Source organism: Paenarthrobacter sp. RAF54_2 (assembly GCF_052113945.1).
In the GTDB taxonomy this organism is placed as follows: domain Bacteria; phylum Actinomycetota; class Actinomycetes; order Actinomycetales; family Micrococcaceae; genus Arthrobacter.
In genome coordinates this window covers 115,344-173,014 of sequence record NZ_JBFRDV010000003.1, presented here as the reverse complement: position 1 = coordinate 173,014, position 57,671 = coordinate 115,344, and the positions used below count along the sequence as shown (strand labels likewise).

The following is a 57,671-nucleotide window of genomic DNA, read 5'->3' as shown; positions in this document are numbered from 1 at the left end:
AGAGGAGTCTATGATCCGAGCTTCGGTGAAGTCAGCATCCGAGCCAGCGAGGCGCGATAGGTTTGCACCCGTCCAGTCCACGTTCCTCGCCTTGAGCGCGTCGACAGTCGCACCGTGCAGATTGAGACCGGCGGCACAAGAACCGCTCAGATCTGCCCTCGAGAGATTCGTTTTGCGGAGGTCTGCGCGTGTGAGGTCGGTCGAAGAAAGATCGCCACCGCTAAGATCGCGTGCTGCGAGGATGATCCCCGCCAGGCTCCTGCCAGGGATACGGATCTCAGTCAAGTCAGCAGCGGCTATGAGCGTCTGGACGAACCGCTGCTCCTCAGCAAGCCGGCGCTCACGTTCCGCATCTACCCGACCGACCACCGCCTCTACATACAGAACGGCCACACCAAGCAGCGCGCCGACGCCGAGATTGATTCCTAGATCGGAGTACTTGTTGCCTTCGCTTGGACCTAGGACCCACATTGTAATTCCGACGCCAAAGATTACCGCGATAAGGACAAGCGCGGGCAGGCTCGTCGATTGGAGCCTCGACCAGAGCCGCCTCATGCAGTTGCTGCCTCGGCCTCGACTGAATCCCGGATCAGGGCCGCCCGATCTTCCTCTCCGTTGGCGTCGAGCTCGATCGCGATTACCTCCAGCAGTTCATTGCTCGCAAGGTCGCGTGCGTCAGCTGCCGAGGTGAACCACTCAAGGGCGCGCCGGAGGTCACCGGTTCTCAGGGCTATCTCTCCAAGCACGATCTCAGTCTCGCGGATACCCTGCGCGTAGCCAATTGATCGATGCCCATGCAAAGCACGCTCGGCAGCCGCATTCGCTTCCGAGAAGGATTTTTCATCTTTGGCGAGAGTCATGAGGAAGGTCGCCTTGTACTGCCAACCGATCGCCTGGGATCGAGCAGAACCGACCTGAGTGCTCCACGAGATCACACGCTCGATGTGCTCGAGCGCCTCCTTCGCTTTGCCCGCCCGACGAAGGGTCTTCGCGTAGGGCACGAGAAAGCGGTGGCTCGCCACGCGACCGTCAACGGTGTCGATAGCCTGTCGGTAAAGGCTCTCCGCCACGGACAGGTCGCCGGATACACGCGACAGCTTCGCCTTATTCCGCAGCGCCCGAGCCCGCAGGGGGCCAGGCGCGAGGTCAGCACGCATCGCAAACGCTTCATCGACGTGTGTGACGTACTGGATGCGATGACTCTCAGCGATGGCAGGTGCGATGCCCGCCTGTCGTTCGTACTGGCGGCCGTGTAATTCGGCCAAATCACATAACACTTCGCAAAGAGCCTCGGTGTCATCGAGCGCCTCTGCGAGTCGGCGACTCTCTTCGTACGCGGCGAGGGCCTGATCGATCTCACCCTCGAATAGGAGCACGTCGCCCAGCAAATCGAGCGCCACAGTCCGGATCGAGGAGGGATTGGCTGCACCGGTCAGCTGCGCAAGTAGACGTCCAGCCTTTGCAACCTCGCTCGCACTTATGTACGCGTTCACGAGCTCGAGCTGAATCGAAGCCCTTGAGTCGTCCCCGTCGAACACGACACCATCCGATGACTCCAGCGCTTTTCCAAAGAGCGCCGCGGCCTCAGTGGAGGCTCCCGTGGCCTGCGCGTTGCGGGCCGCCCTCAGCAAGTATGGGAAAGCATCTGCGTACTTGGCGGCCAGATACAAGTGCTCTCCGATCAAGGCGTCCCAGTCCTCGTTGGAACTCGCCCGCAAATTGGAGATGACGCCGGCAACCTGGGCGTGTAACCGGCGCTTCCGCAGTCCACTTAGCTGCGCGTAGAGCACGTCACGGATTTTGCCGTGTGAGAATTCGAAGGATTCGTCACTCGTCTGGAGCTCACGAATTAAATCCACGTCCAGGAACTTTTCCATGTCACGCAGGAGTTCGTCCTCTCCTGCCTCCATCAGGCCGTGAAGTACGGCAAAAGCAAACCGTCGGCCGACGACTGCGGCCAGTTCGAGTTCGTGCCTCTCTTCGACGTCGAGCAGATTCAATCGAGAGGCAATAACCTCCTCCACGGAGTCGGGGATATCCCAAGACCCAATGTCTCCATCGAACAACCAGACATCGTCGACTTGACTCAGCGAAACTCGGCCGGACCTTGGATCGGGAGAGCAAAGCATTCGGATCAGCTCACGGGTAAAGAGCGGATTTCCCTCCGTCTCTTCGTAAAGCTTCCTGGTGACCGTCTCCGGCAGTTTAGCGGGACCGCCGAGCAATGATTCCACGAGTGACCCGAAACCCACGACGTCGAAGCCCCGGATCTCGTGATTCTGATAGACGCCTTCCATACGTCGCGCGGAAGCGATGACAGGACGGATGGGGTGCGTGGGTTCCGCTACCCGGTCGGAGCGAAATGCCCCGAGGATGACGACGGGACCTTCATTGAGGCGCGAGACTAAACAGATCAGCGCGTCAGCGCTCCCAACGTCCAAGTGTTCGAGATCGTCGATGAACAGCAGTCTCGGCGAGGATCCGGTTTTGCGATAGTCACCCATGATTACGTTGGTGAAAGTGGCCACAATGGCTTCTCTGCGGCTGGCTGGATCAGCAGAAATTGATTCGCTTACGGCCGCCATCTCGACCTCGGACGAACCGGATCCGAACTGCTCGGCGACTAGCTCTCCAACGGGCCGGCCCCCCGCCATCTGCCGTACGAGTTCTCGCACCGGGAAGTAGCTCATCCCCTCGTGGAAAGGTTCACATGCCGTGCGGACGCAGTCATAGCCCAGGTGTTCCGCTTCCTCCAACACCGCTTCGGCAAGTGCCGACTTTCCCGCCCCGCTAACCCCGCTGAGCATGATCACCGCTCCGGCGGGACTGATTTCTCGGCTGCTCACGCGTTCGAGGGTCCTGCTGATCTGCGCCAACTCCACGTCTCGGCCATACAACCCGCCGACAATATTGCGATTCACCGACACCCCAAATATGCCCACATCGCACCGGATAGGCGATAGTGGGTTCATGCTATGGGCGGCTCAGGCGGAGGTCAAGGATTCGCGTTGACTCATCAAGGAGGTGCCCTGGTGGCGGCACGTCCGCCTGCGGTCATGCCCGCCGCTTCATGGATGTCAACGAAGGACATTGCGAGACGAAAGGTCCACGCCCGGTGCAGTCCACCTCATGTGCCGACATCGCCGGCGGAATCCCCCGCAGGTTCAAACCAACGCACGCGAATTAAGCCTTGAGGCTTACGCGAACTGGAGCCTTGCCATGACAGCCCTTGGCTCCATCGTCCGGCACCACCTAGTCCAACACGCCTGGAGGGGTATACGAGAACTGGAGGCGTATACGAGAACCTATCCAAAGCCAACAAGGAACCCGGCTGGAAACCGTAGCTGCACCAGTAGATGGACTCTGGGTCGTTTTGCCATCCCGGTTTCAGGCAGTCCAGCGATGAGTCATCATCAACTGCTTGGAGGAACGGAAGTTCGCCCGGGAGCCGACGCAACACATGTGCCAGGCCGATGGAACTCAGTCCCCGCTGAATCACCTCAAGGCCTGCCCGGCCTGCCACGGCGCTGTTGGAGGGCAGCCGCTTCACCCAAGGCTGTACATCGGTATGGCATCTGAGTAATTTGTCCCATGCTGGTGGTTGAGAAGCTTCACGACGCGAGGCTCAGAGGCATCATGCTCCGAGGTGTAATCCGGGTTGCACCCCGGCCAGCCCTCCCCAACGACCTCAATCTTCACACAATCCCAAGCCACGCCGGGCGGGAAGTAACGCAAGTAGATCGTCATGGCCGTAGTACAGCTGTCTCCAAGGTCGAGCTCCAGGCAGAAGACATAGTCCGTTGCCTGGAGCACTCCCCTGGCAGGGCTGGAGCTGTGAAAACGGAACCCAGGGTACTTGGCCAAATACTCGTTGGCGCTGAAGCAATCTCCCGGGATGCTGTGGGAGCACCACTTTCCCTTCAGCTCCTCAGGCATCCCCGGGACTGAGCGCGACAGTCTCGCCTTTTCTGCACTGGCCTTGATGGCGCTCACAGACGGAGTGAAGCGGAACTGTCGGACATCATCGCTCAATGTAGAGTCGCCGATAGCAGAGAAGATCTTGAGGCTGATGCCAGCCGTACCGATGCCCAAGCCAATGAGCCCGAATTTGGACAGGATTTTCTGTGCGTACACCGTGATCCATCCGCCCGACAAGTGCGGATAGCGGTCGGCCAGGAGTGTCCTGACTCCCCGGTGGACCGCGTCCTTGGCCTGATCGGTGCCCAGGCAGGCGAGGGCCTTCCGGTATGCGTCCACCGCGGTGCCCCTGGCGCCAATCGTCAGCAGTTCGTGGCCGCACTCCATCAGGGCCATCGTCGAGGCCACCGCGGTGATGGGGCTGTCCCCGCCAGCAAGCCCGCCGATCTGGCTCCATATCGTAGCCGCCGCGGTATAGAACCAGCCTGTCTCCACCTGAATCAGGGGTTTGCCACTGTTGCCGTAGTAGAGCTCTTCCAATGCGGCCCGATTGAAACCGAAGTGCATCTCCCCGAACGGCTGGACCAAGTATTGGCGTTTGTCGAAAGGGTTTTTGGGGAGCTCCGCCGCAGCTGCCATCGTCGCCAGATCCGTCGGCCCGGCCTGCCAAAGGTCACTCCAAGCCCAGACAGGGTCGATGGCAAGTGTGACTTTCGCGGCAGTGTCCCGGTTCATCTTTAGCTTAGCCACCAGGAGGTCGCTGTTGTTGGCGTCCTTGCCCCCGCACCACAGGATGGGTGAGTTGATGTCGTCGAAGAACTGCGGGTCCGCCCAGGCCGGCACCGGTTGCTCGCAGCTGACCCCGCTCGATGCAGCGTTGCCCGTCACTTGGCCCAGCGCGTTGAAGAGCTAGTCGAAGAATCCGTACTGCGAGAAGTGCGAGACCTTCGCCGTTGCGGTCTTGCGGTCCTCGGAGAGCTCCGTGGGAATTGGCTCCCAGATCTTGGCGCTCTCATTCCAATGGGCGGCAACGACGACGTGGTCCTGTGCCACTGGGGTCTCCAGAATCATCCGGACCGAGGCGCCGGCATCAGGGAACGATCCGCCGTCCATCTCGTACGCTGACAGGCCGACGAGCGTGGCTGCCGACGGCTGAGCCAGCAACTGTTCTTCAGTAGGAGTTTTGGCCGTGACCTGCGCCCGAAATCCTGAACCTTCCGGGAATTCCACGGTGGTGGACCAGCCTGGACCCAGCCCAACGGAGCCCTCAGCAGATGATGCGGGCCGGGCCCACGGCTGCCACACCAAAACTGCTGCTACAACTGCCGCCACCACGGCCAATGCCACCAACACGAACCTGGTTTTCACCGAATCCCCCATTTCCGCTTCAGGATTCCATGTCTACCACCCGGGTTCGGTCATCGGCCATCATCGGCCATCCATTACGCCGCGTTCAGCCGCGCCATTGCCATCGGAGAAGCATCGCGTTAGGCGCCGACGTGGCCACCGTGGGGATCAGCATCCACTGCGCCAGCACCGGAGCCTACCTTTCCGGCGGCACGTTTGGTTCAGCCAGGTCCGTCCGGATCACCACCGGCACACGTCGTGGAACCTTCCACTGGCCGCTGCAACCTTCCGTACTGACGGCAACTACACCCTGACCGTCCGCGCCACCGATACCATCGGCAACGCAAGCAACAGCAGCACAAACCACGTCATCGACCACAAGAAACCGCAGCTGCCGGGCCAACGACGACCAACACCCCGGCGGTCTTCAATTGTTTGCCAGACCCGAGTGGCTCCCCGGCATCAATCCCCATGAAACTCCTGCGTCACACGGGCAGGGCGTCGGCCTCTGGTGTACTGAGGCGGAATTCTTCGGCGGTGGGTACTTCGGTGAATTCGACGAGTTCGACCTGGTGTTCTTTCAGCACTTCCAGAACTTGGTGCGGGGTTACTCGGAAGAACTCACGTCGAAGGTTGACCTTGTTGACGCGCTGTTCCGCGAACGTCCTGTGCAGCATGGCTTCAGTGGCGACGGCATCGTCAGAGTAGAAAAGCGCATGCACATCAAAACGGAAAGGCACGGACGCATCTCCCAGTTCGTTGACCCGGTCCATCGGCTCCAGCCTGCGGGTCATCCCGATCTTGACCATGTTCTCCCCAAAAGCACCGATATTGGAAATGACGTACACGTAACCGGCACGTATATTCGCAGCTCGCCGTTCCACGTCAGCAAGGGCAAGCTCATCCTCAGCGATTTTAGCCCTCATGCGTTCGGCACCTTCGAGATCCCCGTTGGCTATCAGTGCGTCCAGGGTTGCCTCGTGCATGGCGCGTTCCTTGGCAAGCTTTTCCCGGGCCGCCGCCAGTTCAGCTTCGGCCTTATTTTGTTCGCGCAGCTCTTCGCGGCGGGCGCGCTCCATTTCCGTCTCAGCGGCAAGGACCTGAAGGTGTTCTGTAGCGAGGACCATTTCCTGGATGCGCAGGTGGTGATAGGTCTCGTCGACTCGCAGATTGATCATCGTACCTTGGCGCTCGATCTGTTCCATTGCCTTAGTCAGGCGAGCTGTCGCCGTTGCCAGATCGCCGGCCTTGACCGTTTTTACACAGTTTTCGGCTTCTGCGTTATATGCGCGAAGCATGATGGTCGACATCTGGTTCACAAACTTCATACCCTGCTTCGCGGAGTTGTTGAACGTGAAGTTCGACGTGGCATGAATTGCCTGTTTGGTCCGGGCCATCTCCTTGTACTGGGCACGGACCGATTCCAGCTTGGCGGCCAGGTGCGCGGAGTGCTCAGCGGGATGTTCGAAATCGAAGACACCGACTTCCTGAAGCACGGCAGCGGCTCGAAGGCTCACCAGTTGGCCTTCTGCTTGAGCCAGTTCGGAGCGCAGCTCGCGAAGGTGTTGCTCAAGACGCTGGCTTTCGGATGCCCACGTCCTTCGTTCGTTCTCCATGGTGCGCCGGAGTTCGTCCCGGCTGGCTTCTATCTGGTCGAATTCGAGGAGTCCTCGCTCGTCCAGGATCCTTTGCAACCGCTCTACATCGGCCAAAGCAGTCTCGGCGGTCTTCTTTGCACCGAAGAACCCGACCTTTCGCGGCCCTCCAATCCGGGCCTGATCCGCTACCTGCTGTTGCTGAAAATGATCTTGTACCTGTACTGGCTCCTGCGGAGAGTTCTGTAGCGGGGCTGGCTGCTGTGCCTGGGCTGGTTGGACGTGATCGGTCCACTGCCGACCGTCCCAGTAGCGAACAAAGCTGGTGTTTTGCGGGTCTGTGTACCAACCGGCGGGGACGCTCACGAGGGGAACCTATCGTCGTCGAAACAATTACTACGGGTTCAACGCTCAGCCGGTCCGATCACCCTGTACAACTCCCCCAGGACGATCTTGCCTTACTCGCGAAGGAAGTTGAAGTTTTCTTAAGACATTTCAAGCCTGTCGGCTCAAGGCCAACGAAGATGCCTTATGGCTAGGTGCAAACCTGCAAGCGCTGAGATGTTTTCACTTCGCGGACCCGAAGCGGGCCAACCCCTGCGTCGAAACGGTTTAGAACAATGTCACGAGGGTCATAGCGCCACTGCCAGTCCCGCCCATGAATGACCAGAAGCAACACCGCTGTTTGTCATTCTGATATTCCGATCACTGGGCGGGACATCCGCGCAACCAGGGCGCTACGCGCCGGACCCGACCCGGAAACTTCGCTCGGCGCTCCTGCGTCGCTCCCATCCTCCCGAACTTTCCGCCCCTGCCCCGGTCCCCCAAGTTGCACTCCAGCCCCTACCCAGCGCACAGGTCCCCTATCAGAACGGCCCACAGAACCAACGACCACAGGAACAACACACAAGGCAAAGGAACAGGACAATGAACGCGCTCACCATCAAAGACCCCGCAGACCTACTCAGCTTCATCGGCCACACCCTCGGCTTCTGGCCCACAGAAAGCCTCGTCTGCATCACCCTGGATGAAAACAAGGTGGGCGCCACCCTCCGCATCGACCTCCCCCGCCAACCAGGAACCGAACTCCCCTACGCCCGCACCGTAAGCAGCTACCTGACCAGCGACACCACCGCGACTAGCATCGTCTTCGCCGTCTACACCTCAACCCAATCGGAGCCAGGACAGCCCAAACCGCACGCAGCGACGATTGCAGCTCTCACTGCAGTTCTCGCAGAGAATGCCATCACCATTCGAGACGGGATTTTCGTCAGCGACGACGCATACTCCCCCTACGACAGCGAGCCCGGGCAGGACATCAGCCTCCCCATCAGTTCCACTGAGTACAGCCAGGTCAATGCCGAATTCATCTACCGCGGCAGCACCATCGAACCCACCAACCGAATCATGCTGCCAGCCGCGACACAGGAAACAGCAAAATCAACCGCCGTCGAAGAACGCATGCACACCATCCGCACACAGCCCCCTGACGAAACCGCAGGAGAAGCAAGCCTGCTCTGGACAAGGATGCTCGAATCAAGGGACTTCCCCACCGACGAGGACTGCCTCAGCCTGATCGCCAGCTTCCAATTCCCTCACATCCGCGACCGGCTCATGACCGACATCCCCGGAATCGACGAACCACCACAACACATCCTCTTCGCCCAAACCAACACCCCACCGAAATGGTCCCGCATCGAATGGGCACAACAACTACTCCTCCACGCCTACACAAGAACCAGCCCCCAACACGCAGCACCCATCCTCACCACCATCGGCTACATCAACTGGTGGCAAGGCCGAGGCTCCAAAGCACACCAATACCTCCAACTCGCCCTCGACACCGACCCCGGCTACCGCTTCGCCAGACTCACCGACCAAATGCTCGGAGCCGGCATCATCGCCGGCTGGAACACCAACAAAAACACCGCCTACAAAACCCACCTCGACATGCCATAGCCGACTCTAGGTTGCCGTAGAGCTTCACGGCGGCGGTGCCGTTGACGGGGAAGTCATCCTGGCCGCCACAGTTCCGACACCAGCCATCTGGAACTATGCTGCCAGCCGAAAAGACCCCTCGCAGACTGCAGATATGTGCCGCTTCGAGAACGACCGACAAAAATTTGCATGCCTCCTTTTCATGGTTTCAAGCTGAAAGCCGCCGTAGGGAGACAAAGTCGCAATTCAAATCATGGGTGCCGCAGTTCCACGCACTAATTCCCTGATTTAGGTTATGGCGTCTCGCTCGCGACGAGCGTAGCGTCGATCTAGACAGCAGGCGACGACGAGACCCCCGCTTTCGATAGACTCGCCGCCGCCGGCAGAGGAGAACCCGCCTAAGGAGCCGGGATGGCAGCAGGGTGGAACGCTGACACCGCGGCTGGGCCGTTGGGTGGCACTGTCACTTTGGTGGAGGGGTCAAACTTTTGCATCTCCCTGCCCAACGGTGACATCCTTCCCGAGTACCCGCATGGGGTCTTCCATCGGGACACGCGCATATTGTCCGGCTGGACGCTGACCGTAAACGATCAGCCCCTTGAGCCTTTATCGGCGGAGGTCAAAGAACCCTATCGCGCACTGTTCGCTGGTCGCGTTCCTCGGTCCGACGCGTATGCCGATAGCCCGCTGGTTGTGGAGCGGCTACGGGATCTTGGTGCCGGAATATTGGAGGAAATTACGGTCTGGAATTACTCGACGGAGCCCATTGACTGCGTGATCGTTCTTAAAGTCGAAGCGGACTTTGCCGATGTGTTTGAGGTTAAGGCTGCGCGGATACAGCATTCTTGGGAAGAGTCCCGCGAGTACGTCGATGACTCATTATCCATTCAGGGGCGATGGCAAAACCTCCGCAAGGCCGTAGTCGTGACAGCCCCGGGAGCCGACGTGACGCCGGACGCTGTTACCTTTCGAGCAGCAGTTCCACAGCACGGGCATTGGAGTGCTTTGGTGAGCGTAGTACCCGTCTCGGACGGAGCGGATTCCGTGGCCCCATTCGCTCATCCAGATGCGGACGGACTATCCGAAAGCGATCGACGTCGTCGGGCTTGGGTGGCCAAAATTCCAGTTTTCCAAATAGGAAACGGCTCCATTGAGCGAACGCTGCGTCGTAGCTACGACGACTTGGGTTCACTCAGAATCGAGGATCCGCAGCATCCTGACCGCGTGGTGGTGGCGGCTGGTGCGCCATGGTTCATGACTCTGTTCGGAAGGGATTCGCTGTGGGCTTCTGCGATGGCCCTTCCGGTGGACCCGTCGCTGGCACTAGGAACCCTGCAGACTCTGGCTGAGCGTCAGGGTTTCGTAGTTGATCCGGCCAGCGAGGAGGAACCCGGCAAAATACTGCATGAGGTCAGGCTGGATGTTTCCACAGGGTTGGCTCTGGGTGGCAAGTCAGCCTATTACGGCAGCGTCGATGCGACGCCTCTATTCCTGATCGTGCTTGGTGAGGTGAGCCGGTGGGGTTTTGCAAAAGAGACCATCGCCGCGCTCATGCCGCACGCCGACCGCGCCCTGGAATGGATTGAGCACTATGGCGACAAGGACGGCGACGGTTTTGTTGAGTACGAGCGCCTTAGTGTGCAGGGGCTCATCAACCAGGGATGGAAGGATTCCTGGGATGGCATCAACTTCGCCGATGGGAGACTTGCAGAGCCGCCAATCGCGTTATGTGAGGTGCAGGCGTACGTCTACAGCGCCTACATGGCGCGCGCATGGATGGCCTACGACGCCGGCGACGTAACCCGCGCATCCGAACTCGCCGAACGCGCGGCCATTCTAAAGAAGCGGTTCAACGAGCAGTTCTGGCTTCCGGAAAAGGGTTACTACGCGGTTGCTTTGGACAAGGACAAGCGCCCTGTCGATGCCTGTGCATCCAACATGGGGCACTGTTTGGCCAACGGAATCGTGGATGAAGACAAGGCGCGGATGGTCGTTGACCGGTTGATGTCGCCGGAGATGTTTAGCGGCTGGGGCGTGCGCACGCTGGCGACGGACATGGGCGCTTACAACCCTGCAAGCTATCACAATGGCTCCGTCTGGCCACATGACAATGCCATCATCATGGTTGGCCTTATGCGCTACGGCTTCGTCGAGGAGGCGCAGCGCATCGCTACGGCCTTGCTGGAGGCCGCCGAGTACTCCAATGGCCGTCTGCCGGAACTATTCTGCGGCTTCAGCAGAGATCGGTACGCACAGCCGGTGCCCTATCCCACGGCCTGCTCGCCTCAGGCGTGGGCCGCCACCACCCCGATCATGCTGATAACCACCTTAATGCGCTATGACCCCCATGTTTCCCTGGGCAAAGTGTGGATGGATCCGGTCCTACCGGAGTCTTACGGGAACCTGCGGATCACAAATGCTCCGATGGCCAATGGCCGGATCTCTATAGAGATCTCGGGCTCTGATGTCTCCATCAACGGGCTACCCGAAGGAATGAACTATCAGCGCGGCTATCTACCGTGGCTTGGCGACTTGATGGAACAGGTCACAACACGCCCCAATAATCCAGGCTCTGCACGCTGAGACAAGGGTTTTCCAGGATCTACTCACCAAGCAAGGTGGGGCGCGGACGAGTTCCTGCGCCCCACCTCGTGGCGTTTCGGGAGCCCCTAAGCGCCCACGGAAACTAGCCCTCCAGGATTTACACGAACGGCCTGCTGCAAAAGCGTCCTCACGTGGCTGCTTGGGACAGGTGTTCCGGGTGTGTCAACGATCCATCGGAGGCCCTCCGCCGGCGACATGTTTTCCGGACGAGTGCTTGGCATGTATGGCGCAACATAGACAGGTGTGCCTGGTTCAAATCGCCAGCTCTCTGCGAGGCTTCCAGCAAAGACGGCGTCATACCCGATCCGGTCGATAAAATCACTAACTACATCTTCAGCCTGCTGGGAATCTGTTGCGAACGGAAGCGCGCTCCTACTTGAGGCGCCGGCAGGTCTAGCGCTGGAAGCGAGATTCGCAAACGAGATGGCGTTGAAGGTCTTCACGACGAAACTGTCCGACAGGTGACTCTGCACAAGCTCACTGGAGGTGGATGCGCCCTCATCAAGCAAGGCAATGTGCCCATCACGTTCCGGGTAGTAATTCATGGTGTCTATGACCACTTTTCCTGCCAAATCTGCCGGAGATAATTTCCCATAGTTCGCAAGCGGAATGCTTGCTACTACCACTGGGCCCGCGTGGGCAGCTTCAGCTGGAAATCCGGCCCGTACATTTGGTCCAAGCGTCGACACTACCTCGGCCAAGGTGCTGGGGTCCCTTGAGTTACTCAGAATCACCTCCATACCCGCATTGACCGCGAGCCGAGTCAAAGCTCTCCCGATCATTCCTGCACCGATTATTCCAATTGTCGTCACCGCTATTGCCCCTTCTTGTTGTGATATGGCAGTACACTGCCATATTTGACGTTAGCATTACTGGCAGAGAACTGCCACATAGTATGGTGTGAGAGTGAACAGCATTGAATCTCCGCTTCGAGCCGACGCAGCACGAAACGCCGAACGCATCATCCGGGCAGCCCGAGTTTTGTTTCTGGACGAAGGTCCACAGGCCTCCTTGGAAGAGGTAGCCGTCCAGGCGGGCGTTGGGGCGCGAACGCTGTATAGACATTTTCCGAGCAGGGAACATCTGGTGAAAGCAGCATTGGATCAGTGCATCCAGGAGGACGTCGCGCCGAAGATCCGAAGCGCGGTTTCTCAGCCTGACCCGCGCGTTGGTCTCACCGAGGTGATGACCGCCGCTACAGACATGGTGGCACGCGAGGCGAATATCATTGCGGCCGCCCGGGACGCCTTGGTGCCCACTGCGCGCGCAGCCAGCATCATCACCACCGCACTAGCTGAACTTCTACACCGAGGACAAGCAAGCGGGCTAATCCGACCAGACGTGTCCCCCCGTGACCTGTTTACATTCCTGGCGATGCTGACCAGCGTCCACTGGGGCCGCGGAGTCGAAGGCAGTGGACCCAACCGGGCCATCGCTCTACTTCTTGAATCACTGCGTCCTGCTGATGCCAAGGCGCTGCCGGAAATCGATTCGGACGAGTGTCAAATACCGGGGACCAGCCACCGAAGTTAAACGATTCCTGTACAACGTAGTTAGCGGCGGTAGCGTGAAGAAAGGGTGGAAACGCGAGTAGCCCACGACACGCGTCGGACTTTTTGATCCGATCCCAGCGCGCTGAGATCCCCTTTAATCCAGGGCTGCCGCAGTGGGGCGAGCGTCAACTTCTGGAACTTCGCGGGCGCTTCCGGCGCGCATCCGCGCGAGCCTCAAGCCCAACACCATGAAGGCCACGCCGGCAATACCGAGGCCAACAGCTCCATACAGGGCGACCGTGTAGCTTCCCGTAAGGTCAAAGCTCGCTCCCCAGAAGGGCGTAGAGAAGGCCGCACCGATGTAGTAAAGAGTCATGACGATGCTATAGACAGGAGCGAACCGGGCCTTACCGACAGCCAGATTGACGAACAGAGGAATGATGACCAAGTACGACGTGAGTGCTAGAGCCACAAACGGAATGACGGTCATAAGGCCTTGGATTCCGAACACCATGGCAAGTCCCCCGAATCCGACCCCGTATGCGACGAGCATTGTAAATGCGCTGCCCTTGTACCCGTATCGGTCGTAGATAACGCCGACGATCGGCTTAAGTAGGATCTGCCAGATGGCAAAGTATGAGACGATCAGGCCTGCCGTTGCCGTGTCGAGACCTTTAGTTTGAACGACCGGAGACACCAAGACAAGTATTCCGGACTCCATTGAGATTAAGAAGGCGCCGAGAGTAAGCAGCGCGATCGGCATGCGTAGTCGCAACGTGCGGAGTGCCGGTGGTCGCGCGTCGGATTCGCCGGGACGGCGGACCATGTTTGGAGGATTCCGAACCAGGAAGACTCCGGTCAGGGCTATGAAGACGAACACGAAACCCGCCAGGATCTGGACTGACCCCGACCAGCCCACTGCCGAGACCAGAGCTGGGATGGTCAACCCCCAGGCGATCCCTCCAATGGCAGTTCCAGTGAGGGTGGCACCCAGAACCATGCCCCGATGCCTATGATCGTTCCAACCGTTGACCACAATCGTCGCGGGTATGACTGTACAGAATCCCCAGCCGATTCCAATGAACGCGGCTGCCAGGTACATCGGCCCAAGTGCAGTGGTCATTGACAGGATGAGCATCCCTGCGGCTGACCAAATGCCTCCTACAATAATGAGCTTCCGTATGCCAACCCGCTGGGCCACGCGTCCAACGAAGGGAAGCACGAGCGCTCCCAGAACTGCGATCAGCGAGTACTGGACGAGATACGCGCCGAGGGTCGTCTGGAAGTGGGTGGCGCCGGACGGCACCAGGAGACCAAAACCCGTAGTAGACGTTGAGAACGCGATCATGATGAAGAAGGCCCCGATTGTCGACCGAAGCCTTCGCCCTTTGTGTATGAAGGTCGCTTCGGGAGTTCGCTCCAGGACGTCATTGTCACTAGTAGACATGGGTGTACCGATCTTTCTATGGGTGAAGATGCCAACTGGATTCCAAACCGGGACGAGCGCGCTCAACCTCAGCTAATTACGGATATCACTGAACGATGAATAGCGGGGCCGGCATTTTGCGGCTGCTGCGCTCTCCCCCACGGAAGCGCACTAACCTCCATTGAAGATATGGCAGGCGTGCCGCGAAGTTACCGAAGGTTTTGAGTAGCGGGCGATTGCCCTAGTAGGCATGTTATCTAAGTCACAGCCTAAAATCAACCAACAATTTGACTGAATCTTTGGCATCTATTTACGATCCCCATACCAACGAACGGCGCTGACACCCCGTCCGATCAAACGCAGGAGGTCATCACCCTGGACGAATCCAGACTGATGACCTCATTCCCACAGCTAAGGAGGACACAGGTTCTCCAGCATCGAAGTCGTTGACCCAGCAATCCAACCCTCTATTGGCGCTAGACCCAGCTGGGAAGCATTTCCGCTCTGTATCGGGCTCCGAAGCCGCCGCTAGGCAAGATTCCCGCGATTCGGTCCAGATCACTGCGCGTCAAATCAACGTTAACGGCGTGGATATTTTCCTCTACTCTTCGCGGGTCACGGGACCCGGGAATCGGGACAATGTGTTCGCCTTGAGCAAGTAACCACGCGAGGGCTAACTGCGCCACGGTAACCCCTCGAGTATGCGCAAATTCAGATAACTGGCGCGTTGCTTCCACGTTCTTCTCAAAGTTCCCTGGTTGCCAGCGCGGATCGTTTGCCCGCATATCTGTCTGGGCGTCGTAGGCGCTAGCTGGCTGGGCAGTGCCAGTAAGGAAACCGCGGCCGAGCGGGGAGTAAGGTACGAATCCAATGCCAAGCTCCCCCAAGACTGGAAAGAGTTGTTCGGCGTCCCGTTCAAAGAGGGAATATTCCGTCTGGAGTACCGATACAGGTTGGATCTCATGGGCGGCGCGAATAGTTTTCTCGCCCGCCTCGCTGAGTCCAAAGTATTTCACTTTGCCAACGTCAATCAGATCCTTGACCGCACCTGCCACCTCCTCTATGGGAACAGCCGGATCTACACGGTGCTGATAGAGAACGTCGATATGCCCTGTGTCCAGATACTTCAGGCTATTATCGACAACTTCACGGATGTGAACCGGATTGCTGTTTAGGGACCAATCGGGATTATAGCCGAATTTAGTGGCGACGGTTACGTCGTCACGGAATGGAGCGACTGCCTTGCCCACAATCCGCTCATTCTCTCCCCAGCCATAAAGCTCGGCGGTATCGAAGAACGTTACACCCAGCTCGTGGGCCCGTCGAATAGCCTTGATGCCGCCCTGTTCGTTTGAAGATCCATAGGCTAGGGAGATTCCCATTGAACCATAGCCCAAGGCAGATGTAGTCAGGCCTTGCTCGCCCAATATGCGCTGTTTCATGTTTCCCTACTGTGTTCTGGACGTGATTGATTGATTTGCTTTTGCATCTAATTTTCACGCGGACCGTATTCTCCTTCAGCCAGTCGTGCAACGGACGACCACGACTCCCAGGTATCGAGTCGCCCTTTGTACACGTCGGGCAGGAGTCGGAGAGGCGCTTCTCCAAAAAAGACCCTCAGGGGAGGCTGTTCCGCATCTACAACCGCAAGGATTGCGGTGCCAAATCCGAGGGGCTTTGGCGAAGGCGTCGCGAACATTTGAGAGAGCGCTGTACGAACCCCCGCGTACTCGGGCATCTGCTCAACAAATGTCGCGGAAGAACCTGCCCAATCAGTATCAAAACCGCCAGGCTCGACGATAGTGACATTAATCCCAAAGCCAGCCAGTTCTTGTGCAATACTGTCCGAATAGCCCTCCAGCGCCCACTTAGAGGCGTGGTAGGCGCTTAGTGTTGGGAATGTTGTCACGCCTCCGATGGATGAGATTTGTACGATATGACCAGATCCTTGTTGACGAAGAATGGGTATAACTTCGTTCGTGACGGAGACCGCGCCGAAGAAGTTGGTCTCCATCTGGTCTCGAACCTGCTGCAATGAAACTTCCTCGGCAGTTCCGAATAGCCCGTAGCCAGCGTTGTTGATCACGATGTCCAAGCGACCAAATGTATCGTGTGCGGAACGGACGGCACTCTTGACCTGTGACTCACTCGTGACGTCAAGTGCGAGAGGCAGGATTGCGTCGCCGTAGCGCTCCACGAGATCAGAAAGCATCTCGATATTACGGGCGGCCGCCGCGACACGATCACCTCGTTCGAGGGCCGCTTCTACGAATACCCGACCGAATCCCCTTGATGCTCCAGTCACAAACCACGTCTTACCCATAACTTTTCTCCTTTTCCTGGACTGCTCGAATCGATTAGAATGATGCGGTTAGAGCTGTGGGGCAAGCTGAATTAGTGCGCGTCTGATTCTTCGTCGACTCTCCGTGCGCGAAGCGCGAAGTAGGAAGCCGCCGTCACTATCACTCCTGCAAGGACCAATGGAGCGCCAGGACCGATTCCCTCCCCGATGACTCCACTGATGATTGGTCCGAGGATCGCGGCCAGATCGAACATGATCCAGTAGAGCGCGGCTCCCTTGGCAGTGCGCCCAGCTTGCCTATCCCCCAATAGCGCACTTGATGGTGGTCCGAGAAAGCTTGCTGCGAGCCCCGTTGTTATGAATGACAGCAAGACGACGAGTAAGACTGTGGGAAATGCCAGCATTCCGAGCGCGCACAATGCCAAGGCGAAGCCGCAGAGAATTATAGGTATTCTCCCAATGCGATCCGAGATAGCGCCGGCAAAAGTGTTTCCAGCGAGCTGAAAGGCCGCCGCAAGTGTCAGAAGTAGGCCTACAAACCCAACAGCCAACCCAAATCCTTCGAGGTAAGCCGGAAGGTAGGCCACACGTAAGCCATAAAACACCCAGCCAGTTACAAATTGGCAAGCCAACGCCGCCGCCATAGGACGATCACGAACAATGTCCAAGAGGGATGCGCTTTCGGGCTGCGGAATTTTCACGACCCGCTTACCTGCGGCGTCAAAAGCACGGCTTGCCGTTCTTAGTGTGATCAAGGTAAGGGCCGCGCCGGACAGCATCGCCGACCCTGACCAGAGAAGCGGCGCTTGGGGACCTATGAGTGCCAATCCCGCTCCCAAGGCAGGTCCCGAAACTGTTCCCAGGGCGAAGGCACCGAAGTAGAGACTCATCGCACTGCCACGCCGGCTTGGAGGCGCCAAGGCAATTAGTATTGCTGTGGCAGTAGTGGTGAATGCTGCACTACCAATACCAGCAACGCACCTCAGCGCGATAAAAACTCCAAAGTCGGGACTTACCCCAGCGGCGACCGTTGCCACCCCCTGCAAAAGCAACCCCAGGCCGAGAACCCACGTTAGCGACCACCTGTCCAGATATCTGGCGAATACGAGGTTGGCGGCAAGGCGCGCCGCGGCCAGTCCACTGATCGCCATGCTCATAGCCGTGGTCCCCACACCAAAGAAATGCCCCAGTGTTGGAAGTATGGGTGCGATGACGCCGATGCCGAGGGCTGAAAGAAACCCTACGCTTGCTATGACGTAAACCGGGGCGGGAAGTTTTTGCATTTGTCTCCGAGACATTTCGGGTGGAGTAGGGCGCTGCAGGCCCCAGGAGTGCCTTCTCCGCCGCAGCCCGGATACAAGCCGCGGTCTGCGTCCAGCCAAGATCACCTAGTTGAGATGGCCTCGTGCTGTGCGAACGAGCTTTTTATTGGCAAACTCGTTCAGACCAAACTCTCCTAGTTCGCGGCCAAATCCGGAGGCCTTCACTCCCCCGAACGGGAGTTCTGGCTCGGTGCCAGCGGTGGCGTTTATCCCGACCATGCCCACCTCGAGCCTTAGGGCCACTTTCTCTGCCAGTTCGTGGTCGCCGCTCCAGACCGAACCTGCCAATCCGTAGATCGTATCGTTGGCGAGGGTAATGGCCTCGTCGACATTGTTGACTCGATGGAGGACGGCCACAGGTCCAAAGATTTCTTCATTCCAAGCACGCATGCCAGGTTTCACGTCCGCAAGGACGATAGGTGGCATGAATGCTCCCGAAAACTCGTGCGCGTTACCGCCGGCCAGCACCGTCGCGCCGGCCGCAACAGCCTCATCGACGATCCCTTGAATCTCCCGGCGCGCCTGCTCTGAAACCATGGGCCCAAGGAGGGTGCCCTCGGATGTTGGATCGCCGGGGACGATCGCGGCCATTGCATGTACGAACTTGGTAGTAAATGCCTCGTACGTGTCAGCCATGATGATGAACCGCTTAGCCGCCACACAGGCTTGACCCCCGTTTCCAATCCGAGCTGTCACCGCCTGGCGAACAACCCTGTCAAGGTCGTGATCATCGAGAACGATAAACGGATCGGACCCGCCCAGCTCAAGGACGACCTTTTTCAGGTGACTGCCAGCCAGTGCGCCAACTGCAGCTCCGGCTTTTTCGGAGCCCGTGAGGGAGACACCTTGTACGCGGGGATCCGCGATTACAGACTCAAGATCCGCGTGCCTGGCGAAGAGATTAATATATGCACCATCAGGCAAACCGGCGTCTTGGAAAAGCTTTTCGAGGGCAAGTGCTGATTGAGGACAGTTGGCTGCGTGCTTGATCAGGATGGTGTTACCCAACAAGAGGTTGGGCGCTGCAAACCGAACGACCTGATAGTAGGGGAAGTTCCAAGGCATGATGCCTAGAACCGGACCTATTGGCGCCGTCTTCACGACCGCACTGTCGCCACTGGAAGGAAACAGCGGCTGATCCTTCAAAAACTCCGATGCGTTGGCTGCGTAGTAATCAAGAATATTTTGGAAGAGTCGTGTGACTTCAGTCCTTGCCTGCTGAATAGGCTTGCCCATCTCCAACGTCGCGATCTGGGCAAGTTCCTCAGCGCGCTCACGGGCTAGTTCAGCCGCGCGGCTGAGCACGGAGACCCGTTCATCCACTGGTGTATCCCTCCAGGTGGAAAAAGCGGCTGTTGAGCGTGTGACGGCGCCCTCCAGCTCTTCCGGCGTCAACGTATTGTATGTCGCATGCACTTCCCCGGTAGCTGGGTTTTTTGTCGTATACATAGCATTCCTCTGTGTCTTTGTAGCTGCGCTGAATAGTTTGCAGGCCAGGGTGTGCAAGGGAATTCTCAGACACCTTGGCCTTGGCTCCGCTGTCCGGACCGAAAGCCTGCCAACCCCGCACTGAAAGCGTCACTTTCGGACTGAATCTGCTTACTGATGTGTTCCCCATACTCAAGTGCCGAATCCCACTGAGAGACCTCGTCAGGGATGGTCCACAGAGCACGTTTTGACCATTTGAGTGCCGCCCTATCAAAGCCAGCAACTCTGTCCGCCAGTTCCTGGACTGTTATCGCCAGGCCCGATAGGGGAACGGAAGCATTGACCATTCCCCAGTCGGCTGCGGTGGTTCCATTGATTCTCTGAGCCGTAAGGATGAGCCAGGCAGCGCGCTTACGACTGATGCGTAGCTGTGCGGCCGGACCAGCGAGAGTCGGATATAGCCCGAACCCCATCTCCGGCATACCGATCTGTGCTTCGTCCGCAGCCACCGCCAGATCTGCAACGTTAATTAAGGTGGAACCTCCACCAAGCGCGAATCCATTGATCGCGGCGATAACTACAGAAGGGTGATTTCGCAGTTCATTCTGAACTCCGACCCAAGTGCTTCTCCCGTCCAGTTCAGCAGTACCGGTATTTCCGGACGCATCTTCCGTGAGGTCAACTCCGGCACAAAATGCCGGTCCGTTTCCAGTCAAAATGATGACTTTCGACTGCCGGCATTCATCCAAAACTTCGATCAAACGAGTTCTGGCCGCCAAGTTCATGGCATTGCGCTTGCTCGGCCTATTCAACGTGACCCATGACACGCCATTATCTCGATGCTCGAGAAGAATCAGGTCAGCATTTTCTGAGAATCCCGTCATTAGGAGACCACCCGGAACTTTGGCAAGGCATAGTCGTCGTTGAGCGGTTCAAAGACTACCTCGACCTTTTGATCGCAGACGAGGTCTTCTGGTCCGTCAACAATGGTGCTCATGACCATCGGGCCATCATCCAGTTTCACCAAAGCGACAATGTAGGGCACGTCCTCAGAGAATGCGGGGAAGTACTTCTGATGCATGACGATCCATGACCACAATATTCCTCGTCCTGTGGAGGCCCGCCAGCTGAAATCGGGGTCCAGGGTCACAGGATCTATTGGCGACTCGGGATAGCGGGGAACACCGGAAGGTCCGTACTGAAGCCGGAATTCTCCTTTTACTGTTCCTTCCCAAAATTCGCGATTCAAGTCCGTGATCGTTGGCAGCATCTTTTCGAGTTGTTCCGGTGTGGGCACAGTCTCACTCTCCTATCAAAATGTGTGACGTCGTGATTGGGGATGCGCAAATGTATTGGGCAACGTTTGCGTCACGTACTTGTCGTTCGCCGGCTTCGCCTCGCAATTGAACGACGGCTTCGACATGATGCGCCCAACCCTGCATGTAGCTCTCGCCGGTGTGTCCTCCGGCGGTATTAATGGGACTCGTTCCATGCCGCCCTATCCTGTCAAGGCTCGCCCACTCCCAGGCTTGCCCTTGCGGGGCATAATTAAATCCTTCCAAGCTGAACAAGATGGTCGGCGTGAAATTGTCGTAGATCTGGGTAACGTCGACGTCTTTTGGCTTCAAACCAGTTTGGGTGTAGAGATCTTTCGCAACTTTTTGAGATGCATCGTAGAAAAAGCTGGGGCTCGTGTAGTAATTGCTTACATCCGCAGCAGACGCTGTCCCGGCAATCCTGACCGGACGATGCGGCAGGTCTTTCGCCCTGTCCATGGTGGTCAATATGATGGCAACGCCGCCGTCATTGATGATGCAGTAGTCATACAGTCTGAGTGGTTCGGCAATGAAGCGGGAGGCGAGGTACTGCTTGGCCGTTATCTGCTCGCGCATCACAGCAACTGGGTTCAAGGCCGCATTTTGACGGTTGTTAATGGCAAGCGGGGCCAGAGCACCATCAGGAACCCCGTACAAGTGGCGGTAGCGTTGATACATCATTGAGACGTACGCGCCCGGAGACGTCATTCCATATAGGGAGTCGTACACAGAAGTCGGACTTGCCGTGTAGCCACCGCCATACTTCATTTGCACCGACCTCCCGTTGTTGCCATAGACGCACGCGACAACGTCAGCCTGGCCAGTGGCAATCAGGGCAGTGGCCTGTTGTATGGCTACTCCGCTCATTCGGCCAGAGCCTTCAAGGCCGTTGATTACACGAACATTTCCTAATCCGAGTACATGGCCACCGTGTTCGTACTGAATCCTTGCGGTTAAAAGACCGTCGATGTCACTCTTCGCCAGGCCTGAGTCCGCTATGGCCAGTCGGAGGGCCTCGGCCCCTAATGCGTACTGGTCACGCTGGGCATCCCTATTGGCATAGAGTGCGCCAAAATCAGTTTGTCCGACCCCAACAATGGCAACTTCTCGTAGGTCATTCATATTTCTCCACTTCCATGAAACTGTGCACGAATCAACCATACGGTTGTTTGATGCCAGTACTAACGTCCAACAAACGGTTTCGAGCAGGTTCGCCTATATCGATGCAGGTAGGGGGACCAGGTCCCTCAATGGAATAGCAGCATTCGCCAGCAGAGCGGAGTCGACCACCGCACCTGCTGCTACTAGCTTCTTAGCGAAAGCGAAGTCCTTTGGACTATTTGCAATATCCGCCGAGATAACTACTCCGCCCTTCAGGTAAAAGACTGTGATGGCGCGAGCTCTGGAGGGGTCGGGCCGGACTACCAGTTCGTCGTAGCCCCGAGAAAGTCCGACCACCTGCAGTTTCACATCGAACTGGTCCGACCAAAACCACGGAACGCTGTTGAACGGGAGGCAGTCCCCCGTCAAGTTGGCCGCGACCCTCCTCGCCTGGGCGGAAGCATTTGGAACGGACTCCAGCCGGCTGAGCCCGCCGTGTTGCTGGTCTGGGTAGCGGGCCACATCTCCTATGGCGTAGATATCAGGGTTGGAGGTCTGCAGGTACTCGTTTACGAGGATGCCGTTGTCCACCTTCAGCCCTGCACCCAATGCAAGTTCCGTGTTGGGAACAAGGCCTATGCCTGCTATCAGGAAGTCCGCCTCGATCTTCGTGCCATCCGTCAGGTACAACGACTCAAAGTTTCCAGCGTCGTCGGTTTCAAACTTGTCAATGCAAGCGTTCAGCCGTATCTCAACCCCTTCGTCCTGGTGTAGCTGACGAAAGAAGCCCGAAACTACGGGAGACGTTACGCGAGAGAGCAGCCTGGGGTTGGTTTCAAGGAGCGTTACGTCCACTCCTAGGGAGCGCGCCACAGAGGCCATCTCAAGGCCGATGTACCCTCCGCCAACAACTACAATGCGCCTCGCCTGGCTCAGGTGTTGCCGAATGAGGGACGCGTCTCGGGCGGAACGCAGTGTAAAAACGTTCCTCGCCGCTGATAACTCAGGATTTGGGAGCGAACGAGGTCGCCCTCCAGTCGCAAGAATCAGTTTGTCGTAAGGAACGGTGGTTCCGTCTTCGAGAACGACATGACGTTCTATGCTGTTGAGGCTACTCACGCGAGCCTCCGTAAGTATTTCAATTTCATGGTCGCGATAGGACTCGGCTGACCGGAGAATAAGACCCCCCTCGTCCACCTCACCCAACAGGAACGCCTTCGAAAGTGGGGGGCGACTATAGGGAAGATGAGGCTCGTCCCCGATCAAGGTGATTGGCCCTTGATGCCCTGCCATACGCAGGGCCGCAGCTGCATCGCTGCCAGCTTGACCTGCTCCGACGATCACGACGTGATCTGTAGACGGCACCCGCGGCGCTTCGGTTACCACCGGACTACTGCGCTTCTGGCACGTGCACAATGAGGCCGTTGAGGTTGGCGTTGCACTTGAGCTGACATGACAAACGACTGAACTGCGTTGGTTCAACTGCCACGGCCTCCAACATTGCCTCCTCGTCCGGACTTGGAGTCCCAACCTTCCCGGCCCAGCCCTCGTCGACGAACACGTGACATGTGGCGCAAGAGAGATCCCCCCCACATTCGCCCACAATGCCGTCAACGAAGTTACTCACGGCAGCATGCATCACGGTTTCAGACTCGTCCGCCTGCACATGCTGTCGCTGTCCTGATTGATGGACATACACAATCTCTGTCAAAGCAACCTCCTCGTTGCCATCGGACGCTCATCGGCGTCACGATGAAAAATTCAACCAACTATTTGATTATAGACAGTCAGGCCACCAGGAGGCAATGGGATCTCTTATATAACTTGTTGGTTGACAGCCTTCGAAGGTAACCCTAAAGTGAGGAAATCCCGTCGTTTGGCCGTATCAAGGAGGATACTAATGACCCCAGCAGCGACATCTGCCGAGACCTTGCCCGATCTAAGCAAACCTGAGACGTTTAGCGAGGAAGTACCTCACGAAGCCTTCGACGCCATTCGGCGCATGCCCGCGCTCTACTGGCAACCGGCCGAGTTCGGAACTCCCAATGGCGGTTTCTGGGCTGTGACACGGTTCGAGGACATTCTGGAGTTTGAGAAGCGCCCCGACCTTTTCAGTTCCTGTGAAGGCCCCGGGTTTCCCCTAATGGGTAGTGGCCCAAACAACGAGTTCGGCGACAACCTGATGTTCATGGATCCGCCCAAGCACGGCCGCGTGCGCCGAGCGGCCGCCGCATCATTTGGGCCGCGAGTTGTAGCAAATTTCGACGGTTGGATCCGCGAGATCGTCGCCGAAGTGCTCGACGATACCCTCCCCTTGGGCAGGTTTGACTACGTGGAGCATGTGGCAAAGCTAATTCCCTCACGAGTCGTGGCACGCGTCCTGGGTGTGCCTTTCGAGCGACGGGGTGACATAGTGCGATGGACAGATGCGATCTTCCACGCCTCAGCTTTCCGAGATTCGGGCGCAGTTATGCTCAAACAGTCGGCCGATGAGATCTTTCCCTACATTCGGGAGTTGCAGCAGCAAAAACTGCGCGTTCCGGAAGATGATATGGTCACCGTTCTCGCCCAATACGTTGAACGCGGCGAGATTACCCAGGAGGAATACCAGTACTATGTGAGCCTCCTCATGGTCGCGGGGTACGAAACCACTCATACCTTGATTGGACAATCAATGCGTATGATCCTGGAAGACCCTGAGATCGCCGAACAGACGTGGCGGGATGTCGAGGCCGGCGAAACTATGCGTGTGGTCGACGAGTTCCTGAGGTTCATAACTCCTGCCATGAACATGGCGCGAGTGGCAACTCAGGATGTCGAGTTTCTTGGTCAACAAATCCGCAAAGGTGATGTCATCCAGCTCTACTTCGTAGCAGCCAACCGCGACCCCGCGGTGTACACGAATCCTCATGTGTTCAATCCGCGGCGACCTGAGACAAAAACCCTCGCATTCGGAAGCGGAGCACACCGGTGCATCGGCAACAGCCTCGCCAAACTTGAGGTGCGAATATTGCTGGAAGAGCTCCACAAGCGCTCAGTAAAACTGGAGCTCGACGGTATTCCCCGCCGCGGGCACAGTACTTGGATCAATCAATTGTTTGCGCTTCCCGTCAAGGTCGGATGAGCATGTCCTGCAGGGTCAACATGTGGCCCTGCAGGCCCTCCAATCTGAACAAGGTTTCCCTTGCTGTTGCCGCGCCCACGAGTTTGTTGCAGCATCAGGAAATCGTGCCTCGTTACTGCAACCCTGGCACGCTAAACAGGATTCCAAGTCGTTGCGTTGTCGATGCTATCCGTCGATGCTATCCAGAAAGTGGAATCTCCGTGTTTATGGGGATCAGCACACCAGTATCGGCACACCGGGCAAATGGAAGTCTTCGATGAAGTCCGAAATCGCATCTGACTTCTTAAATGATGATCATTGGTCCCGGATCGAACCTCTGCTGCCAGTTCGAACGGGCTGCGGTGCCGCCCGTTCCGTGGCATCGGAAGGTTGTTGAAGGCATCAGTAGCGATACCGCTGCGAGATCCATGGCGGGACCTGCTAGCAGAGTTCGCTCTCCGGCATACCCTTGAAGAAGAGCACCGCCACTTCACCTCCGACGGGGGCGTGAGACCGAGCCATGCCAGGGCTTCTGGCCGAAAAAGACGACACAGGGCAGACCTATGGGACAGGTCGGTGGATTCGACTATCAACGGAGCCCACGAGCGCGGGACGACCATTTCCCGCGCCGCGGGGAACTCCCGAATTAGAAGCTGCTAGGTGAACCTTCGGACCATCCGAGCAGTCGTTCCCGCGGCGGACTAAGAAAAAACCCATAATGCTGCGAAGGTGAGGGCCCGCGTCTGGCGGTCCGGCCATGTTCCCAGTCGGCATAGGAGCGATCCGGATGCCTCGCCTCGACGGGGGCCGTGCAAGGACCTTCCCGATGCCCTGGCGTCGCGACCCGCTATGACAAGCTCCCGCTGGCATCCCGCGCCGGCGTCGTTCTATGCGTGCGGTTCCCGATCCATTGCCGAGGGCGCATCCCCGTTTGCCTCTTCGCGATCCGCCTAAGGCGTGCCTCGTTATTGGCGTAGCCAGATAATGACGGCCTTCCGATACTTTTGGACCACGTTGATGATCCATCATGCCGGGCATACCGTTATCGCCGCGGTGCTAAGCCGAACATTTCTGTGGATGTCCCTTAGATCGCCTGATGTCCGCACCAAACCGACGATCATCCGTACAGCAAACAATCGGGGACGCTTTGCCCAATATCTCAAGTGCGGATAGCGCAAGCATGAACCATACCCAACTTTTTGCGCACTGGGAATCACGCCCCCAGACAGCCTACATTTCCGCGTAAAGGCAGTCTTTGGGGCAGTCCATCCATCCCGGGCCTTCGCTAACTCCAGTCCACACCGTGAGCATAAGGACGACCGTCAATTTTGACCGGTTCATTGCTCGACAAAAGCCCTTCCACGGATCCCTCCATGACCGCCCTCCCCAATCGGGCTATCTGGCACTCACAGCGAACCGGCTGTGAGTGCCAGAGGCTTAGTGGCGCCCGAATGTTTGACGGTTCCCCTGGTTAATCCAGACCGCCTTTTCCTCTGTATAAGCGTCGAGCGCATCTGGTCCGAGCTCCCGCCCAATTCCGCTCTGTTTGAAGCCTCCAAACGGAACGTTGAAAGAAACCAAGCGGTAGCTGTTGACCCATACGGTCCCAGCGCGGACCCTTCCAACCATGCGGTGGGCCCGCCCAACGTCGTTCGTCCAAATCCCCGCTGCAAGTCCGAACTCCGTGTCATTGGCGATGCTTACGGCCTCGTCTTCATTTTTGAAGCGGATGACGCTTGCTACGGGGCCAAAAATTTCATCTTGAGCAAGCCTGGAGCCATTGTCGACGCCAGCAAAAACAGCCGGCTCGATGAAGAGCCCATTTCCGTTGCCGCTCGCGTCCCCGCGGGTAACACCGCCCGTGACAAGTTCTGCCCCTTCGTCCTGACCGATCTCAACGTATTCCAGCACCTTCTGGAACTGTGCGCGATTTGCCACCGGGCCAACGTCAACAGACGGGTCCAAGGGATCACCAAGGCGAAGCGACCTGGTGGCCCTGGCCAGTCGCTCAACAAACTCGTCATGGATGGCATCCTGGACCAGGACACGTGAACCTCCCATGCAGGTCTGGCCTGTGGCTGCGAATATTCCCGCCATGACTCCATGGACGGCATCGTCAAGGTCCGCATCGGCAAAGATGATGTTGGGAGATTTTCCACCCAGTTCGAGAGTGACCCGTCCGATTCGTTCTGCGGCTTGCTTGTAAATTGCCCGACCCGCACCCGTGGAACCGGTGAAGCCAATCTTGTCGACATCGGGGTGGGAGACTAAGGCTGAGCCGGTCGGCTGGCCAAAGCCGGTCACGACGTTGATTACACCTGGTGGAAACCCAGCTTCCATAGCCAGCTCGGCAAGCCTGAGCGTTGACGTCGGGGTAACTTCTGAGGGTTTGATGACGATAGTGTTTCCAGCGGCAAGAGCTGGGAACAACTTCCACGACAACAGCCCCAGAGGGGTGTTCCATGGGGTGATGGCAGCGACGACGCCGATCGGCTCCCGGACGCTATAAGCAGTGGTATTCGGGATCAGTGACTGGAAGGTGCGGCCGTGAATGTTCTCAGCCAAGCCTGCAACGTAATGAGCCTGCGGACCCAATGTCCGGGCGCCGGCAAGCATTTCGGTGATGAGTTTGCCGTTCTCGTGGATTTGGATTTTTGCGAGTTCCTCGGCATGTTCCCCGATGAGATCCCCGAACCGCCGAAGCAGTTGCGACCGGACGAGAGGCGATGTTGTGCCCCAACCGTCCTGATCGAACGCGCGACGAGCCGCCCGTACTGCGCGATCAACATCCTCCACCGTGGCGGCGGGAATCCTTCCCCACGGGACATTGTCGAACGGATCCACGCACTGAAACGTTTGGCCACTCGAGGACTGGACCCAGTCTCCATCTATCAGCATTGCGTAGTCGCGATCCGTATCCGGTGAAAAACGTTCGGCCAGAACCGAACTAGCCAGATTGTTCATATGCTTCTCCTGTACATCGTTGTCAGTCATTGAGCCTGTCGTCCTATTTGATTGGCGCCGCTGAAGCCAGTTGCGGGCCTTCGTTCAAAACACCGGAGACGACTAGATCTTTGATCGTTTCATCGTCAATGGCTAGTCGCTCCTTGAGCACCTCGCTGGTATGCTCTCCGAGGTTTGGAGCATGGCGTCGAATATTTCCGGGCGTCCCTGAGAGCCGGGCAGAAAAGCCCCGCTGCCTGAAGGTTCCCAAGGGTGTATCGACTTCCCTGAAAAAGCCAAGTGCCCCAAGTTGTTCGTCTTCCAGAACTTCAACAGCATTTGTCACCCGGGCAGCCGCTATTCCGGCTTCAGCGAGGGCCCTGACGACCGCAGGTGGTTCCAGCCAGGACGTCCATCGGGCAATACCTTGATCGATTTGGTCGTGCGCGTTCCATCGCAGTTCAGGGGATGCAAGTGTGGATTCGCTTGGGTTGATACCCACAACTCGTGCAAGTTTCGCCCACGAGGTGTCGTCATTGGGAATCGAGAGAGCAACCCACTTCTCACTATGGGCTGTCGGATAGACCCCTTGAATGAAGTCCTCAGCTCTGTTGCCCAGAGGAACGGGGTCGACTCCGGAAACCGATCCTGCCATTACCTGTTCTCCCAGGGAAAAGGTCACGGCTTCCCGCTGAGAGAAGTCGATCCAAGTGCCTGATCCCGTACTTTCGGCTTGGCGGAGGGCGGCAAGAACCACACCTGGAGCCAAGAAGGAAACCAGCTGATCTGGATAGTTCACGTTGTTTCCGGACCATCTAGGCGTGTTTGCGTCGTATCCGGTCACGGACATCAATCCGCCCAGAGCATCCAACGTTGAGCCGAACGAAGCGTATCGGCTTTCTGGCCCCTGGATGCCTTGACTGGTAAGGGATAGAAGGACGATGGCTGGATTAGCCTCGCAAAGGTCCTCATACGTTAGGCGCAGGCGTTCCAACACGCCCCGGCGGAAATTCTCGACGACGACATCGCTTGACCGGACCAAATCCAGCAGCAGAGACCTCCCTTCGGCCGTCTTCAGATTCATACCGACGCTGCGCTTTCCCCGGTTCACAGTGTGAAACGGCGGGCTGAGATCATAGTCGTCATTTCCTGTGGACGAAGAAACCTGATTCCAGGCGCGGAAAGGATCGATGTGAGCGAAGGACTCCACCTTGACAACATCCGCACCGAAGTCGGCGAAAACACAACTTGTCGCTGCTCCCGCCGTGATGGTGCCCAAATCCAGTACCCGTACTCCATGTAGTGGACCCGGGGGTTCGGTTGCATCTTGGCCGGCAAGCTGCCCCTGCTCATTCACGTGTAGCTCCGTCCCTAGATTTTAGTGCGCCAATCATCGCTTCGCCACGTGGCCGCCGTCCCCCAAAAGTGAAGGGCACGCCTGGCTGCTTCGCTGAAGGCACACCGGGGATGCCTGCACTCTCAAGGAACCTCTGGTCCAGGTACTGCTCGGAGGACAACAGGTCCGAGATGAGCTCAACGCTGCCCACCGGTATACCTCGTGCTTGGGCTGCATGGTAAAGAGCCTCCTTCGTCCACGTCCCAGAGCACTCGGACAGAATGAGGGTAAGCTCTGCCTGATGCTCGATCCGAGCAGCAGCACTGGCAAATTTAGGCGAAGCAAGGCGGGGATCCGAAAAGAGCGATACCACCTGCGCCCAGTCAGTATCACGGTAGTAGAACGCGACGTGCCCATCTTGAGTCCTCAGAATGACAGGCCCTGAGCTTCCTCCCCGCGAGAGAACCACGCCATTCGCTTGGTAGTACGTCGCGCCCTTCCACTCCAAGTAGGCCACCGTCTCAAGGTAACTCGTTCGTATGACCTGCCCTTCACCCGTCTGATCGTGATGGTGCAGCGCAATCATGGTGCCAGTGAAGGCCTGCATTCCGGTGGAGTATGCGGCCTGGTTTCCGGCCAATGCCAGCGGATGCCTGTCTCGGTCGCCAACAAGATTGATCAGGCCTCCAGCGGCCTGGGCAACCAAATCAGAAAAAGGATCTCCGGCCCGCGGTCCCTGCTCACCCCAGCCGCTTATGGCTGTGACAATCTTCCCATCACGGCTAAGGCTCTCCACTTCCACGCCCTCCGACACGAAATACTGATGGGCTCCGATTACGATCTCTGCTGACCGGATAAGGGACACAGCGCCGCCATCGACGCTTGCAGCACTCCGAATCGTTTTGCCGTTGTTCAAGTACGTGAAGAGGAGACTCGTTCCATCTGGTCCCATCGGTGCGCGCGAGCGTGAGGCGAAGCCAGTTTCCGGTTCAAATCTCGTGACGGCCGCTCCCAAGGCTCCCAAAAGTTTTCCAGTTAGCGCGACAGCAATGTCATCCCCAAGTTCGACTACGGAAAGACCGGACAACGGACCGCTATGTCCGAAGTCTGTTCTCCCCATATTGCGTGTTTCCATGCAAATTTTCTCCTCCTGCAGGTTTCGGCGAGCTAGTGATTCAGTTCAACCAACTAGTTACTTGAGTCTATCGGAACGAGCCTGTTAGTCAACCAAGTGTTCGGTTGAAAGGTGGTAACCTACCTCCATGGCACGAACCTCTAACCAGCAGCCCGAGAGCCCAGCCGTCCAGGAGGAGGAAGTTGACGGACCCTCCCGGAGGGATCGAATTCTCCAGGTCGCCACCGAGCAATTCGCCCAAAAAGGCTTTGCTGCCGTACGAATTGATGAAATCGCCAAAGCCTCGGACTGCAACAAGCAGTTGATCTATTACTACTTTGGCAACAAAGCCGGCCTCTATGATGCCGTGCTTTCGGCCATGATCGAGGGTACGGCTCCCGCGTGGACGGCCATGGAATCACTACGCCTTGAGGACACTGCCGGCCAATTTCTTAGCGCGGGTTCAAGTGCAAACTCGAAGTTTTGGCGCCGCCTCCTTGTGTGGGAGGGTATCGAAAATAGCGAGCGCGGCGATCAAGAGATTCGCATGGAGGCAGAGCGGACCAAGGCTTGGCATCGGGAGATTGACATCGTACGTCGCTCCCAAAGCCAGGGGGACTTAAGGGCAGACATGGACCCTGCAATGGTGGCGTTGTTCATTGTCATGATGTCCATGGGGCCTCATGCACTGCCCCAGATTACAAAGATGCTTACAGGCGAAGATCCTGGCAGCGAAAATTTCGCTGAGCGTCGTCGGGTCTTTGCCRCGCAACTCATCCAGGCGCTTCGTCCGGAGTGATGGTTTGCGCCCCAACAAGCGCGACCCTTCCCAATATTCAACCAACCAGATAGTTGACCATCCACCCGATAAAACCTAAACTAGTTCTGAACACGGACTAAGGCCCTTAAGGCACATCTACGTTGCGAACGGAATCGCTTGGCCTAGGCTTGTCAACGATGGCTCGATCACAGGTACGGATCGCATTCCGCTCACAACAGATCCCGCACTTAAGCCGCCTATTCAGCGAAAGGACCACAAGATGTCTTCACTGACAGATGCAGTTGTAGTTGTTACGGGGGGAGGTACCGGCGTCGGCCGCGCGCTGGCTCGGGAAGCCGCCTCACGGGGAGCACGCGTGCTCATCGGTTCCACCGGGGACGCCAGCGAAACAGTGAATCTGATAACTGCAGCCGGAGGCCAGGCTGAGTGGGTCACAACTGATGTTGCGGACTACGAATCTGTGATGAACCTCAAGGCCGAAGCTCTGCGCCGGTTCGGAAAAGTCAACGTCATGGTAAACAATGCAGCCAGTGGCGGCGAAAACGCTGGTCTTGACACAGCTGACCCGACAAAGGCCCGGCGCCTCTTCGAGGTGAACGTGCTCGGAATGTTCAACGGAATCAGGGTGTTTGCTAAGGAACTTAAAAAGTCTGCACAGCGTGGGCAGGCCGCCTATATTCTGAACGTGGGATCGGAACATTCACTCGGAGTGCCCCCACACGTGATGGCACTTAGCACCTACACCGTCAGCAAGTACGCCAATTTGGGATTTACTGACGTTGCGCGTCGGGATTTCGACGGTACGGGAGTCGGTACCAGTCTGCTTGCACCGGGATGGGTTTTAACGGAACGGGTGGGCGAATTGATCGCTGCACACCCCGAACTCAGGTCGGCCATTGAACCGTACGCCCAATCCTCAGAGGACGTCGCCAAACAGGCTTTCGACGGTCTATTGAGCGGAATACACATTATTGCCACAAATCCCGCGTCTCGAGCGTTCGCATTGGAGCACGCACGCGACGTCATGGCTAATGTTCAAAGACTTGCCCTGGTGGAAAACCTTGAATCTGATATTTCGCACACGCACGACGGTACCGGTGATGCCACCAAGTGCCCGGTTCCTCACGCGTCCTTCCTCGGGACACGGTGAGGGTCCAGCCACAACCCCAGGGGCGTAGGACAACAGTGACCGAGCCCATTTAGAGAGCCACACAGCAGTCGGCAGCCTCTGGGTCTGGATCCATTCCATCCCCACTTGAAGCTGCCGGTCCACAGTTTGCCAGAGGAAGCAATGATCACTCCCCCTATTTCAGCAGCATCTTCAGATTTCCCCATCGCAAGGAGCTTCCTACAAGAAATCTGGCGCTCATTGGGTGGAGAGGCGCCTGCCCTCGAAAGAGTGACGTTCCACAACGAGGGAGACCTTTCCTCGCCGTTTCCAGTTGTTGATTTCGCGGCGGCCACCTTTGCCGCCGCGGGGCTAGCCGCGAGCCAACTAATTCACGATGCCGGCCTAGGGGCGCCCGATGTGAGGGTGGACCGGAAGAATGCTACAACCTGGTTTGATTTTCCCATAGCGCCTTCGAGGCTCATCGACGAGCCTCTCCCCCATGGCATCCACTCAAAGTGGATGGTTGAGTTCCAGACTCGAGACGCCCAGTGGATTCGAGTGCAGGCAACATACCCTACGCTTCGCCAGCGATTGTTTGAAAGCCTCGAAATCAAAGGTGACCTCAATGATGTCGCTGAAGCGCTTTCTGGTTTGAATGCAGACGAAGCAGAAGACCGGCTGATCGCCGGAGGCGCTGCGGCAGCCGTAGCCCGGTCTCTCGATGACTGGCGACATCATCCCCAAGGTGCCGCCGTCGCGCGTGAACCCGTCGCCGCACGCGAGGACACCCTCTTGGGCGCCGACTCTTGGCGACCGACACCGGGACGGCCGCTCCTAGGGGTCCGCGTTTTGGACCTGACGCGGGTCGTGGCAGGCCCAATGGCCACTAGATACCTCGCGGCCCTCGGCGCGGAAGTCCTTAGGCTGGATGCACCAAACTCGGACGAAGTCCTGCTGGGAAGAGCTAACGACATTGTCCTCGGCAAGCGATGGGCATTGCTCGACATCAAAACGCCGGAGGGAAGGGAACACTTCAAGAAATTGCTGGCATCAACCGATGTTTTGGTGCATGGCTATAGGCCAGGGGCACTTGACGGCCTCGGGTTCGATCAAGAGACACGGTCTTCTCTTCGGCCTGGCCTGGTGGAGGTTGCCTTGTGCGCTTATGGCTGGACAGGCCCGTGGAGGGAAAGACGGGGTTTTGACACTCTGGTCCAGTTCTCATCTGGAATCGCACATGAAGTGAGCCGGTGGGCAAATCAGGACCCTGACCGTCGACTTCCGCTCAATGCCCTGGGACATTCAGTTGATGCAACCCGGCCGCGACATCTACCGGTGGAGGCCCTCGATTTCGGCACCGGATATCAGCTTGCTGCAGCGGTGCTTGAAGGCCTGCGTCGAAGGATGAACACGGGCCTCGGATCCGTCACTAAAATGTCGCTCGCCCGGTCGGCTGCTCTGCTTGCAAATGGAGGATCGCCTCAATATCAAGAGACATTCCGGTTGCCGATCGAGGCTGACTTTCTGGATGATCGCATTTACAGCATGGGCGGAAAGGCGTCCCAACGGCTAACGTTCCCTTTGACGATCGAAAACACCCCTCACTTTTGGGATCGAATCTCGGAGGGGCCTGGAGCATCTGCGCCGACGTGGTCTTATGATCGGCCATGACTGCCGGTGGCAGCGGTTGCCGGCACTCCTGAATAAGTGAAAGCCAGCTCCGCCGACCTGTGCAAGCAGGACCGGCGGAGCTGGAGCTTTTTTGATGCATTGCTGGACGCCCAACTACATAAGCCTGACCCGGCCTGRCCTGCAGCCCGGGGCGGGGCAGGGCGAGGCGAGGCTAGGACTCGATGGCCCAAGCCATGCGATGCAAAGCGTTGGCAATTCGGCCTCGAAGAGTTCTCCACCAAAGAGGCGGTCGCGATTCTTCCCTCATGACCACAGGAGCGCCAGGTAGAGCGCTCAGAGCCTCATGAGCGTTGAGCGTAGCCAGTTCTTGCCGTGCCAGAAGCAGAGCAAGTGGATAGTAACTGTTCATTGTTCCCCGTGTCGCTACAGATGATGGGCGCTGGACCCAGCTCATGCTTGGAAGCCTTCAATCGAGCAAAGTGGATTCTTAGCACGAAGCGTGTCCTGAACCACTTTCGCTCCATCTCATTATCTTCAAGCCCTATCCGGACGCTGTGTGCCAGCCTGGGACACGGGGTCCGGCGGCCAAAGGTGAATTGTGCCTTGCGGAGGCAGTCATTGCTTGCGCAGCATTGCCCACCTAGAGCACGCTCTACCCGGCGGTATACGCCCCATCAACCACAACTTCGCTGCCGCTCATGTATGAAGACTCGTCCGAGGCAAGGAACAGCACGGCAGAGGCGATCTCGTCAGGTCGAGCCCACCGGCCGAACGGAAAACACTCTGGCGGTAAGGAGGTGCCGGGCTCCGTGCTGTTGAGCAACATGGGTGTCTCAGTTTCTCCGGGACAGATGGCGTTCACTCGAATGCCGTCAGCGGCCAGCTCAAGTGCAGCGGCTTTTGTCATCCCCCTGACCGCCCACTTGGAAGCGACGTAGGCGAAGTTGTCCTCGAAGGCCACCAGGCCGGAGGTGGAACAGATGTTCACGATTGAACCACCTCCGGCGTATCGCATGGCTGAGATAACACTTTGCATCCCCAGGAATGGGCCGACTTGGTTGACATCAATGACTGATCGATATGTTTGCTCCGTGACGCTTTCGACACGTGTCGATCGGAAAATTCCAGCGTTGTTGACCAGGATGGTCGGCGCCCCGAAAGTAGCAAGGCAGTGCCGGACAACCTCCGCCCAATCGGACGCAGAGACAACGCTGCGGTTGGGCAGCAAGTGAAAATTGTCAGAGCCCAGTTCGTCGATGAGGGCAGGTCCGTCCCCCTCAACAAGGTCAAAGCCCACCACCTTCGCTCCCTCTCGTACCAAGGCGCGGACGTGTTCCACGCCCATGCCACTTGCTGCACCGCTGACGATCGCGATCTTGCCTTTGACTCGATCCATGGTCTTCTCTCTTTTGTAGTCCGCTGGTGCTACTGCGCCGTAAAGGCACCGTCGACGACGAGTTCGCTGCCGCTCATGTACGAGGATTCGTCAGAAGCGAGGAATATCACGGCAGCACTGATCTCCTCTGGTTGAGCCCACCTTTTGAACGGCAGGTCATCCGCTGGCGGAAGGGCTCCCGAGGGCGTGTCGGCAATGGCGCGGATCATTGGAGTGTCCGTGTCTCCCGGACAAACAGCGTTAACCCTGACGCCGTCCCGCGCCAGTTCCAGCGCGGCCGCTTTGGTCATACCTCTCACTGCCCACTTCGACGCAACGTAGGGGAACAGATCGGCAAATGCCACGAGTGCCGCGGTGGACGCGATGTTGATGATGGATCCGCCGGCTTCCCGCAACGATGGAATCAAGGCCTGCATTCCCAAAAATGTTCCAACCTGGTTGATATCGATCACACGTCGATAATCTTCCTCTGATACCTTTTCCAGTGATTGCAGTGGAGAGATACCTGCATTGTTGACCAGCACATTCGGAGTGCCAAAATGCTGCCGCCCAGCCGATACCACCCTGGCCCAATCCTCGGCGTTCCTCACGTCTCCTCGGAGGAAGAGCAGATTGTCTTCGCCCAATTCGTCCACGAGTTGGGGCCCGACCCCCTCGTTGAGGTCGAAGGAGACGACCCTCGCCCCCTCCTGAATCATCCCGCGTGTGTGGCTGACGCCCATGCCGCTGGCCCCTCCGCTGATGACAGCGATCTTGCCGGTGAGACGTTGTGTCATGATGATGTCCTTCTTGGTAGTCATGTCAATGAACCGCAACCGCCTACTGGCGGCCGATTTTTTGGTAGATAGCAGGCTTGGCCTTCTTCAACCAGCGGGAGTAGACAATGCCACCCACCCACACAACCGGGATGAAGAGCGTAAAGGCCAGGGAAGCGATGGGTCCCGCCCCAATTAGAGCGTCAACGTTGAGGAAGCTAAGCACCAACACCATCGCGAGGCTGCCCAAGGCCAGGGCTGGCGCAATTGTCGTCTTCCATACCCCGCGACCCGGCACGCTGTGTCGCCGGAAGTAGATAAGTACAGCGATGGAGACCAGGACCAGAAGAGCAACGACGACGATCGCACCAAGGCCGTTCAAGCGGATGTAGACCGTGAACGCGTCCGTGCCCGCAGGGTCGAAGGCAGTGCCTGCGGCGATGGCTAGAATTGCCGCGAGTTCGAGGGCGCTGACAATAAGGGAGGCTACGAAGGGGGAATGATGCCGGGCGTGAGCCACGCCCAGCGTTCGCGGCAGGACGCCGTCTTTCCCAAGCGAGTAGGCGTACCGGGCTACAGCATTGTGCTGGGCAAGGAGACAAGCAAACGTCGAGGAAATCACGAGGACGTTAATGATGCCCGGCACCACACTGCCGATGTAGGAAGCCGCGAGGTCGCCGAACATGGAGGCCACTGCCCCACCGGCCCGGGCATCAGCCACGCCTCCGGGTCCCAGGGCAGCCAGCATTGCCCAGGCCACAACAAGATAGAACACCCCGATCAGGACCACGGCAACATAGGTTGCCCTGGGAATTGTCTTGTTCGGGTCTTTGGCTTCCTCGCGGTAGATCGCCGAGGACTCGAATCCTCCAAAGCAAAGCATCGCGAACAGCAGCACGAGGCCGAAATTGCCAGTGCTGGCACCATCCCAAGTCAGGGCACTCAACGGCGGACCAGCGGGGCCTCCGTCAATAAATACTCTGAGGTTGAATACCAGGACAAGGACGACTTCCAGAATCAGGGCAATGCCAAGTGTCTTGGCAGAGAATTCGATTTTTCGATATGCAGCTACTCCCGCGAGGAGGGCGCCCAGCAGCCCGTAGAGATACCAGGGAAGGTCTGGCCCATGGAATGTATCCACGATGAGTGCCCGTCCATATACCCCGAAGGCGGCCCACGTGGAAAGCAGAAGGATCAAGTAGCCCAACATGGCGAGGAAGGCGCCACCGAGCCCGATCTCTTTGCCCAGGCCCGCAGTGATGTAGGCGTAGAAAGCGCCGGGTCGTTCCACATACCGGGTGATCGCCGTATATCCCACGGAGAATAAGAGCAGGATGACGGTTGCGACAGCGAGTGCAGCGATAATCCCGTTACCGCCGAAGGCAATCATGGAGGGCATCAGTCCCACAACCACAAGCAGCGGCGCGGCCCATGCAACGACGGAGAACAGGATGCTTCCAACGCCGAGCTGGCCGCGGAGTTCGTTTGATTTTTTAGCAATAGTGCGGACGGCCGACTCATCACGTTCGGCACTAGTGGAATGGCTCATTGTGGCTTCCCTTTGTCGAAATACTTCAAGTAATCGGTGAGGTCGAGACTCCTGCAGGTACGTCTTTGGACCCTGCCAAGACACTAGGCTAACGAGCGTTAGTTAGGCAAGCATTTTTCGCAAACTTTTCTTCCCAGTTACCGAGAGACCCGAGAGTTCCGGGCACACAAAAGCAGCGCTCCTGCACAGAGCGCGTTAGGTGGGGCTTCTTGTCAGGCCAGCGTGTGAGTCCCGCTGCCAACTTCCAGAATGGAACGGGTCAGCAACACCGCATGGTCCAGAATGATGTCAAGTTCGGCCGCACTCCCATTCCAGCCAGCCCAGCGCCCGGCACCATCAAGGAGCGTGAAAATGACGTGGACACTCTTCGTGGAGAGCCGGAAGCCCATCTCCTTGGCGGCCGCCACATACATGTCCTCATGCAGCTTTATCCAAAACGCTACTTCCTGGCGCACATCATTGCTGAGAAACCGAGCGACCCGGTCGGTTGCGACCAGCAGGTCCCAGAGATCAGCCTCTGGCCGCTGCAATTGCTGGGCGAGATGGAACCGGACAAGCGCCGCCCAATACTCCTCCGCCGTCGCGGTCGTTTCGGCGGCGGCAAGGAGATCACGGGCGAATCTATGAGTGAACCAACTAAGCGCCTCGGCAACAATCTCTTCTTTGCCGCCGGGAAAGCTCGAATACAGACTGGGCGCCTTCATGTCGAGTTCACGGCCCAAAGTTCTCATCGTCACCGAACTGAAACCCTTTGCAGTAGCCAGGCTGAGGAACGCCACAAGGATGCGCTGCCGGGCCGGTGTCTGCGCGGACCAGTCCCTGCTTGACAGGAAATCTCTGACAGCTGCATTGGCCTGCGCCCGCGGCAATTCGTTCATTTCATCCTCACTGCATTGGTCAGTCACCTCCATGATAACTAACGATCGTTAGCTTTATCGCCACTCTCGCGCCCGTAACCACACCGAGTCCCCCATCCGGATCTCCGGCAGCTTTTCCAAGAACGCTTCACTGACCCGCCCCACAACAAGTTCATTCGTGTAACTGCTGCAGCTGGTGACGGTTACCCCGAGCGGCGAAAGCGTGACGGAACCCCGCGGGGCCGCCTTCGCTGGACTAGCGGCTTGGGCGTTTTGGTGCCAGTCCGCGGACCATGGAACCTCAAACAGGGCGGATGCGCCCGGAGCAGAGAAAGTCCTGACTGTATGTTTCGTCCGGCATGCCCTTCGGATCAGGGTCCGCTCCGGCGTATCCAGCAGCACGCATGCCATGGGGAGATCCGGACCTTGGTCTCCGCCAAAAGTCACAGGCAGAACGTGTGTTGAAGGCGAATAATCCCCGAGCGCGTAACTGACCTTGGAGAAGGCAGCCATCAGTACGGGCTTCAGGTCCTGAAATTCCAGGCACCGGGCGTCGTAGTGCACAATGACGCCGTCTTTCAGTCGCCGGAACCGTGTAATTCCGAGCATCTCAAATGATTGCAGGGCCTCCACAAATGCTGCTGGGCCGTGCCCCCGGAAATCAGGCTGCGGAAATTCCACCAGCAGTTTGCCAGGCTCACTGGCAAGGATGGCGGGTCCGTTACTACGCAACTCTGCCTCCTGCGCTGAGAGGGAAAGCGGGCCGTAGCGCTTGAACACAGTGCCAGGAACAAACGCCAGGGACCGCGGCTTGTGGGAGGTTAGATGCTGCGTGTTGGCCAGGGCCAGGCGTCGCTGAAATCGCGGCCTTCCGCCATGTCCTGGAGGAGACGATGAACGATCCTGCCGGATCGCGTTGGCTGATGGTCTGTGCGCTCACCGGCGTCGGTCTCTGAGCAGTGCACCGAGGATCGAAGCCACTCAACGTGCCGTCCTTGTGCGAGCTTCCTGTTCATCATCGGGATCAACCCTCAAAACTAGTCGTGCTTATTGGTCTCTTCCAGAATCCGCTTCAGGGAACCATGCCGATCGTGTCAGTTTGAGACACGGCCGCTGATGCGCGCGGGCTCAACGCGAGCTGATGCTGGTGGCAAAGATGAAGATCCCCACTGAAGCCACAAGAAGCGCTGCTGCGCCCGGGGGAACACTATGGATACCCCACATGGTTGCCGCGGTTGGCCGCGGCCGGTTCTGCTTGATCAAGTGGTGACCGACCAACCGCAACCCGGCGGCCACCAGAATCAGGAAGATCCCGAAGTACTCCATTCAGTTCACCCAGCGGGAGCTGTATGGATCCATCGCCACAGCCAGGTGCTGGCTCGGACGCTCGGGGTCTATCTGTGAGACCTGCATGGCACAACTGAATCCGTCGGTGAGGACCAGAGCGCTGGCGTCGCCCTTCGCAAGAGCAGGAATGACGGAGTGCTCGGCAACTTTCATGGACATGTCGAAGTGCTCGGCTTCAAAACCGAAGTTGCCGGCTACGCCACAGCATGAGGATGATTCCACGAGGTTCGGAACTCCCCAGGCTTTGAGGACGCGTCTCTGGGCGCCTGAACCGAACACGGCGTGCTCATGGCAGTGGGTTTGCAACACGGCTGTCTCGGGCGGCGGCGCCTTCGGCTTCCAACCACGCTGGATGGCTTCATCTACGGCCACGGAGAACGAGCGCACCCTTGCGGCGACCCTCGCGGCAGCGGCACCGCCTACCAGTTTTGGACCTTCGTCCCGGATGGTCGCTGCGCAACTGGGTTCGAGGACGACGATATCCCGGTCCGTGCCGTCGTCGAGCTTGTTGATCAGTCGGGATAGCCGGCGTCGGGCCCCATCGCGCTGGCCCGTGGAGATCCAGGTCAGGCCGCAGCATGCGTCCGGAGTACATCCCACTGACCTGCCGGAGTCGCGGAGCAGCCTGGCGGCCGCCGGGACAACCTCGGGCCGGAATGCACGCGTAAAGCTGTCGATAAACAAAAGGAGGTCGGCGTTGTCCACGAATCCGGCTTCCCGCACCCGCTTACGGATCCTGCCGTCCGCCGCGAAAGCCGGGAGACGGCGTCGGGCACTGATGCCCAACCACTCTCCCACAAGCCTGAAGGGCTGGAATGCCGCACCCACATTGGCCAGAGGTGCCACGCGCGTCAGCAACGGAAGCCAGCGCGGCAGCCACCCTATGGAGTAATGCGTAAACGGTCGGATCCTCCCGCGGTAATGCTCATCGACCAGTTGCGACTTGGCCTCGGCGATGTCTACACCCGTGGGACAGTCAGTGGAACATGCTTTGCAGGACAGGCATAGGTCCAGTGCTTCCCGGACTTCGGGGCTTGACCAGCCGTCTGTGCTGCTGCCCTTGGTCCGCGTCAGTTCCTGCAATACACGGGCCCGGCCGCGCGTCGAATCTTTTTCATCTTTCGTGGCCCGGTAGCTGGGGCACATGAACCCGCCGGTGGTTGACCTGCATCGGCCTACGCCGATGCAGGCGTGGGTATTCCCGACAAACGGGCTCGCCACCGGGAGTAGCTCACGGTCTTCTGAGGAAGGGACGACGGCGCCACCAGGGTCTGCGGTCAGCTCACCGTGGGTGGGTCCCGGTTTGACGACACCTTCCAAAGCCAGTGAGGCAGAGAAGGGAGCGGGGTGGACGATGATCCCGGGGTTGAGGATTCCTGCCGGATCCCAAAGGTGCTTGAAGGCCCTGAAAATGCCGACCATCTCCCGGGAGTACATCACTTCCAGCAATTCGCTACGCGCACGGCCGTCACCGTGTTCTCCGGACAACGAACCACCGTGCGCCACCACCAACTGGGCCGCTTCACGGGTGAAGTCACTGAATGTCCGGCGTCCGGACTCGCTGCGTAGATCGTAATCCAACCGCATATGGACACACCCCGCACCAAAGTGGCCGTACATCAGGGCCGTGTAGCCATACCGTTTCACCAGTGGGAGCAGGTCGGTCAGGTAATCGGCAAGCCGCTCCGGAGCGACCGCAGAATCTTCCCACCCAGGCCACGTTTGCACTCCATCGATCCGCCGCGACGAAAGCCCGGCTCCGTCTTCGCGCACCCGCCACAGCTTTGCCCGCTCCAAAGGGTCAGTGACGATCCTAAAGTCCACCACACGGCCGTCCGCGCGGAGCTTCTCCACCAGATCCTGACAAGAAGCCGCCGCTTGTTGAAGTGTGTCGTCCGAAAACTCAACCATGAGGAAGGCCTTGCCATCCGGCAATGACTCAACACTGGCCGCTCCCCGCCGGTGCCGCATGATGTCCACGATGGATACGTCCAGGCCTTCGATGGCGCTCGGTTTTGCGGACAAAATGGTCATGACATCCCGGGCGGAATCAATGGTGTCCCGGTAGCCAAGGCACAGCAACGCGGTGGCCCTGGGCTTGTGCACAAGAGCTACCTTGGCCCTCACAACAACAGCGCACGTACCTTCGCTGCCGGCCAGCGCACTAGCCACGTCAAAGCCCTGCTCCGGCAGCAGGTGGCCCAGGTGATACCCGGAGACCTGCCGGGGAATGTTCTGCAGCTCGACACGGAGGCACGCCAGATTTTCCGCAGCCAGCGCCTTCAGGCCCTTCAACAGCTCCTGAGCCCGGGCAACTGACTGAGTATCAGATTCATCGACAGCACACAGGAAATCGCGCCCCGCTCTCAGGTGTGCACCGTCAGCGGTGACCAGCTCCACTTCCTGCACATGATGGGTCATGCGGCCATACGCCACCGAGTGATTCCCGCAAGCGTCATTACCGATGGAACCGCCAATTGTGGCGCGCGTTAGGGACGAAGGGTCCGGGGCAAAGGTCAACGTCCCTCTGGTTTCCTTCTCAACCTGCGCGCGCAGCTCACCAAGGACGACCCCCGCGTCCGCCCATACCGTCCCCTGGTCGGCATCGAGGGTTCCTACCGATTTCATGCGGCGGGAGAGATCGATCACCAAACCATCGCCTATGGCGTTCCCCGCCATCGAAGTGCCCCCACCGCGTGCGGTCGTCGGGACCCCCAAGACCGAACACACACGCAAAACTGTCCGTACCTCGTCGGCGTTCATTGGGAAGGCGACGGCGGCAGGCCGTACCCGGTAGTTCGATGCATCATAGGAGTACTCAGAGCGTCTGCGCGGGGAGTCGTCCACCTCTATCCCGTGATGCTCCAACCTGGCGAGTAACTGCCTCAGAGTCGTGTCGCCGTCATCGCCATGGGGCATGGTCGCATTCTCCGTTCGTAGTGTTCCGCAGGAAGTGTAGGCAGGTGTGGTGGGGCGTGGATTGTGCCAAAACAGAACGGGCACAGCGGATGAATCCGCTGTGCCCGTTTGGTTGATGGAACTGCCTACTTCAAGAACTCAGAAAGATTGTCCTTGGTGATGAGCGTGAACGGCAGCGTGTAGCGGTTCTCCACGTTCCCGCCCTTGAGGAAGTCAGTGACAACCTCAACTGCCTTGACGCCTTGTCCAGCAGAGTCCTGACGGACTGTCGCCGACATCGTCCCCGCCTTGATGTCCTGGAGAGCCGGGTCCGTACCATCGACGCCGACTACGGCCTTGAACTCGGCAGTGCGGCCCGCGTCAGCAATAGCAGAGGCTGCACCAATGGCCATTTCGTCGTTGTTGGCCACCACGGCATCGATCTGGCCGGCGCCAAACCGCTGAAGAGTGTCCTCCATGTTGCGCTTGGCATCGTCACGGCTGCCCTTGGCCTGGAACTCAGCCACGACTTTGAAGTTTTTGTTGATCTTGCTGTCGAAGCCACTCTTTCGGCGATCCGTCCAAGAGGCTCCGTAGATGCCAGCGGCAAAGACGATGTTGCCGCCTTGCGGAAGCGTCTTGTTCAAGTACTCAGCCTGCATTTCGCCGGCCACGGTGTCATCCACGCCGATGTAGCTCTTGTAGCCGACGTCAGCGCCCTCCGCGAACTCCGTGGACAGGATAAATAGCGGAATGTTGGCGGCGATGACCCGTTTTGCCGCGTTCTGGCTGGCATCCCCATCAAGGGGCTGCATGATGATTGCGTCAACCTGGCGCGTAAGCAGGTCCTCAACCTGGTTGAGTTCGCTGCCAACGTCCTTCTTGGAGTCGGTGATGTTGAGCTTGACGCCCTTTTCGTCAGCCGTCTTCTTCATTGCGTCCGTCATGTGGGCCAAGTCCGGGTCCTGGAGGTCAAGGACCACAACGCCAATGTTGTAAGTCTTGCCTGCCGCCTCGGAACTGCCTGCCGTGCTGCTGCCCCCACAGCCGGTGAGGGTGAGAGCCCCCGCGGCCAGCATTGCGGTGGCCACAGCGAGCTTCTTTCGAATTTCCATGGTCGTTCCTTTCAGTGGTTTCTGATTGCTTAAGGAGATTGTTTTCTTTATGGAAAGCAGCCCGTTGACCGGGCTGCTCCGGTGAACGCCGTGGTTAGTCCGACTTCCAGCGGTTCAGTAGCACGGCAAGCACAAGGATGATGCCTTGGACTCCCTGCTGGTAGTAGGACGAAACCCCCATCAGGTTCATGCCATTCATCACGACACCCAACAGGAGGACGCCAATGACCGTTCCGCGAATGGTGCCGACGCCCCCGAAGAGACTTGTGCCTCCAATAACGACGGCGGCAATCACCTGCAGCTCGTAACCGGTGCCAGCCACCGGGGCCGCCCCATCCAGACGTGCCGTCAAGACGAGGCCGCCCAGTGCCGCTGTGACTCCACCGATGAGGTAAACAGTGAAGAGCACCCGACTGGTCGAGATGCCGACTTTCTTTGCGGACTCTTCATTACCTCCCACTGCATAGACATGAGAGCCGAACTTGGTCCTGCTGAGCACAAACTCGCAGAAGATAGCGACGACCAAGAAGATGATGACCGGAACCGGGAAAGGACCAATGAAGCCCGAACCGAGCCATTCTGCCGGGCCACTCAGTCCGGAGACAACCTGTCCATTCGTCATGACCAGCGCTGCAGTGCGGGCTATGGCCATCGTTGCCAATGTGGCCAGGAAGGGAAGGATGGCTCCCCAGACCACCATTGCCGCACTCAGGAAGCCCACCAGCAAACCAACGCCGAGGCCGGCGATGAGAGGCAGCCAGAAAGCGCCTCCACTGGCAGGAGCAAGTATTGCGAAGGTCATCCCGGCAAGACCCACTACGGATCCTACCGAGAGGTCGATGCCGGCGGTGATCATGATGAATGTCATTCCAAGGGCGATCAGTCCGATGATGGACGACTGCCGGACGACGTTCACGATGTTGTTCAATGTCAGGAAGTTTGGTGCTGCGGCCGCCAGGAACGCGAGGATCACGACGAAAAGGATGATGATCCCATAGTCACCGATGAAGCGCTTGACCTTGGTTGCCGTCAGTCCTTCCTTCAGGTCTGCCGGGCCCAGCTTTGTCTTGAGGTTTTCCATTGTGAGGCTCACGAGTCGCTCCCATTCGTAGTGCCGCGAGCAGCCATAGCATCAACGACATCCATCGACGACGTGCTTCCGATTTTGCGGCGGTCTTCGGGGATGCCGGCGCCGTCATCGACGTAGTCGTCCAATGTGCCGTGAGATATAAGGTGTGCAACCTGCGCCTCGGATACTTCGCCTACCCGGAAGCGGCCCACTACCTGCCCTTGGCGCATGACAGCGAAGCGGTCGGCTACCGCGAAAGCTTCATCCAGTCGGTGGGTGATGATAATGACTGCGATACCCAGGTCTTTGAGCCGTTGGGTTACTTCGATGAGCTTGTCCACCTTGGCTACCGATAGGTTAGCCGTGGGCTCATCCATGATGATGAGACGTGCATCAAAAGCAAGCGCTCTGCCAATGGCGACCGCTTGGCGCTGGCCGCCGGACAGCCGCTTCACCTTGAGCCTCGGGTTGATCGGGATGTCCAAACGTTCAAGCACCCGCTTGGTCTCGATCTCCATTTTCTTGCGGTCGATGATCCGCAGGAACGGGCCGAGGATGTTCTTTTGCGGTTCCCGTCCCAAGAAAATGTTGGTACGAACATCCAAGTTGTCGGCCAGGGCAAAGTCTTGGTAGACCATCTCCACCCCTTGGTCGCGGGATGCTGACGGTGTGGGGAACTCAGTCGTTTTTCCGTCCAGCTCGATGGAACCCCGATCGGGTTGGTAAACCCCAGTAAGTACCTTCATGAGCGTAGATTTGCCGGCGGCGTTGTCGCCAAGCAGTGCAAAAGTTTCGCCGGGCTGGACATCAATGCTGACGCCGCGCAATGCGGACACCGCCCCGAATGTCTTGTGTATGTCTTTGAGGGCGACCAGTGGAGGGGTCGCCGGTGGTGCGTCGGTCATCTCATCCTCGTTCGATAGGGCCATGTGAATGATCCGGTGAAACACCTGAGCGCTGGCCAAGCAAACTGCGTTGTTAGACCTGCTGATTCAGGGGCGATTCCAGAGAAGGCCCCAAACCTCGTGACCTTCGCCACACTGTTTCACTTACTTGAACTTTGACGGATTCGGGTTCGGGGTGTGTGTGCCACTTTGGAACACGATTATGAATCGTTTCAATTGAACTCAAATAAATAAGCAGAGTGAAATGACAGCGCAAAACTTGAAGTTATCGCCATACAACGAGGCTGTATCCGTCAGACCTGTGAAAGAGTCGACGCTCACCCACGGAGACAATCCAGACGATGTCGCCGTCTGCAGTTTTATCCTCCACGAATCCGTAATATGGGGGCCAACCCGGCCTCTGTAGGCGGACTGCGTCCCCTTTTTCCGTTTGCTGCCAGAAGGCAGCCGCGGGCGTCCAATCAGTCTTCATATCTTCCTCTGCCTCATGAGCTGCGCTCCCAGCTGCCCATCTATGTCTCTCGTTTTGGTTGCTTCGTCGCGATGTTAAGGGAAAGGCCTGCTCTGGGCCGCAGATGTCGTTGCGAAACATCCGCGGCCCAGGCAGGCGGCATGACCTCGGGGCTAGCTCAAGTCCACTGCGATCGCAGCGCCGCTCCGGGCAGATTCCTCAGCGGCGTCCGCCAGGATCAGGGCGGCACGGCCATCCTCGAATCCTGGACTCCTCGAAGGCAGGCCCCTGACTGCGCGGAGGAACTCAGCTACTTCCAGACGGTAAGCCTCGGCATATCGTTCGAGGAAGAAGTTCTGGTAGGGTCCGACCGATTCGACGGACCTGGCCCCCCAGTGCCTGACCAGATTGTCGTTCTTGTTGCCTACCTGGAGCAATCCGGTTGAACCGAACGCCTCAATGCGCTGGTCGTAGCCAAACGGCGAGTGACGCGAATTCAAGATTGTCACGAGTTCATCTTTGGAGCCCCGCAGTGTGACCACAGTTGAATCGAAGTCATCAGCGTGACGAATGCTATCGCTGAACACGTTTGCACCGTTGGCCGAAACCTCGACAATTTCCGGGATAAAGTACCTCGCCATATCAAGGTCGTGGATGGTCATGTCCCGGAAAATTCCGCCGGATTGAGGGAGGTAGGCTGCCGGCGGCTCCCCCGGGTCCCGGCTGGTGATCACCAGTTGCTCCAACCCTCCGATTTCGCCGGCAGCCACACGTCGTTTCAGCTCCACGAAGTGCCTGTCAAAGCGTTTGTTGAAACCCAAGGCTACCGGCACTCCTGAAGCCGCGACCTTGCCGCGAAGGGCATCCACGCGAGCTATGTCCAGATCGATCGGTTTCTCGCAAAGCACTGGCACGTTCGCGTCAATGGCCTTTTCCACGAGGTCCAGGTGAGTTGCCGTAGGCGAAGCCACGATGACGGCGTCGATTTCCCCCGAGGCGAAAACTTCGTCGGGATCCTCGCTCACACGGCCGCCGAATTCGGCGGCGGTTTGTTTTGCACCTTCTATAAAGGGATCACATACCCAGGACAGTGTTGCCTCGTCCAAAGTAGCCAAACTCATGGCATGTACCTGGCCTATTCTCCCGGTTCCGAACAGGCCAACTCGGATCTGTTGCGTCATTGCAGATCTCCAAACGGTTGAAGTTGAGTGAGGTCGAATTTCTAGTCGATCTTTTGCCGACCCAGGCGTGCATAGACATGCGGACGCTTGGAACGCAGGAGATATGCGTAAACAATCCCGCCGAAAAACAAGGCAAAAGTGAAAGTCATGAAGATGGCAGTCATGACTGCCGAACCACCGATGAGTTCCGGGTAATTGGTAATTGCCAGATAGGTGATCAGGCCAAGGAAGATGACGCTTACAATCGGCGCAACGATGGTCTTCCACACAGATTCCGGGGCAAAGCTGCGGCGCCGGACAAAATACACCAACACAGCGAAGCTGGTGATGAACATCAGGAGCAGGACCGCAAAGGTGCCGCTTCCGCTGGCGATCGGGTACAGGGCCTCAGGCGCAACTCCAATAACAGTGAACACCACCGTAGCCACCGCCCACAGGAGGCCAACTGCCAGGGCGGAAACGTAGGGCGACTTGTGGCGGGGGTGGACACGTCCGAGCACTGAGGGCAACGCCCCGTCGGCGGCCAGCGAAAAGCTGTATCTGGCGGCGATGTTCTGGATCGAGAGCATTGAAGCCAAGATCGACGTGATGAGGAGGACAACCGCGATATCCGCAAAGATCTTGCCGACCAGTACCGTGGCGCCGTCATTGAAGAGGTTCACCGTGTTTGCTGCAGCTTCACCTTGGACTTTGTCTGGACCGATGAAGGCCGTGTAGGCCCAGGCCGCCACGGCGTAGAAGAGCCCGATTCCAACTACCGCAATGTAGGTGGCCCGCGGAATGGTGCGGTCCGGATTCTTGACCTCGTCCCGGTAGATGACCGTAGCTTCGAACCCGAAGAAGTTTCCGACGGCGAACAGCAGTGCCAACCCCAGCCCGGCGTCCGTGATCCATGGCATGGAGAAGCCTATGCCCTGAACAACCTCCCCGGATCCTGTAGCGAATGCGGCGATGTCGAAGACGACTACTACGGTTGACTCCAGCAGCATCACTAGCGTGAGCACTTTTGCAGAGAGATCAATGCGGTTATAGGCAAGGAGCGTGGTGACCGCGATGATCCCTAACCCATACCAATACCAAGGGATGTCGGGACCATTCAGCGTGTTCACAACGAAACTTTGGAGCGTCAGCGCGAAAAGGGACGGTGCAAAGAACCCAATAAAGACATAGCCGAACAGGGCCAACAGCGCGCCTCCGAGGCCTGCAGGCTTACCCAGGCCCGCTGTGACAAATGAGTAGAATCCACCGGGCGCTTCAACGCTGCGGCTCATTTTCACGAAGCCAACAGAGAAAATCAGCAGCATGAGAGTCACCAGGAGGTAGATTCCCGGTGCCGTCTGGCCGCTGAAAAGAAGCATCACGGGCAAGGTGCCTGCAACGGTGGTCAGCGGGGAGGAGAAGGCGAGAACGTTCATCACGAGCTCACCCACGCCCATATTGCCGCTGAGCTTATGTTCCTGGGTTTGGGTCGGCGTTTTCGTCGTACCTTTTGTTGTGCTTGACATGTAATCCTCGTCACGAAATTTTGAGTGCTGAATCACACTATCGACGGGGATCGTGCAAGCACTGTACCAGCTTGGGACACGGGATCCCATGGGGTATTACGGCCCTGTTCCCACTGACCGGAATACCCCATGGAGTGCCTTGATCAGGTCGTTTCAGCCGCCAGCGCGGGAGTAGCAGGACCAAGCTTCTTCAGGTCCACCACGTCCTTCAGGGGCTCGTGCGCCTTCCACAGCCTGAGGTTTCGGGCGAAGCAATCCACTACTCGTCCCCGCCAGCCGACCAAATCGCCGGAGGCATGCGGTGAGACCAGAATGTTCTGACGGCTCCAGAGCGGATTACCCGCGTCCAATGGCTCATGTTCGAAAACATCCAAGGCCGCACCGCCAATGTGTCCGGCGTCAAGGGAGTCGAGGAGGTCCTGCTCCACCACTACGGCCCCGCGGCCTACGTTGACCAAGCGAGCCCCAGGCCGCATTTTCCTGAAACGCGAGGAGTTGAACAGCCCACGTGTCTCTTCGGTGAGCGGCAATGTCAGCACCACATCATCGGATTCGCCGAGGAGCCCGTCAAGCTCATCAAAGCCCGAAATGAAACCCAGTTGCGCATCACTCCTGGCTGACCTGCCCACGATGTTAACGTCCATTCCCGCAGCGCGCAGGAGAAGGACGGTTTCGCGGCCAACTGGCCCGGGCCCCACAACCAGGACTTTCCGACCCAGCAGTGGCTCGGTTTCGCGATGCTGCCAGGTACGCGCCTGCTGCAGCTCTATGGTGCGGCGCAGGTCCTTGGTAAACATCAGCAGGACACCCAGGACCCACTCCGCTATGGGTCGCTCACACACACCGCGCGAGTTGCTCACAACGATGTCGCTGTTGATAATCTCGCCGGTCATCAGGCTGTCAACGCCAATGCTGGACGTATGTATCCATCGCAACTCCCCCGGACCCACCTCCCGCAGGAGCTTGGTTCTAAAGTCGTTCAGGAACAGGATTTCCGCTCCAGTCTGCGCGGCCCGGAATTCGTCTGCGGTACGCACGACGACGACATTCGCCTCGGCTTCCAAGCGTTCAACAGGAGGGAGCGGGCGACCCTCCTGGACGATTACTATGACTTTTGGTAGCGACATATCTTCGCCTTCCCGGGTTGCACCTAAGGTGCAGCCCCCGTATATTTTCGTGATTAGAGTTTGCTGCCGCTTACCAACCGCCCTGCCAACCGCTCATCAGGCCGTACGGCAAGCGCTGTGGTTCCTCGTCCGGCAAGCCCTTCAAGAAATCGAAGTCGCAGCCCTCATCGGCTTGGTTGACGTGGTCGATGAAGAGCCGCCCATAGCCGCGCCGGTATTTCGGTTCCGGAAGCTTGAGATCCGCAAGTCGGCTCTCGATCTCCTCGGCAGGGATATCCAAATCCAGACGCTGGTTCTCGACATCCAGCACGATGGGATCGCCGTCACGAACGATCGCCAGCGGTCCACCTACGGCGGCCTCAGGCGACACGTGCAACACGGTGGTCCCGAATGCGGTGCCGCTCATTCGAGCGTCCGAAATGCGGACGATGTCGCGGATCCCACGCCGCAGGAGCCTCTCCGGAATGGGAAGCATGCCCCATTCGGGCATTCCAGGAGCTCCTACAGGCCCGCTGTTGCGCAAGACCAAAACGGAGTCTTCGGTAATGTCCAAGTCGGGATCGTCAATCCTGCGTCCCAGATCGTAGATGTCCTCGAAAACCACGGCCGAGCCCTTGTGCTGCAGCAGATCCTTGGATGCCGCACTTCGCTTGATGACCGCACCGTTGGGAGCCAGGGAACCGCGGACGACGGCGATGCCTCCGGAGGCATCAAAGGGGGCTTCGAGAGTGCTGACCACGACGCCATCAGGTTCGGGGGCCGAACTGTAGCCATTCTCAAGGGACTCCCCCGTGACTGTAATGGAGTCCTTATTCAGCAGTGGTGCCAGTTCCTTGAGCACGGTGGAGATGCCGCCGACCTGGAACAGCTGCTGCACCAAGTACTCGCCCGACGGCCGGACGTTGACAATGCGAGGGGTACGTTGCGAGATCTCGTGGAAGCGATCCAAAGGCAGCTCGTAGCCAACTCGCCTTGCCAGTGCCAGAAGGTGCACCACTGCATTAGTGGAACCACCCACAGCCATAAGGAGGGTAATGGCGTTATCGAACGCCTCTTTCGTCAAAATTTCGCTGGGCTTTGGCCCCTGTGACATGGCCATTTCTACCGCCCGGCGGCCGGTTGCCTCGGCCGCTTGGGCGCGACGCGCATCCACAGCAGGGATTGAGGCAGTACCCGGCAGGCACATACCAAGCGCTTCAACGAGGGACGTCATGGTAGAGGCCGTACCCATCTCGCTGCAGTGTCCGGCAGAAGGCTTCGCGGCTGACTCAAGCTCGTCGAAGTCCGCCTCCGTGATCTTCCCTGCACGCAGCTCATCTGCATACTTCCACGTGTCCGTGCCCACACCGAGCTGCTTACCCCGGAAGTGCGCAGGCTCCTGAGGCCCACCGGTGAGCATGATGGTTGGAACATCCGCACTGGCAGCACCCATGAGCTGGGCCGGAACGGTCTTGTCGCAGCCACCCAGGAGCACAATTGCGTCCAACGGGTAGGCGCGGATGGACTCCTCGACGTCCATGGCCATCAGGTTGCGGAACTGCATGGCCGATGGCTTCATGAGGCTCTCACCCAAGGAAATGGTGGGGAACTCCAGCGGTAGACCGCCGGCCATCAGAACACCGCGCTTAACGGCATCTGCCAGCAGCTTGAAGTGGATATTGCAGTTGACCAGCTCCGACCACGAGTTAGCGATGCCGATGACCGGCTTGTCCTTGAGGGCGAAGCGCGAGAAGCCCTCAGCCTGAATCGCTGTCCGGTGAACGAATCCCGTGAGGTCGTGAGGTGCAAACCAGCGCGCACTGCGGAGGTCCTTATAGTTCGACTCTTCCATGTCTTTTAACTCCTTGGGCTTGATCGGTCTTGACAGGTAATTGGTGACTCCTACGCGGCCGATGTGCCGCCGTCGAACGCCATGCTGGTTCCCGTAGCAAAAGTGCCGTCGACCGCCAGGAAATAGATAGCTGCTGCCACCTCGTCCGGATCCGCGAGCCGGTTAAGCGGCACTGTGCTCTCTTTCAATCGCCGGGCTTCAATTGGATTCGGCGCCGCAGCCAGGCCCTCACGCATCATGGGCGTGTCAATCGGCCCTGGGCAAACGGCGTTCACGCGTACCAGGGGAGCAAGTTCCAGCGCCATGGCGCGGGTGAGTCCCACGACGCCTGCTTTCGCCGCACAGTAGTGGACAAGCCCCGGCACGCCCATGGCGGCGAGATCGGATGCCACGTTGACGATGGCCCCTCCTCCGGACCGCCGCATATGGAGCGCAGCCTCCCGCGACACGTAAAAAGTTCCTGACAGGTTCGTATCCAGCACCTCGCGCCAGAGGTCCTCGGTCAGGTCCTCCAAAGCCACGTGGCCGGCTACACCAGCAGCGTTGACCGCTATGTCCAAGCCACCTAGTGCGTGGACCGCTCCCCGTACGGCATTCTTAACCGCGTCGGAATGGGCGACGTCGGCAACAACCGTGTGCGCCCCATCGCCGATCTCCTGTGCCACCCGCTGAAGTTCCGCAGAGCGTCGACCCAGCAGTGCCACCCGAGCGCCTCGGTTGGCGAAAAGCCTTGCGGTCGCCTCCCCGACGCCCGATGTGGCACCAGTGATAAGTACTCGAAGTGGTTCCGTCCGGAGGGGTTGGTTGCGGTCCATCATCGTCGACGGGCTCCTCTTGCTCGGCAGTTGCGGACTAGTACGTTCCACTAAAACAGCGGTACCCCGCCGCTGGCTGTCTCACATTGAGACACAGCGCACACGCCATGGGTTCCTAGGCTGATCAGCAGATGCCGTGGTCAGTCTGCGGCACAGCACCGCCCGAGCGCGGCAAAGACCAAAGGAGTGATCGTGGAACAGCAGAACCGTATTGGGGTTGGCTTGATTTCGGTTGGTTGGATGGGCAGGTTGCATTCACGTGCGTACCTGGCCACCAAACAGTTCTTCCCCGAACTGCCCCGGCATCCCGAATTGGTGATCGCCGCGGACCCGGACGACGCTGGCCGCCACCACGCCGAGGACGCACTTGGTTATAAGGAAACGGCCACGGATTACCGCAAGGTGCTGGAGAACCCGGACGTGGATGTTGTATCCATCTGCTCCCCCAACTTCCTCCACCACGAAATAGCACTTGCCACGATCGAGGCCGGCAAGCACTTCTGGATAGAGAAGCCCATGGGTCGCAGCGCACGGGAGTCCCGTGAGATTGCCCAAGGAGCCGAAGCTGCAGGGCTTATCACTTCGGTCGGGTTTAATTACCGCCATGCCCCGGCTGTGGCGGAAGCCCGCAGGCTTATCCGTTCCGGCGCCATAGGCCGCATCACTAACGTGCAGATCCGCCTCCTGACCGGATATGCCTCAGATCCAAGCCAGGTGTTTACATGGCGTTACGAGCAGGCCCGTGCCGGGTCCGGCGTCTTGGGCGACGTCCTCAGCCACGGCTTTGACCTCGCTCAGTTCCTTGTGGGTCGCATCACGTCGCTGAACGCTGTCACGGAAACGTTTATCAAGGACCGGCCCCTGCCGGCAGGAAACTCCTCGAACTCCTTCGATATGGGCAAGGCCTCGAACGTCACCCGCGAAGTGGAAAACGAGGACTACACCGCCATGCTCGCCCGATTCGAAGGTGGAGCGATCGGCATGTTCGAGTCCACACGCGTAGCCATCGGCCCTCACGCCGAATACATCATCGAGGTGTACGGCACCGAGGGATCCCTGCGCTGGAACTTCGAGCGCATGAACCAACTTGAGCTCGCTACAGACCGTAGCGGCTACCGAACCATCATGACGCCGCCATCCTTCGGCGAGTTCGGACGCTTCCAACCCGGACCCGGCCCGGGCATCGGGTTCAATGACCTCAAGACCATCGAAGCCGCGCTGTTCCTCCGTTCAGTTGCGGAAGGCAAGCAGCTTGGTCCGTCCGCCGCCGACGGATGGTCAGCCTCCGAACTTGTAGATGCTTCGTTGCGCAGCGCGGGTTCCGGTGACTGGGTTGAGGTCCCGGAAGTCTCGGGGCAGACGACCTACCAGGCCTAGGCACCACCACGCTCCACCCACAACAAGAGGAGGCCGGATCACCATCGCGATCCGGCCTCCTCGTTTAACGTTTCCAGTTACTTGGCGAACCGGAACAGCTTCTTGTTGGCAAACTCAAGCATGCCAACCTTGCCCAGCTCACGTCCATAACCGGACTTCTTAACGCCGCCGAACGGCACGTCCGCTCCGCTGAGGTCATAGGCACCAATGAAGACCATTCCGACGTCGAGCTGGTTCCCGACGCGCTCGGCACGCTCGTGATCATCGCAGATCACCACGGAGCCGAGGCCATACGGCGACGAGTTCGCGAGTTTGATGGCCTCTTCGTCACTACTGACCTTGTAGAGCTGTGCAACAGGTCCGAAGAGCTCTTCGCTGTAGACGTCCATGGCAGGAGTGATGTTGGTAATCACCGTCGGGGTGAAGACATTGCCCTGCGGTTCATTGTTGCCTACGAGGATCTCGGCACCTTGATCGAGGGCTCCCTGCACCTGCTCTTTGAGGAACTTGGTGGCAGAGTCTGAAGAGAGCGGACCGAAATCACCATTCTCAAAGGACTGGCCGGCAATTGCTGCTTTGAACTTCTCGGAGAACTCGTCGAAGTACTTGTCCAGCACGACGATCCGCTTGGAGCCATTGCAGGACTGGCCAGTGTTGCCCATCCGGCCCATGACGGCTTTTCTCACGGCCTGATCCACGTCGTCAGTGTCCAGCACAAGGAATACGTCAGCACCACCAAGCTCCAACACGCACTTCTTCAAAGCACGGCCAGCCTGCTCCGCCACTATGGCGCCCACCTGTTCCGAGCCCGTGAGAGAGACGCCTTGGACTCGGTCGTCCGCGATGATGTCCGAGATCTGCTGATGCGTGGCGAAGAGGTTAACGTAGGCGCCGTCCGGAAAACCGGCGTCGCGGAAGAGTTCTTCAAGAGCCAGCGCGGACTCCGGGCATTGGCTCGCATGGCGGACTATCACGGTGTTGCCCAGGATGATGTTGGGAATCGCGAAGCGTGCCACCTGATAGTACGGGTAGTTCCACGGCATGATGCCCAGAACTACGCCCAGGCCTTGGTAACGGAAGAAAGTCCGCAAGCCATCGGCTACCTCAAGTTCCTCGTCAGCCAGCCATTCCGATGCATGCTCGGCGAAGGCTGCGGCGATGGCACCGGAGAATTCCGCTTCTCCGGCTGCCTGTGGGAGGGGCTTGCCCATCTCCCGATTGATGATGGCTGCAAGCTTGTCCTTGCGTTCCACGAACAGCTCTGCCAGACGCTTGGCCAAAGCAGCCCGCTCAGCCACGGTGGTGGTGCGTGACCAGTCCTGGTAAGTCGCTTGGGCTGCGCTCAGGCCGGCTTCCACCTCTGCGTCTGTGGCCGCGGGATATTGTGCGTGGGTGGTTCCGGTGGCTGGATCAATAACGGCAAATGCGCTCATAGTGGTTACTCCTTTATCGGAAATTTGGGATGGGGTTCCCCCTAAAAGGGACGGGCGGGACCGTCGCATGACAGTCCCGCCCGTTGCGTTTAATGCGCGTCAGGTGCAGTGGTGGCTGCGTAGAAGCGCTGACGGGCGCGGCCCTCAAGGTGCTTCGCAGTACCTTCCTGGCTACCCGGACGCTGCGAGGTCATGGGCACTCCCACATCCCAGAAGGCACCGTTGCCGGACAGGTAGCGCCAAGGCTCGACTCGAGCGACGATGACCGCGGGGCCATCCAGTTCTTTGGCCTCCGTAAGCGCATTCTGGAACTCCTCAACGGTGGAAGTGGACCATGCTGCACAACCCATGCTGGCAGCGTTCGCCGCGATGTCGAAGTCCAGAACTGGTCCGTCGAGGCGACCGGACTCGTTGCTACGTTCCCGATATTGGGTACCAAACTCACGGCCAGGTCCGCCCTTTGAGACCTGCAGTGGCCAAATGCACTGGTGCCCGCGGTTGTCAATCACAATGGTGATGATCTTTTTGCGTTCCTGTACCGCAGTGACCAGTTCCGTAGGCTGCATGAAGTAGGTGCCGTCACCAATCAAGACGTATACCTCCCCTGGCGCGTCCCCTCGTGCGATCCGGTAGCCGAGGCCGGCCGGGATTTCATGGCCCATGCACGAGTTGGCGTACTCGAAGTGGATTTCGGCGCCGTTGGACGGATCCCAGGCCTTGTGGATACCCTCAACCACACCACCGGAGCCCAGGATAAGTGCGTCCTGGTTGGTTGCCGTGCGGTTCAGCACGTCGATAACCTGGGCCTGACTCATGTTTTCACCGGGGAATGCCTGAAGGTCGTGCTTGCGAACCTCGAAAGTGGCCTTCCGGGCGTCCGCGATGTCGCTGCGGTAATCATCGGAGGTGCCGTAATTGGCTGCTGCCAATCGTTCCCGCAGCGCCGCAAGGGAAAGTTTTGCATCGCCGATGACAGGGAGGGAACCCATCTTGTGGGCATCGAACGAGCCAACATTGAGGTTTACGAACTTCACGTCGGGGTTCTGGAACAGCGAGTGTGATGCGGTGATGAAGTCCTGGAGTCGTGAGCCCACAGTGATGACAACATCAGCTCCGTCGGCGATTTCGTTGGCTCCCACCGTTCCCGTCACACCCAGCGCACCCAGATTGAGCTCGCTTATGGGGCCGCTGCCCTTGCCTGCATAGGTCTCAGTGACCGGGATGCCGAACTCAGCGCTGAAGCGTGCCAGTTCGTCCTGAGCCTTCGAGTACCGGACGCCACCACCTGAAATCAGCAGGGGACGCTCGGCGTTCGCGATAATTTGGGCAGCATCCCGATATTCGTCCTCCACGGCCGGGCGACGACGAATGTGCCACACCCGCGGTGTGAAGAAGGATTCCGGGAAGTCGAATTCCGCTCCCTGAATATCCTGTGGCAGACACACCACAACGGCGCCGGTTTCCACGGGATCGGTGAGGACACGCATGGCCTCAGGAAGGGTGGACAGCAGCTGAGCCGGATGAGTGATCCGGTCGAAGTAGCGGCTGACCGGACGGAAGCAGTCGTTGGCGGAGACGTCCCGCTCTACCGGATGTTCGATCTGCTGCAAAACAGGATCACCAAAACGGTTGTTGATGATGTCAGCAGGGAAAAGAAGCACGGGGAGCCGGTTGGTGGTTGCCGTGGCGGCACCGGAAACCATGTTGGTGGAGCCGGGCCCTGCGGAGGCCGTGCAAGCAAGGGTTGCTGCGCGGTTGGAAGCCTTTGCAAAGCCGATGGCGGCATGGACCATGGACTGTTCGTTCTTGCCCTGGTAGTGAGGAAAGTCCACGCCATACTCGTCGATTCCCTGCGCCAAGCCAACGGAGTTGCCGTGGCCAAAGATGCCGTACATTCCGGGAACGAGGCGCCGACGTTCACCGTCCAATTCGCTGTACTGGACCTGAAGGTATTCAACGATTGCTTGTGCGACAGTGCGGCGGCGGACGGCCTTGTTGTCGACCACGGTGCCGATGTCAGCAGCGGCTGTGCTAGTCATGCGATCTCCTAAATTCGAAGGTGCGTCGGCATTTGCAAACCGATTCGCCCGAACTTCAGGTTTTCACTGTGGTGAAGCGCTGGTGTGTCCCACTTTGATACGCGGCCGGGATCTTCAGCGGAAAACAGCAGAGGTCAGAAAAACAGCAGCCGACGGCGGCACGTAAGTACCGTCGTCGGCTGCTGTTTTCTTGTTGTCTCTTTAGTCGAAG

At 58.5% G+C, this 57,671-nt stretch carries 47 protein-coding genes (2 of these 47 cut by a window edge); 9 read left to right on the top strand and 38 right to left on the bottom strand.

Going from position 1 to position 57,671, the window contains the following annotated elements; genetic code table 11:
* From AB4Y87_RS03590 to AB4Y87_RS03575, 4 genes are all read right to left on the bottom strand, one after another.
* A protein-coding gene (locus tag AB4Y87_RS03590; protein WP_442003103.1) for a pentapeptide repeat-containing protein crosses the window boundary here: on the bottom strand, positions 1–555 show its 5' portion. 333 nt of this gene lie to the left of the window's left edge; the window shows 555 of its 888 coding nt (coding positions 1–555); its start codon is at positions 553–555; its stop codon lies off the left edge, out of view.
* Positions 552–2,972, bottom strand: coding sequence for an ATP-binding protein (locus AB4Y87_RS03585; RefSeq protein ID WP_442003102.1), 2,421 nt, complete (start codon positions 2,970–2,972; stop codon positions 552–554). Before AB4Y87_RS03585 ends, AB4Y87_RS03590 begins: the two co-directional genes overlap by 4 nt.
* Positions 2,973–3,546: 574 nt before the next feature.
* A complete protein-coding gene (locus tag AB4Y87_RS03580) occupies positions 3,547–4,806 on the bottom strand; it encodes a hypothetical protein (RefSeq protein ID WP_442003101.1) in 1,260 nt (419 codons plus the stop codon).
* A 21-nt stretch (positions 4,807–4,827) separates the two neighbouring features.
* Entirely contained in the window at positions 4,828–5,286 is a 459-nt protein-coding gene (locus AB4Y87_RS03575; RefSeq protein WP_442003100.1) for a hypothetical protein, read from the bottom strand.
* A gap of 29 nt (positions 5,287–5,315) precedes the next feature.
* Here AB4Y87_RS03575 and AB4Y87_RS03570 point away from each other — a divergent pair, with 29 nt between their 5' ends.
* Positions 5,316–5,579, top strand: coding sequence for a hypothetical protein (locus tag AB4Y87_RS03570; RefSeq protein ID WP_442003099.1), 264 nt, complete (start codon positions 5,316–5,318; stop codon positions 5,577–5,579).
* A gap of 171 nt (positions 5,580–5,750) precedes the next feature.
* Here the strand turns inward: AB4Y87_RS03570 and AB4Y87_RS03565 are convergent, their stop codons facing one another.
* Complete coding sequence (locus AB4Y87_RS03565) at positions 5,751–7,226, bottom strand: DUF4041 domain-containing protein (RefSeq protein ID WP_442003098.1); 1,476 nt, start codon at positions 7,224–7,226, stop codon at positions 5,751–5,753.
* 561 nt (positions 7,227–7,787) lie between these two features.
* Between AB4Y87_RS03565 and AB4Y87_RS03560 the strand changes: the two genes are divergently transcribed.
* Positions 7,788–8,819, top strand: coding sequence for a DUF4192 domain-containing protein (locus tag AB4Y87_RS03560; protein WP_442003097.1), 1,032 nt, complete (start codon positions 7,788–7,790; stop codon positions 8,817–8,819).
* Positions 8,820–9,209: 390 nt separating this feature from the next.
* Positions 9,210–11,381 (top strand): amylo-alpha-1,6-glucosidase, encoded by a 2,172-nt coding sequence (locus tag AB4Y87_RS03555; protein WP_442003096.1) that lies wholly within the window; start codon positions 9,210–9,212, stop codon positions 11,379–11,381.
* A gap of 86 nt (positions 11,382–11,467) precedes the next feature.
* On the opposite strand, the gene AB4Y87_RS03550 is transcribed toward AB4Y87_RS03555, so the two are convergent.
* Positions 11,468–12,214 (bottom strand): NADPH-dependent F420 reductase, encoded by a 747-nt coding sequence (locus AB4Y87_RS03550; protein ID WP_431114712.1) that lies wholly within the window; start codon positions 12,212–12,214, stop codon positions 11,468–11,470.
* Positions 12,215–12,308: 94 nt separating this feature from the next.
* Between AB4Y87_RS03550 and AB4Y87_RS03545 the strand changes: the two genes are divergently transcribed.
* Positions 12,309–12,935, top strand: coding sequence for a TetR/AcrR family transcriptional regulator (locus tag AB4Y87_RS03545; RefSeq protein ID WP_442003095.1), 627 nt, complete (start codon positions 12,309–12,311; stop codon positions 12,933–12,935).
* A gap of 114 nt (positions 12,936–13,049) precedes the next feature.
* Here the strand turns inward: AB4Y87_RS03545 and AB4Y87_RS03540 are convergent, their stop codons facing one another.
* The 10 genes from AB4Y87_RS03540 to AB4Y87_RS03495 form a co-directional block, all read right to left on the bottom strand.
* The gene (locus tag AB4Y87_RS03540; protein WP_442003094.1) at positions 13,050–14,342 is read right to left on the bottom strand and encodes an MFS transporter; all 1,293 of its coding nucleotides are present in this window, start codon (positions 14,340–14,342) and stop codon (positions 13,050–13,052) included.
* Between the two features lie 455 nt (positions 14,343–14,797).
* Positions 14,798–15,763, bottom strand: coding sequence for an aldo/keto reductase (locus AB4Y87_RS03535; protein WP_431114709.1), 966 nt, complete (start codon positions 15,761–15,763; stop codon positions 14,798–14,800).
* Between the two features lie 47 nt (positions 15,764–15,810).
* Positions 15,811–16,644, bottom strand: coding sequence for an SDR family NAD(P)-dependent oxidoreductase (locus tag AB4Y87_RS03530; protein WP_442003093.1), 834 nt, complete (start codon positions 16,642–16,644; stop codon positions 15,811–15,813).
* Between the two features lie 71 nt (positions 16,645–16,715).
* Positions 16,716–17,906: an MFS transporter gene (locus AB4Y87_RS03525; RefSeq protein ID WP_431114707.1), complete on the bottom strand. Its 1,191-nt coding sequence runs from the start codon at positions 17,904–17,906 to the stop codon at positions 16,716–16,718.
* A 105-nt stretch (positions 17,907–18,011) separates the two neighbouring features.
* Entirely contained in the window at positions 18,012–19,451 is a 1,440-nt protein-coding gene (locus AB4Y87_RS03520; protein ID WP_431114706.1) for an NAD-dependent succinate-semialdehyde dehydrogenase, read from the bottom strand.
* An 8-nt stretch (positions 19,452–19,459) separates the two neighbouring features.
* The gene (locus AB4Y87_RS03515) at positions 19,460–20,257 is read right to left on the bottom strand and encodes an enoyl-CoA hydratase/isomerase family protein (RefSeq protein WP_431114705.1); all 798 of its coding nucleotides are present in this window, start codon (positions 20,255–20,257) and stop codon (positions 19,460–19,462) included.
* The gene (locus tag AB4Y87_RS03510; protein WP_431114704.1) at positions 20,257–20,670 is read right to left on the bottom strand and encodes a Zn-ribbon domain-containing OB-fold protein; all 414 of its coding nucleotides are present in this window, start codon (positions 20,668–20,670) and stop codon (positions 20,257–20,259) included. Before AB4Y87_RS03510 ends, AB4Y87_RS03515 begins: the two co-directional genes overlap by 1 nt.
* Before the next feature lie 4 nt (positions 20,671–20,674).
* Entirely contained in the window at positions 20,675–21,811 is a 1,137-nt protein-coding gene (locus AB4Y87_RS03505) for a thiolase family protein (protein ID WP_442003092.1), read from the bottom strand.
* A gap of 93 nt (positions 21,812–21,904) precedes the next feature.
* Positions 21,905–23,134, bottom strand: coding sequence for an NAD(P)/FAD-dependent oxidoreductase (locus AB4Y87_RS03500; protein ID WP_442003091.1), 1,230 nt, complete (start codon positions 23,132–23,134; stop codon positions 21,905–21,907).
* A gap of 46 nt (positions 23,135–23,180) precedes the next feature.
* Positions 23,181–23,489, bottom strand: a complete 309-nt coding sequence (locus tag AB4Y87_RS03495; protein ID WP_442003160.1) for a 2Fe-2S iron-sulfur cluster-binding protein — start codon at positions 23,487–23,489, stop codon at positions 23,181–23,183.
* 132 nt (positions 23,490–23,621) lie between these two features.
* On the opposite strand from AB4Y87_RS03495, the gene AB4Y87_RS03490 reads away from it, so the two are divergent.
* Positions 23,622–24,914 (top strand): cytochrome P450, encoded by a 1,293-nt coding sequence (locus AB4Y87_RS03490; RefSeq protein WP_442003090.1) that lies wholly within the window; start codon positions 23,622–23,624, stop codon positions 24,912–24,914.
* A 1,416-nt stretch (positions 24,915–26,330) separates the two neighbouring features.
* Here the strand turns inward: AB4Y87_RS03490 and AB4Y87_RS03485 are convergent.
* Genes AB4Y87_RS03485 through AB4Y87_RS03475 form a run of 3 tightly spaced genes read right to left on the bottom strand, consistent with a single transcriptional unit; the run spans position 26,331 to position 30,307 of the window.
* Positions 26,331–27,857 (bottom strand): aldehyde dehydrogenase, encoded by a 1,527-nt coding sequence (locus tag AB4Y87_RS03485; RefSeq protein WP_442003089.1) that lies wholly within the window; start codon positions 27,855–27,857, stop codon positions 26,331–26,333.
* Positions 27,858–27,900: 43 nt separating this feature from the next.
* Complete coding sequence (locus tag AB4Y87_RS03480) at positions 27,901–29,193, bottom strand: CaiB/BaiF CoA transferase family protein (protein ID WP_442003088.1); 1,293 nt, start codon at positions 29,191–29,193, stop codon at positions 27,901–27,903.
* Entirely contained in the window at positions 29,186–30,307 is a 1,122-nt protein-coding gene (locus AB4Y87_RS03475; protein WP_431114698.1) for a CoA transferase, read from the bottom strand. The genes AB4Y87_RS03480 and AB4Y87_RS03475 overlap by 8 nt, the downstream gene beginning before the upstream one ends.
* A 127-nt stretch (positions 30,308–30,434) precedes the next feature.
* Here AB4Y87_RS03475 and AB4Y87_RS03470 point away from each other — a divergent pair, with 127 nt between their 5' ends.
* The 3 genes from AB4Y87_RS03470 to AB4Y87_RS03460 all read left to right on the top strand — a co-directional run bounded on the left by AB4Y87_RS03470 (position 30,435) and on the right by AB4Y87_RS03460 (position 33,849).
* The gene (locus AB4Y87_RS03470; protein ID WP_442003087.1) at positions 30,435–31,085 is read left to right on the top strand and encodes a TetR/AcrR family transcriptional regulator; all 651 of its coding nucleotides are present in this window, start codon (positions 30,435–30,437) and stop codon (positions 31,083–31,085) included.
* A 241-nt stretch (positions 31,086–31,326) separates the two neighbouring features.
* On the top strand, positions 31,327–32,217 hold the full coding sequence (locus AB4Y87_RS03465) for an SDR family NAD(P)-dependent oxidoreductase (RefSeq protein ID WP_442003086.1): 891 nt from the start codon (positions 31,327–31,329) through the stop codon (positions 32,215–32,217).
* Positions 32,218–32,769: 552 nt separating this feature from the next.
* Positions 32,770–33,849: a CoA transferase gene (locus AB4Y87_RS03460; RefSeq protein ID WP_442003085.1), complete on the top strand. Its 1,080-nt coding sequence runs from the start codon at positions 32,770–32,772 to the stop codon at positions 33,847–33,849.
* Between the two features lie 613 nt (positions 33,850–34,462).
* Here AB4Y87_RS03460 and AB4Y87_RS03455 read toward each other — a convergent pair.
* The 16 genes from AB4Y87_RS03455 to AB4Y87_RS03380 form a co-directional block, all read right to left on the bottom strand.
* Positions 34,463–35,206: an SDR family oxidoreductase gene (locus AB4Y87_RS03455; protein WP_442003084.1), complete on the bottom strand. Its 744-nt coding sequence runs from the start codon at positions 35,204–35,206 to the stop codon at positions 34,463–34,465.
* Between the two features lie 29 nt (positions 35,207–35,235).
* Positions 35,236–36,006: an SDR family NAD(P)-dependent oxidoreductase gene (locus tag AB4Y87_RS03450; protein ID WP_442003083.1), complete on the bottom strand. Its 771-nt coding sequence runs from the start codon at positions 36,004–36,006 to the stop codon at positions 35,236–35,238.
* 19 nt (positions 36,007–36,025) lie between these two features.
* Positions 36,026–37,510: an APC family permease gene (locus AB4Y87_RS03445; protein ID WP_442003082.1), complete on the bottom strand. Its 1,485-nt coding sequence runs from the start codon at positions 37,508–37,510 to the stop codon at positions 36,026–36,028.
* A 212-nt stretch (positions 37,511–37,722) separates the two neighbouring features.
* On the bottom strand, positions 37,723–38,388 hold the full coding sequence (locus AB4Y87_RS03440) for a TetR/AcrR family transcriptional regulator (protein ID WP_442003081.1): 666 nt from the start codon (positions 38,386–38,388) through the stop codon (positions 37,723–37,725).
* Between the two features lie 54 nt (positions 38,389–38,442).
* Positions 38,443–39,099, bottom strand: a complete 657-nt coding sequence (locus tag AB4Y87_RS03435; protein ID WP_442003080.1) for a carboxyltransferase domain-containing protein — start codon at positions 39,097–39,099, stop codon at positions 38,443–38,445.
* Between the two features lie 89 nt (positions 39,100–39,188).
* The gene (locus AB4Y87_RS03430; protein WP_442003079.1) at positions 39,189–39,386 is read right to left on the bottom strand and encodes a hypothetical protein; all 198 of its coding nucleotides are present in this window, start codon (positions 39,384–39,386) and stop codon (positions 39,189–39,191) included.
* 109 nt (positions 39,387–39,495) lie between these two features.
* Positions 39,496–39,693 carry a hypothetical protein gene (locus AB4Y87_RS03425; protein WP_442003078.1) on the bottom strand — a complete coding sequence of 66 codons (198 nt, stop codon included), beginning with the start codon at positions 39,691–39,693 and terminating at the stop codon, positions 39,496–39,498.
* A complete protein-coding gene (locus AB4Y87_RS03420; protein ID WP_442003077.1) occupies positions 39,694–42,633 on the bottom strand; it encodes an FAD-binding and (Fe-S)-binding domain-containing protein in 2,940 nt (979 codons plus the stop codon). It abuts the gene before it with no gap.
* A 125-nt stretch (positions 42,634–42,758) separates the two neighbouring features.
* Positions 42,759–43,727 (bottom strand): sugar ABC transporter substrate-binding protein, encoded by a 969-nt coding sequence (locus AB4Y87_RS03415; RefSeq protein ID WP_431114687.1) that lies wholly within the window; start codon positions 43,725–43,727, stop codon positions 42,759–42,761.
* A 94-nt stretch (positions 43,728–43,821) separates the two neighbouring features.
* Positions 43,822–44,820 carry an ABC transporter permease gene (locus AB4Y87_RS03410; protein ID WP_431114686.1) on the bottom strand — a complete coding sequence of 333 codons (999 nt, stop codon included), beginning with the start codon at positions 44,818–44,820 and terminating at the stop codon, positions 43,822–43,824.
* Positions 44,817–45,701 (bottom strand): ATP-binding cassette domain-containing protein, encoded by an 885-nt coding sequence (locus AB4Y87_RS03405; protein ID WP_431114685.1) that lies wholly within the window; start codon positions 45,699–45,701, stop codon positions 44,817–44,819. The genes AB4Y87_RS03410 and AB4Y87_RS03405 overlap by 4 nt, the downstream gene beginning before the upstream one ends.
* Before the next feature lie 624 nt (positions 45,702–46,325).
* Positions 46,326–47,333: an inositol 2-dehydrogenase gene (gene iolG / locus AB4Y87_RS03400; RefSeq protein ID WP_431114684.1), complete on the bottom strand. Its 1,008-nt coding sequence runs from the start codon at positions 47,331–47,333 to the stop codon at positions 46,326–46,328.
* 41 nt (positions 47,334–47,374) lie between these two features.
* Positions 47,375–48,838, bottom strand: a complete 1,464-nt coding sequence (locus tag AB4Y87_RS03395; RefSeq protein WP_442003076.1) for an APC family permease — start codon at positions 48,836–48,838, stop codon at positions 47,375–47,377.
* A 143-nt stretch (positions 48,839–48,981) separates the two neighbouring features.
* The gene (locus AB4Y87_RS03390; protein ID WP_442003075.1) at positions 48,982–49,965 is read right to left on the bottom strand and encodes a D-2-hydroxyacid dehydrogenase; all 984 of its coding nucleotides are present in this window, start codon (positions 49,963–49,965) and stop codon (positions 48,982–48,984) included.
* A 70-nt stretch (positions 49,966–50,035) separates the two neighbouring features.
* Positions 50,036–51,796: an IlvD/Edd family dehydratase gene (locus AB4Y87_RS03385; protein ID WP_442003074.1), complete on the bottom strand. Its 1,761-nt coding sequence runs from the start codon at positions 51,794–51,796 to the stop codon at positions 50,036–50,038.
* A 50-nt stretch (positions 51,797–51,846) separates the two neighbouring features.
* Positions 51,847–52,614, bottom strand: coding sequence for an SDR family NAD(P)-dependent oxidoreductase (locus AB4Y87_RS03380; protein WP_442003073.1), 768 nt, complete (start codon positions 52,612–52,614; stop codon positions 51,847–51,849).
* A gap of 189 nt (positions 52,615–52,803) precedes the next feature.
* Between AB4Y87_RS03380 and AB4Y87_RS03375 the strand changes: the two genes are divergently transcribed.
* Positions 52,804–53,988 carry a Gfo/Idh/MocA family protein gene (locus AB4Y87_RS03375; protein ID WP_442003072.1) on the top strand — a complete coding sequence of 395 codons (1,185 nt, stop codon included), beginning with the start codon at positions 52,804–52,806 and terminating at the stop codon, positions 53,986–53,988.
* A 77-nt stretch (positions 53,989–54,065) separates the two neighbouring features.
* On the opposite strand, the gene AB4Y87_RS03370 is transcribed toward AB4Y87_RS03375, so the two are convergent.
* The 3 genes from AB4Y87_RS03370 to AB4Y87_RS03360 form a co-directional block, all read right to left on the bottom strand.
* Entirely contained in the window at positions 54,066–55,421 is a 1,356-nt protein-coding gene (locus tag AB4Y87_RS03370) for an aldehyde dehydrogenase family protein (protein ID WP_442003071.1), read from the bottom strand.
* 89 nt (positions 55,422–55,510) lie between these two features.
* Positions 55,511–57,460 (bottom strand): 3D-(3,5/4)-trihydroxycyclohexane-1,2-dione acylhydrolase (decyclizing), encoded by a 1,950-nt coding sequence (gene iolD / locus AB4Y87_RS03365; protein WP_431114670.1) that lies wholly within the window; start codon positions 57,458–57,460, stop codon positions 55,511–55,513.
* A 201-nt stretch (positions 57,461–57,661) separates the two neighbouring features.
* A protein-coding gene (locus AB4Y87_RS03360) for a Gfo/Idh/MocA family protein (RefSeq protein ID WP_442003070.1) crosses the window boundary here: on the bottom strand, positions 57,662–57,671 show its 3' portion. The gene runs 1,124 nt beyond the window's last position; the window shows 10 of its 1,134 coding nt (coding positions 1,125–1,134); its start codon lies beyond the right edge, outside the window — the gene reads right to left on this strand; it ends in the stop codon at positions 57,662–57,664.

What these genes read in the sequence shown, in the direction of transcription:
- AB4Y87_RS03585 (WP_442003102.1), bottom strand. Translation starts at nt 2,972, where the DNA reads ATGAACCCACTATCGCCTATCCGGTGCGATGTGGGCATATTTGGGGTG.
- AB4Y87_RS03570 (WP_442003099.1), top strand. Translation starts at nt 5,316, where the DNA reads ATGTCTACCACCCGGGTTCGGTCATCGGCCATCATCGGCCATCCATTA.
- AB4Y87_RS03560 (WP_442003097.1), top strand. Translation starts at nt 7,788, where the DNA reads ATGAACGCGCTCACCATCAAAGACCCCGCAGACCTACTCAGCTTCATC.
- AB4Y87_RS03555 (WP_442003096.1), top strand. Translation starts at nt 9,210, where the DNA reads ATGGCAGCAGGGTGGAACGCTGACACCGCGGCTGGGCCGTTGGGTGGC.
- AB4Y87_RS03540 (WP_442003094.1), bottom strand. Translation starts at nt 14,342, where the DNA reads ATGTCTACTAGTGACAATGACGTCCTGGAGCGAACTCCCGAAGCGACC.
- AB4Y87_RS03535 (WP_431114709.1), bottom strand. Translation starts at nt 15,763, where the DNA reads ATGAAACAGCGCATATTGGGCGAGCAAGGCCTGACTACATCTGCCTTG.
- AB4Y87_RS03530 (WP_442003093.1), bottom strand. Translation starts at nt 16,644, where the DNA reads ATGGGTAAGACGTGGTTTGTGACTGGAGCATCAAGGGGATTCGGTCGG.
- AB4Y87_RS03525 (WP_431114707.1), bottom strand. Translation starts at nt 17,906, where the DNA reads ATGCAAAAACTTCCCGCCCCGGTTTACGTCATAGCAAGCGTAGGGTTT.
- AB4Y87_RS03515 (WP_431114705.1), bottom strand. Translation starts at nt 20,257, where the DNA reads ATGACGGGATTCTCAGAAAATGCTGACCTGATTCTTCTCGAGCATCGA.
- AB4Y87_RS03505 (WP_442003092.1), bottom strand. Translation starts at nt 21,811, where the DNA reads ATGAATGACCTACGAGAAGTTGCCATTGTTGGGGTCGGACAAACTGAT.
- AB4Y87_RS03485 (WP_442003089.1), bottom strand. Translation starts at nt 27,857, where the DNA reads ATGAACAATCTGGCTAGTTCGGTTCTGGCCGAACGTTTTTCACCGGAT.
- AB4Y87_RS03475 (WP_431114698.1), bottom strand. Translation starts at nt 30,307, where the DNA reads ATGGAAACACGCAATATGGGGAGAACAGACTTCGGACATAGCGGTCCG.
- AB4Y87_RS03465 (WP_442003086.1), top strand. Translation starts at nt 31,327, where the DNA reads ATGTCTTCACTGACAGATGCAGTTGTAGTTGTTACGGGGGGAGGTACC.
- AB4Y87_RS03455 (WP_442003084.1), bottom strand. Translation starts at nt 35,206, where the DNA reads ATGGATCGAGTCAAAGGCAAGATCGCGATCGTCAGCGGTGCAGCAAGT.
- AB4Y87_RS03450 (WP_442003083.1), bottom strand. Translation starts at nt 36,006, where the DNA reads ATGACTACCAAGAAGGACATCATCATGACACAACGTCTCACCGGCAAG.
- AB4Y87_RS03445 (WP_442003082.1), bottom strand. Translation starts at nt 37,510, where the DNA reads ATGAGCCATTCCACTAGTGCCGAACGTGATGAGTCGGCCGTCCGCACT.
- AB4Y87_RS03440 (WP_442003081.1), bottom strand. Translation starts at nt 38,388, where the DNA reads ATGAACGAATTGCCGCGGGCGCAGGCCAATGCAGCTGTCAGAGATTTC.
- AB4Y87_RS03430 (WP_442003079.1), bottom strand. Translation starts at nt 39,386, where the DNA reads ATGATGAACAGGAAGCTCGCACAAGGACGGCACGTTGAGTGGCTTCGA.
- AB4Y87_RS03425 (WP_442003078.1), bottom strand. Translation starts at nt 39,693, where the DNA reads ATGGAGTACTTCGGGATCTTCCTGATTCTGGTGGCCGCCGGGTTGCGG.
- AB4Y87_RS03420 (WP_442003077.1), bottom strand. Translation starts at nt 42,633, where the DNA reads ATGCCCCATGGCGATGACGGCGACACGACTCTGAGGCAGTTACTCGCC.
- AB4Y87_RS03415 (WP_431114687.1), bottom strand. Translation starts at nt 43,727, where the DNA reads ATGGAAATTCGAAAGAAGCTCGCTGTGGCCACCGCAATGCTGGCCGCG.
- AB4Y87_RS03405 (WP_431114685.1), bottom strand. Translation starts at nt 45,701, where the DNA reads ATGACCGACGCACCACCGGCGACCCCTCCACTGGTCGCCCTCAAAGAC.
- iolG (WP_431114684.1), bottom strand. Translation starts at nt 47,333, where the DNA reads ATGACGCAACAGATCCGAGTTGGCCTGTTCGGAACCGGGAGAATAGGC.
- AB4Y87_RS03395 (WP_442003076.1), bottom strand. Translation starts at nt 48,838, where the DNA reads ATGTCAAGCACAACAAAAGGTACGACGAAAACGCCGACCCAAACCCAG.
- AB4Y87_RS03390 (WP_442003075.1), bottom strand. Translation starts at nt 49,965, where the DNA reads ATGTCGCTACCAAAAGTCATAGTAATCGTCCAGGAGGGTCGCCCGCTC.
- AB4Y87_RS03385 (WP_442003074.1), bottom strand. Translation starts at nt 51,796, where the DNA reads ATGGAAGAGTCGAACTATAAGGACCTCCGCAGTGCGCGCTGGTTTGCA.
- AB4Y87_RS03380 (WP_442003073.1), bottom strand. Translation starts at nt 52,614, where the DNA reads ATGATGGACCGCAACCAACCCCTCCGGACGGAACCACTTCGAGTACTT.
- AB4Y87_RS03370 (WP_442003071.1), bottom strand. Translation starts at nt 55,421, where the DNA reads ATGAGCGCATTTGCCGTTATTGATCCAGCCACCGGAACCACCCACGCA.
- iolD (WP_431114670.1), bottom strand. Translation starts at nt 57,460, where the DNA reads ATGACTAGCACAGCCGCTGCTGACATCGGCACCGTGGTCGACAACAAG.